We start from the raw sequence: 57,671 nt of genomic DNA, 5'->3' as shown, positions 1-57,671 counted from the left end.
GCAGATACAGGCCTACGCCCGAAAAACTGCCATTATCAAAACAGAAGACGAAGTACTGGGGGTGGTGCTGAAAGGGATTGAAAAAGACTATGACCTGACCTCGATGCGAAACAACCTGGAGGAAGGGCATACAGTTACTTTTACAGATACTGCAGCCTCGCTGGATGTTATGATAAGCCGAAGCATTGCGAATAAGCTGAAGCTGAATGTGGGAGACAAAGCTACTTTTTACTTTATCCAGAGTCCCCCCAGAGCCAGAAGAATGAACATAGCTGGCATTTATAATACCGGCTTGGAAGAGTTCGATGAGATCTTTGTGCTGGGAGATTTGCGCCTGATCCGGGAGCTCAACAATTGGCCTGATACATTGGTGGGAGGAGTAGAGATTGTGCTGAAGAATTTTGAAGAAATAGATGCCGTAGCCGACCAGGTGTTTTACCAGATGAACTACGACCTGCAGCTGGAGAAGATTACAGACCGCCACCAGCAGCTCTTCGACTGGATGCAGTTGCTGGGTAAGAATGTGGTTATATTCCTGGTGCTGATCGTGTTTGTGGCTACCTTTAATATGGTGTCTACCGTCTTTATCATGATTATTGAGCGCATCAACATGATTGGTGTGCTAAAGGCTATAGGTGCTACTGATGCACAGATCAGGAAGATATTTTATTTCAGGGGGCTGAGGCTAACCTTAAAAGGAATGCTGTGGGGCAACATTATAGGTTTAGGCTTTTGTGCGTTGCAATATTATTTTCAGCTGATCCCACTCGATCCTGAAAACTACTACATGGATACAGTGCCAATCAGCTGGAATTTTGGAATTGTAATTGTCCTGAATGTGATTACGCTGGTTCTTACCATGCTGGCTATTCTTATTCCTGCCGCTATGGTATCCAGAATAAAGCCTGTAAAGGCGATTAAGTTTGATTGATAGGCGCTATACCTGCACAATCTCCCGCTTCTGGATAGGCGCAGGCATTTTAATGCCATTCTGCTCAAACACAGTTTTTACCCGCTCGTTCATTTCCCAGTTAAGCGGCCAGAATTCTTCTTTCTTAGCCCAAAGGCGCATGCTGATAGTTAAAGAATATTCTGTAAAAGCTGTTACGGCAATTACAGGAGCAGGGTCAGTCAGAATACGTGCATCGGCATCGATTAGCTCCTGCAACAGGCGCTTTACAGCAGCCAGATCATTTTGTGGACTTATCACGAGGTTAAGCTCCATCCGTCGGGTTGGCTCAACTGAATAATTAATAACCACACTGGAAGCCAGCGGACCGTTAGGCATATAGATCACCTGGTTGTTTCCTGTTTTAATTACGGTATTAAAAATGTTGATCATGTGTACGGTACCCATCTGCCCCTGTGCCTCGATAAAGTCTCCCACCCGGAAAGGCTTTATCGTTAAGATTAAAACTCCGCCTGCAAAATTCGAAAGGCTGCCTTGCAAGGCTAAACCAATGGCCAGACCAGCTGAACCCAGCACCGCAATAAAGGAGGTCATCTCTACTCCCAACTGCGCTATAACCAGCACAAGCAGTAATATGCGAAGAATAATGCTGATCAGGTTGTTCAGAAATGGGCGTAGCGATAGATCTACGTTTTTGCGCACCATCAGATTATAGATCATATTGCTGATGCGCTTGATAACCCATAATCCGATGAGTAGGGTTAGAGCAGCTGAAACCAGCTTCATGCCATATACCATTACAAAATTCGTTACCACATGGCTGTACTGCTCAAAGAAGTCTAATGAGAACATAAGGGGAATCGGGAAAATGGAAATAAAAAGCTACAGAGATAGTAATGTTTATGCTATAGCTGGCAAAGATGCTTTAAAATTCAGGCAAAGTCAATTACAGGGGCAGGTGCCTGCTTTGCAGGATCAGGTTGGGATTAGGGCAAAGTGCTTCGTAAAAAGCCTTATCCGAGCTTAATGCCACTCCAGGAAAATCGCCGGATTTACCACCCATATCACCTATTATCTGAAAGTGCAGGTGGGGAGGCCAGTTGCCGTTTTCTGGGTATGGGCCGAGGCTTGCAATCTGATCTCCTTTTTTGAAAGGCTTACCTACTTCTTCCAGTCCTGATAAAGATGTACGGCTTAAGTGCCCGTACAGCGTGTAAAAGGTACGGCTATGCAGTTCGTGCTGCAGAATAATGGTAGGGCCGTAGTCGCCAAAATGATCATTGTTCTGGAAACTATGCACGGTAGCATCGAGTGGGGTAAAAATGGGAGTACCGGCCTCCATCCAAATATCTATGCCGAGGTGCAGGTTTCGGTTAGCGGCAGGTGTGCTGAAGTGCTTGCTGCGACTGTAAATGGAACGATCTTCTAAATAACCTCCTATGCCTATAGTGGCGTTTTGCGCTGCAAGCATTTGCTGTACTGCCTTGTCGAATAAGGCAGTGTCGCGGAGATCGGTATTTAATAAAAGAGAGTTTGCCGCTGTAAAGTCTAAGCGGCAAACGTGATCGCTATTTAAATCAGAAGTAATTACTTTTGAAAAGGCAGTACTGTTTTGCCTTAGCAATTCGCTAAGTTCTTCCGGGGTATCCATAAGCTTTAGGGAGCGGCGTTTGTGCCGCCAGTGCAAGTATAAGAAGTTTAGGTTGCTTCTACATACTTTGAGAGTGTTTTCAGGCTTTTTGTTTTGCCAAACAACTCCTCTGACTTTTTGCTGTAGGCCAAAGCAGCTTCCTGTAGCGTTTCGAAGGTACCTAGGTTAATGCGTTGCTTGTTGTAATGGATAATAGCACGATACTTTTGTGCTTCTTTATGTACACCTCTTACACCTAACTTATTTTCTGTTTTTGAGGTATTGCGCACAATTTTGCAAAGAGGTGCCCACTCCAGATTATCGAGGCGGCAATCTAATTTATTGCCATTCTTAAAATGAACATAAAGTTTAATGTCGCTTTCAGGGCGCTCTACCAGCTGCTCGCAAATCATTTTGTGCAGGTAAATGGTTTCGTTGCGATACTTGCCATTTTTAAGTGGCCAGTTTTTCTGGAAGAAAGCATAGCCATTGGAGTGAATGCGCAGGTGCTTCAGAAATTCAATCTGCTGCAGATACGCATTGTTTTGAATGTACTCGTAGGTTCGGTCATCTACTACTACGGTTTTTTCACAGTTCTTAAGTGTTAATTTGTAAAGCATCAGTATTATGAATGGTCGTTATGAAAAGAACGGACTTGGAATAGATAATCCTCATTACCAAGTATATACTGCTCTAAGAGCTTAATGCAAAATTGCAGAATATTTTTAAATTATCGTTCTAATATTTATATAGATTTTGCTATGTGTAATTTCAAGTCTATATCAGAAACGCTATTTTAACAAGAATGTTTTTCTGTCCGTATCATATTATCGTAACTTTCGGGGCAGTTTCATGTTTAAGAGCAATAAATTTCTAGTTAATTCATAAGAATTATGAGTAACCCTTATTTAAATCTGAAGGTAGTGGACATTACCCACGAAACTTCAGATGCTATTACCTTACATTTTGAGCATCCTTTAAAAGAAACCATAGCTTATAAACCTGGCCAGTTCCTGACGCTGATTCTGCCAATAGGCGGTAAAAAAGTGAGGCGCTCGTATTCTCTTTGTAGTACTCCGAAAGAGGCACCCCGGTTGTCTGTGACAGTGAAAAGAGTAAAAGGCGGGCTTGTTTCTAATTACCTGCCCAACCATGTTAAGGTAGGGCAAGAGATGGAGGTAATGGCTCCTGTTGGTAACTTCTGTCTCACTTGCGAAGCAAGTAATAAGCGCAATGTTATTTTATTTGGGGCAGGCAGTGGCATTACACCGCTGATGTCTATTTTAAGAACAGTGCTGCTCGAGGAGCCTGAAAGTAAAGTAACCTTACTTTATGGTAATAGAAATGAAAATACCGTAATATTTAAAGAGCAACTGGCACAACTGGAGAAACAGTACTCTGAGCGCCTGCATGTTGAATATATTTACAGCCAGCCTCAGCAGGGGCGTAAAGGTCCGGGGCTTTTGCAGCGGCTAGGTCTGGCAAAGCCAAAGCCTGCTGACGCCACATCAGCCTTAAACCAGCACCAGGGAAGAATGAACCAGAGTATGATCATTAAAATTCTGGAGCGCCTCAACCTGTCCAAAATTTCTAATGGCGTGTATTTTATGTGCGGACCTGAAGGCATGATGGAGGAGGTGCAAAAGGGCTTGCAAGTTTTACATGTGCCTGCTGAATGTGTCTTCAGAGAAAGCTTTGTAAGCAGCAAAGGATTGGAGCAACAGGAGCAGCAGCATGGCGATGTGATGGCATCGGAAGAAGATGGTGAGCTTGCAACACAAACCGTAACGCTAATTTATGAGGGGGCAGAATATAGTGTTGAGGTGCTGCCGGACCAGACAATTCTGGAGGCGGCCCTGGAGCAGGATATAGACCTGCCGTATTCCTGCCAGGCTGGCTTGTGCACCGCCTGCAGGGGCAAGTGCCTGAGTGGAAAAGTACATTTAGACGAGCGGGAAGGCTTATCCGATGCCGAAATTGAAGAAGGTTATGTGCTGAATTGTGTGGGGCATCCGCTGTCTGATAATGTTGTGATCGAAATCGGATAGTCTGTAAAACCCGTATTAAAAAGCTGTGGTGTAGCATGTTTTCATGATACACCACAGCTTTTTTTGTACTTTGGAATGAACTACTTATATTACCTCATTATTACGTAAACTAATATGATCTCACCTGAAACAAATATCAAAGCTCTGAAGCGCAAGCCCAGAAACTATATGGCGGAAGATTTCGCAGTTGAAAAATGGGAAACTATCCAACCTTACCTTGATGAGCTTAAGACAAGGCAAATCAATTCAGTGGAAGAACTGGAGAAATGGATGTCCGACCGAAGTGAACTGGAAAGCGTTTTATCGGAGGATTTAGGCTGGCGTTATATTCGCATGACCTGCGATACACAGAACGAAGACAGCACCAAAGCATTTCAGTATTTCGTTACGGAAATTGAACCTAAAATTGCGCCCTACGATCATGATCTGAATCAGAAACTGATGCAGTCGCCTTTTATCGGCGAGCTCGATCAGGAAAAATACCGCATTTACCTGCGGCAGGTTAGGCGGGCGCTGGAAATTTTCCGTGAAGAAAATATTGCCCTGCAAACGGAAATCAGTACCAAGCAGCAGCAATATGCCGCCATTACAGGTGCTATGATAGTTACCCTGGATGGCGAGGAAGTTACCCTGCAACGTGCCGCTGATCGCCTGAAACGCAACAACCGGCAGGAAAGAGAGGAGGCATGGCGACTGATTCAGGCGCGTAGGCTGGAAGACCGCCAGAAGTTAGACGATCTGTTTGACGAGCTGCTTCGGCTGCGTAACCAGGTGGCTCAAAATGCAGGTTTCGCAAACTTCCGTGATTATATGTTTGCCGCTATGGGCCGCTTCGACTATACTCCGCAGGACTGTTTCGATTTTCATGCTTCTATTGAGCAAACCATTGTGCCGCTATTAACCAAAATAGACCAGGAAAGAAAGCAGCAACTTAATCTGGATGAGCTAAGACCATGGGATCTGGATGTGGACCCAAGTGGGAAAAAGCCACTGGAGCCGTTCAAGTCGGGGGAAGAGTTGCTGGAGAAAACCGTACAGGTGTTTTATAAGCTGGATACTTACCTGGGCGATTGTCTGGCTACCATGCGCGCCATGGGGCATCTCGATCTGGAATCCAGAAAGGGTAAAGCGCCGGGAGGTTACAATTATCCTCTGGATGAGATTGGTGTTCCTTTCATCTTTATGAATGCCACCTCCAGCTTGCGCGATGTAATTACCATGTTGCACGAAGGCGGGCATGCCGTGCATTCCTTCCTGACCCGTGGCCTTACATTAGGTGCTTTCAAACATCCGCCTTCTGAAGTGGCAGAGCTTGCCTCTATGTCGATGGAGTTGATTTCGATGGTTCATTGGGATACATTCTTCGAAGATGAAGATGAACTCCGCCGTGCCAAGCGTACACACCTGGAGAGTGTGCTCGAGACTTTCCCTTGGGTAGCTACCGTAGATAAATTCCAGCATTGGCTCTATGTAAATGCACAGCATACCCAGGAGGAGCGCAAGCAGGAATGGGTAAGTATTTATGAACAGTTTAATCATAAAGAGGTGAACTGGGAGGGGCTGGAGCAGTTTAAGCCGTATTTATGGCAAAAGCAGCTGCATATATATGAAGTGCCTTTCTATTACATAGAATATGCCATGGCGCAGCTTGGAGCAGTTGCCGTCTGGAAAAACTACAAAGGAAACCCGACAGAAGGTTTAGCCGCCTACAAACGTGCCCTGAGCCTGGGATACACTGTTTCGATAGGTGAGGTTTATGAAGCAGCCGGTATTAAGTTTGACTTTAGCACCGATTATATTAAAAGCCTGGCCGACTTTGTGCAGGAAGAGATGGAGAAATTATAGCGCTGATACATCCATAGCATTTATTGGCCCCGGTAAATCAACTTGCCGGGGCTTTATTTTTATAGCCGCAACAAAGTTAGGGATATATCTGCCGGATACAGGAGTTATGATAGGGGCCTTGGCCGCTACAATAGGAGACACGGCAACAAAGGTAATACGAAATGCTACAGGGGCTTAAACTGCTCAAACATTTGCCTGCAGTCGTTGCAGTAGTGCATGGAGCGGCAAAGGGTGGGACCAAAAGGGGTGCGAAGCGTTGTGTTAGTGCTGTTGCAATAAGGGCACGTTGCATACTCCAGAATCTCCAGATCAAGCACCATGTTATACTGTGGCGGGGGAGCCAGTCCGAATTCCTTTAATGCCTTACGTCCTTTTTCAGATATCTTGTTACTGTTCCAGGGTTCATCAAAAGTCATGGAAACAGTATAGCTGGTAATGCCGTGCTTTTCGAGTGTTAACTCTACTTCTTTTTTCATATATTCCATGGCAGGACAGCCGGCAAAAGTAGGAGTCATGTGTACCTTCACATCACCGTCAGGCGCTACTTCTACTCCTGTAATCACACCAAGGTCGAGGAGCGAAAGAACAGGTATTTCCGGATCTTTTACTTCCTCCAGCAGCAGCAATATTTCTTCTTTCGAGACAGGCATACTACCACTCCGCAGTAGGATCCAAGTTAAATACTTCAGACATTTCAGTTAAAAGTGGCTGTAGATATTCTGTATGCTGGCCATAGCGCCCACCAAGTATAGGCCGAACTGTTTCGATTGCTGGTAATCGTAGTTGGGTAGCATTCAGCACAGTTTGTATACGTTCCAGCCAGGCTGCTTTTGCGGCTTCTTCCCCGGCATATATGCCTTCGGCTATCATTTCCTCCTCAAAAGCCGAAAGTTCGAACATGCCTAATGCATAAGGAACAGCTTCGTGCAAAGAAGTCTGCAAGCGAAGTACAGCTTCTTCTGTGGAATTACCAAGATTTTTTATCCAGGTGTTGGCGTGCAGCACGTGGTACTTTATTTCGCCTTTAAGTTTGGTAGCCAGTTTGGCTAATGGCTCGTATGCGGATTGGCTAAACATCTCGAAGCGAATCATCTCTGCGTTGTCGTATAAGAAGTGGCGCATCAGGCTGAAATCATACTCTCCGTTTGGAAGCTCCACCAACTGGCAATTATGAAACCGGGCGGCACTGCGCGTAAAAGCTACTGTATCCGGTTCTGCTTCTCCAAGCTCCTGCAGCAAGGTATAAAAAGCAAGGCTGTGCCCGATTTTGTCCTGTGCCATCGACGAAAAAGCAATGTCTTCTTCCAGAATCGGGCCAAAACCAGTCCATTCGGAGTTTCGGTGCCCCAGAATAAGTTGGTCGTCTGCTACTTTATAAAATAAGTCTTTCAGTGCTTGTGCATTCATTAGTCAGGAGTATTTTTTTGAGCTTCTTTGAACTTGGAAATTTTGTCCAGCACTTTATAGGCAGTTGGCTCGCGGTATTTCTTTTCAGGTAGAGTTGCCCACATATCTTTATCTTCTTCGGCAGATTGTAGCACATGTTGCGTTTTTACCACCCACACGTTTACCACCGGAAGCAGATCGCCGAATTGTTCTTTGGCCTTTTTTAAAGCCTGCTGATAAGAAGTAGCCACTACACGCCCTGCACGCGTATGCGCTTTGCCTCGTTTTTTCAGGTGAAATATTTCGTAGGTTTCTTCAAGAGATGCTGAACCTGTAAGATCTTCGGGGTGAAGTATAGTGTATACCGATTTTCCATCTCCGGCATAAGGAGTTACCTGTATGCTGGTGGTTCGGGTAACCCACATGCCTGCACAAGAGGCCCGGCGACTGTATTGTTCTTTTGCAAAAAGAAAGGCAATATCTGCAGTAGGAGCATGCACGGGACCAACATAGGTATAAGGAGAGTTCTCTCTTTTCTGGTAGAATACTTCGTACGTCTCAAACTGATCTAACTCCTGCTTGGGCTCCATAGGAGTAAAATCATTGTCGGGCAGGTGTAGTCTTGTTACACGTGGATCAAGGGAGGTTAGCATAGCTTTATGTAAGTTAAAAACTTATCTTAATTAAAGAGTTAAAAGTGCTGAGTTAGAAGAAACCACTCCCGATTTTAAACTTTTAACTGCCTTTGGTTAAGCCAGAGGTCGCACGTATCTGGCTTTAGGGCTCAGAAGGGCTTTTCTTACCCAGGCACCACGTTCTTCAGCTGTCCTTCTAACAGCAATGCGCTCCGCATTACAAGGACCGTCGCCGTTTATAACGCGCTTAAATTCCTCCCAGTCGGGTTCAGTGTATTCCCATTTACCTGTTTCAGGGTTCTTCTTCAGCTTAGGGTCTGGCACTGTTAAGCCTAATTCCCAGATCTTAGGTACATACATATCCAGAAACTGCTGGCGGCAATCGTCGTTAGAAGCCATTTTTACCTTCCAGCGCATGAGTGTTTCGGTGTGCATGCTCATTTTATCGGGCGGGCCGAAGAAGGTCATGATAGGAGGCCACCAGCGGTTAAGTGCTTCCTGAATCATTTTACGCTGCACAGGTGTACCGGTAGCCATGTGTACCACCGCATCGTGCCCATACTTTAAATGAAAGGATTCTTCGGCACAAATGCGCTCCAGTGCCCGGCAGTAAGGGCCGTAGCTTCCTCTGGCATTCGCCATTTGATTTACAATAGCACCGGCATCAATAAGCCAGGAAATAATATTGGAATCGGCCCAGGTAAAAGCGGGATAATTAAATACATTGGAGTACTTGCTTTTGCCGCTGATCAGGTCGTTGAGCATTTGTTCACGGCTTTTACCTAATGTTTCGGCGGCACTATATAACAACTGTGCATGGCCAACTTCATCTTGTACTTTAGCCATTTGGGCCATTTTACGTCGGAATCCCGGAGCGCGCGTAATCCAGGTGCCTTCGGGAAGGGCGCCAATGATTTCAGAGTGCGCGTGCTGCTCTATCATGCGGATTAGCTGCTTACGATACAGTTGTGGCATCCAGTCATTGGGTTCTATTTTTTCACCGCGTTCGATACGCGCCTCGAATTCAGCTAATTTTGCTGCATCTTCTGCTTGTAAATCATCGAACTTAGTTGCTTCAAAAACATTTCCTCCTCCGTACATACTTATATAGTTTAAGACAGAAATAATTGCAGGGCTGTTGCCAGCCCTGCAAAGGTTAGTTAGATTAGTTAGGGTTAGTATGTAATAGGTTAGTTGTTTCTTAAACCGTTCAGGAGCATAGCCGAAAGGCTATCTGCGATCTCCTGCGCCGACATTTTACCTTCAGGTTTATACCAGGTATGAATCCAGTTTAAACTTGAAAGAATCGTTAAGGCTGCAAACTTTTCGTCTGGCACCTTAAATTCACCATTATGTATACCGGAGCGGATAATGGCTCTAAAATGTGCTTCGTATCGGTCGCGCATTTCCAGAAACTCAAGCAGGAAAGGCTCACTTAAATGGCGCCATTCGTGCAGGAAAACTGCCGCAGCCTCTGTGTTACGGGTAAGTACCGCTACATGTGCTGCCACTGCATTTTTCAGTCTGTCTACTGCCGTGCCTTCTTCAGATACGGCAGCTGTAATGCCTTCGAAAAACTCTTCTGCCATTCTAAAGCAAATGCGCTGAAGAATTTCTTCCTTCGACCGGATATGGGAATATATACTGGCAGCCTCTATACCTAGTGCATGTGCTAGATCACGCATAGAAGTAGCCGTAAAGCCATGAGCTTTGAAAAGTGCTGTTGCTTTCTGTTCAATCTGATCTTTTCTGCTCACGTTTAAATTCCCGGTGCGTATGAACAAATATAAGAAACCTAACGCTTGTTAGCAAATTTATTTTTCTTAACGTATAAATTCTTTAGAGGTTGTTTATAAGGGGCTTACACAGATGTTGCACTAACCATTGCTTTTTATTTGGGTAGCTGAAGGTCTAGGCTGTCTTAGCAGAATAGCTACAGTGTGATGCAGCAAAATGTAGCTGCTATTAAATTTCAGAAGATACTCCGGCTGGACTGTCTTTTGCATATCATTCGCTACTTACCGGGTAAGATAACTTTCTGTATTATTTTATCTGGTTTGTAGAATACAAGCAGCAACTGATAGCGTATAAAAATAACCAACCTTAAATCCCCATTTAATCTGATAATTGCTAGTTATGACTGAAACGATAAATACTGCGTCCACCAAAGAATATGTAAGCTATCATGTAAAGGATAGAATAGGCTATATAACCCTTACCAGGCCTGAGAAGCGTAACGCACTTAATTTCGATATGGTAACAGAGCTGAAGCAGGCGTTTGTGGCTGCCGAGGATGATGAAGCATGTAAAGTTATTGTGCTTCGTGCCGAAGGGAAAGTTTTCTGCTCCGGAGCCGATCTGGAATTTCTGCAACGTCTGCAGGAGTACGACTACCACGATAACCTGGTAGACTCCACTCACTTAATGCAGCTTTTCAGGTTAATATACACGCTAAAGAAAGTGGTTATTGCCCAGATTCACGGCCATGCCATTGCAGGCGGCTGTGGGCTGGCTGCTCTTTGCGACTTTAGTTTTGCCGTGCCTGAAGCCAGGTTTGGCTATACTGAGGTGAAGATAGGCTTTATACCTGCTATTGTAAAGGTGTTTCTGCTCCGAAAAATAGGAGAGGCAAAAGCCCGCCAGTTGTTGCTGACAGGTGATCTGGTTTCTGCAGAAGAAGCAAAAGCCATTGGTTTAATTAACTATGTGGTTTCAGCCGGGGAACTGGAGGAGCAGGTAAATGCCTTTGCGCAAAAACTTTGTAAGGAAAATTCACGTCAGGCAATGGAGGTTACCAAAGAGATGATCGCACGCGTGCAGGAAATGTCGCTGGAAGACGGATTGCAATATGCCGCCGAAATGAATGCCGTTGCCCGGGGTAGCGAAGATTGCCAGAAAGGAATCGCTTCATTTTTAAACAAAGAATCTCTGAGTTGGTAATTTTTGTTAATAGTTTTAAACATTTTGTTAAACTTGTTGTTCTCTTTGCATGCTGACAGGCATCGGAATCATGATCATAACATTTGTAGTAATGGAAGGTGTGGCCTGGGCCATGCACAAATATGTGCTACACGGGTTTATGTGGTTCCTGCATAAGTCTCATCATACAAAACATGACCATGCTTTTGAGTGGAACGATCTGTTTTTTGCCTATTATGGTACGCTGGCGATGCTGTTTTTTGTATTTGGCAGCGATCCCATTGATTACAGGTTCTGGATCGGAGCAGGTATAACTTTGTATGGTATTGCATACTTTGTTATTCATGATGTATTTATTCACAGGCGCTTAAGAGTTTTCGGGAAATCGTATAACGTTTATCTGAAAGCCTTAAACATTGCCCACAAAGTACATCATAGTTCAAGTGCGAGAGATGGTGCGGCTTCTTATGGTATGCTTTGGGTATCATGGAAGTATTTCAGGTCGGCGCATGAAATTATTCGGAAAAAGAAACAACAGGAAATAAATCGTGGGTCATTACTCAATCAAAGAACTTGAACATCTTTCCGGTATAAAGGCTCATACTATTCGTATCTGGGAGCAAAGGTATAGTATTCTTTCTCCTAAGCGAACCGATACGAATATCCGTTATTACGACGACCAGGACCTGAAGACAATCCTGAACGTTTCCTTTCTGAATGCGAAAGGCATTAAGATATCCAAGATTGCCCAAATGGAGAGCAAACAGATATCGCAGAAGGTACAGGAGCTTTCTGAAGATTCCGGGCAGTTTTCCGGTCACATTAACCTGCTCATCTCTGCTATGGTAGACATGGATGAAGAGGTTTTCGATAAAACTATCTCTACGGCAACACTTCAGTTGGGTCTGCGGGATACGTTTTTGCATGTTATCTATCCTTTCCTGAATAAGATTGGTGTTTTATGGCAAACGGGCAATATAAGCCCGGCGCACGAGCATTTTGTAAGTAACCTTGTGCGGCAAAAAATAATTGTAGCCATCGACGGACAGGTAGTGCGCAGGCAGCAGGGAAATCCTACTTACCTGCTGTTTCTGCCGGAGGGGGAGCTGCATGAGCTAGCGCTTCTATTCATGAATTATGTAATTAGGTCGCACCATTTTCAGGTTATATACCTGGGGCAGCACCTACCGTTCAAAGATCTGGAGATTACCTACGAACACTGTAGGCCTGCTTATATGTGTACAGTGCTTACCTCTACACCGGACCGTGATCAGGTGCAGGCGTACCTCGATAAACTTTCCAATCGCTTTCCGGAAGCAACTATTTATATATGTGGGGCGCAGGTGCAGTATGATTTTTTAGTGTTCCCCAGAAATATCCATCTCCTCCGCAGTGTGCAGGAGTTCCTGGCGCTATTTTAGGCAATATTTTTCTTATAGTTCTTATTCCTGAGCAAGCTCCCCTGAGCTTGCTCTTTTTTGTTTAAAGGTTTCTGCGATAGCCCATATCTAATCTCAGTTTGTTTTAAATTTATTATTAAATATTAAACAAAATTATCCATAAATATTTTTTAGTCGTATTTTTGTTTATACTTGTTGTGTTAAAGTGTAAACAATATGACAGCCATAGAATTTAATAATAAAGTACAGCATGTCGCTCAGACGTTGAGACCGGCAGCTATTAACCTCACCAAAGATCTGGATGATGCGAAAGATCTGGTGCAGGAGACACTTTTGAAGGCGCTTTCTAATCGGGACAAGTTTAAGGCAGGTACAAACTTGAAGGCATGGTTGTATACCATTATGCGCAATACGTTTATCAACAACTACAATAAAATAACGAAGCGCAGCAGCAACGTAGATAGCGGAGATTACCTGCTGTACTCCAATGCCGATGATTCTTTTATCACGCAAAATAAAGGAGTGGCTACCTTTGTTATGCAGGATATCAGGAAAGCGATTGCCGGCTTAAATAAAGATCATCGCACTCCTTTTATCATGTACTATGTAGGGTATAAATATGTAGAGATTGCTGACAGACTTCAGATTCCGATTGGAACAGTCAAAAATCGTATACATATTGCCCGTAAAGAGCTGAAGAACGTACTTACGGTTTACCAGCACGAAGCTTAAGCTAAGACAACAACCAACCTTTTATTCATGTTCAGAAACAAAGTTATAGTAATCGGGTCAGGTTTTTCGGGACTTTCGGCTGCTACCTGCCTGGCGGCAAATGGGTATGATGTTACCATCCTGGAAAAGAACAGTTCTCCGGGTGGGCGCGCCAGAAGCTTCGAAACAAATGGCTTTGTATTTGATATGGGCCCAAGCTGGTACTGGATGCCGGATGTTTTTGAAGCATACTTTAATAAGTTTGGCAAAAGCACCTCAGACTACTATAAACTGAAACGGTTGGACCCTTCGTACACCGTTATTTTCGGAGAACATGATTTTGTAGAAGTGCCGGCTTCTATGGATGAGATGCGGAAACTTTTTGAAAGCTGGGAGCCGGGCAGTGCTCAGAAGCTGGATAAATTCTTAGGGCAGGCAGCATATAAATATGAAGTAGGCATTAATAAACTGGTATACAAACCAGGGCGCTCGCTTTCTGAGTTTATGAGCCTGAAGCTTTTGCTGGACGTGCTGCGAATGGATGTCTTCCAGTCTATACATAAGCATATCCGTAGTTTCTTTAAGCACGAGAAAATCATTAAGCTGATGGAGTTTCCCATCCTGTTTCTAGGGGCACTGCCTCAGAATACGCCTGCTTTATACAGCCTGATGAACTATGCCGATATTAGTCTGGGCACCTGGTACCCTATGGGAGGGATGCATAAAATTGTAGAAGGGATGGTGCAACTGGCAGAAGAAAAAGGAGTAAAGTTTCTGTATGACCAGGACGTGCAGAAAATTGAGGTAAAAGACGGGAAAGCCAGGACAGTTCGAACCGCTAGCAGTACTTTTGAGGCAGATGTAGTAGTTGCCAGTGCCGATTATCATCATGTAGACAAGCATATGCTCGAGAAAAGCTTTCAAAGTTATTCTGAGTCTTACTGGGAGAAGCGAGTTATGGCTCCTTCGTCCCTTATATTTTACCTGGGGATTGACAAGCGGCTTCAGCATCTGCAGCACCATAACCTGTTTTTCGACGAAGATTTCGGACCGCATGCGCACGAGATTTACACTGACCCTAAATGGCCGGAGAAACCGCTTTTTTATGTTTCTGCTCCGTCGGTTACAGATGCCAGCGTAGCTCCGGCCGGTTGCGAGAATTTATTTATACTGATACCCGTTGCCCCCGGGCTGGAGGATACGGAGGAGGTGCGGGAGATCTATTATAACCTTGTTATGGATAGGCTGGAGAAGCTAACCCGGCAGGAAATCCGCTCTGCAGTCGTATTCAAGCGAAGCTATGCGCACCGTGACTTCATGGCAGATTATAATGCTTTTAAAGGAAATGCTTATGGTTTAGCCAATACGCTTTTGCAAACAGCATTGCTTAAGCCAAGCATAAAGAGTAAGAAAGTTGCAAACCTTTATTATACAGGGCAATTAACAGTACCCGGCCCTGGTGTGCCGCCTTCCCTTATTTCCGGTCAGGTGGTGGCTAAAGAAATACAGAAAGAGTATGCCATTTCAGAGGCAGTGCATTAACCAACAATCCCTACTATGGAACTATTCAAAGAAACTTGCCTGAAGTGCAGCAAAATTATTACCGAGGCTTACAGTACTTCTTTTACACTGGGTATAAAAACACTAAATCGTAAATATCATTTGCCTATTTACGCCATCTATGGTTTTGTGCGCTTTGCAGATGAGATTGTAGATACATTTCATGACTACGATAAGAAGAAGCTGCTGCAGGATTTTAAACAGCAGACTTACGAGGCGATAGATTCCGGGTTAAGTTTAAACCCGGTGTTGCATGCGTTTCAGGCGGTAGTAAATGAGTATAGCATAGACCGGTCGTATATAGAGGCTTTTCTTAAGAGTATGGAGATGGATCTGGACGACAGGGTGTATGACCGGGACCTGTATGAAGAATACATTTATGGTTCGGCTGAAGTGGTAGGGCTTATGTGCCTGCGGGTGTTTTGTGAAGGAGATCATGAAATGTTTGAGCGCCTTAAAAAACCAGCCTGTAGCCTGGGTGCTGCCTTTCAGAAGGTAAACTTTTTACGCGATATGAAGAGCGACTATAGCGAACGTGGCAGGGTTTATTTTCCGAAGGTAGAGTATAAAAGCTTTAGTAATGCCTGTAAAGCTGAAATTGAGGCAGATATACTACACGATTTTGAAGATGCCTATAAAGGGATACTGGCTTTGCCTGCAGGGGCGCGGATGGGAGTTTATTTAGCCTATGTGTATTATATGAAACTGTTCAGGAAGATACAGAACCTGCCTGCCACCCGTATACTTAATGAGCGTGTCAGGGTGCCGGATAATACCAAGCTGGCGCTTTTGCTGGGTTCTTATCTCAGGTATCGGCTAAATGTTATTTAGTTTTACAAATTTCTTAAAGGTTAAACTCTGATGTATATCTATTTGTATCTGAATATTTTCACGATCCTTTTTCCTTTTCTACTCTCATTCGATAAAAAAGTGGCCTTTTATAAAAATTGGGGTGCTTTGTTTCCTGCCATTCTGGTCAATGCCGCTTTTTTTATAGCCTGGGATATTCTTTTTACTGAAACAGGAGTATGGGGATTTAACCCGGATTACTTAACAGGTATTTACCTTTATAATTTACCTTTAGAAGAGGTTTTCTTTTTTATAACAGTGCCTTATGCCTGTGTGTTTATCTATGATGTGCTTAACGCTTACATAACGAGAGATTTGCTGGAGCCCTATACCAAAGCTATTGCAGTGCTTATCTTGTTAACATTGCCATTTATAGCTATATTTAATATTGAAAAAATATATACTTCTGTTACATTTAGCCTGTTGGCTATCATGCACCTGGTGCATATCCGCTTCTTTAAGATGCAGGTTTTAAGTAGATTTTACCTGGCTTATGCGGTGCATTTGGTGCCGTTTTTAATTGTAAACGGAGTACTTACTTATTTACCCATTGTTTGGTACAATAACGATTATAATTTAAATAGAAGGATAGGTACCATTCCTGTAGAAGATACCATGTATTCTATGCTGATGTTGCTGCTGACTATTTCAGTATACGAAGGTTTACGGCAACACAAAAAGGTGAAACAATATAAGCCTTTGGCTGTTTGATTTTTATGCAAAGCTTAAGTGTAACGATAGATATGAATTCTGGCTTTTGTTTTGGCGTAGTATATGCCATACAAATGGCAGAAGATATCCTGGAGGAGAAAGGGTATCTCTACTGCTTAGGCGATATTGTGCATAACGATGTGGAGGTAGAGCGTTTACAGCAGAAAGGGCTCCAGATCATAGACCACAGGCAATTGCGGGAATTAAAAAATGAGGCTGTTTTAATCCGGGCCCATGGTGAGCCTCCTGAAACATACCAGATCGCACTTGAAAACAAGCTTACTTTAATTGATGCTTCCTGTCCGGTGGTGCTAAAGCTACAGAATCGTATTAAAACTTCTTTTGATAAAGATGCCAATATCTTTATCTACGGCAAGCACGGGCACGCGGAGGTGATGGGCCTGCTTGGGCAGACTAACAACAAGGCGACAGTTTTTGAAAATACTGATGAGCTGTTCCGGCACCAGCTGCCTTCTAAAATTACCCTTTATAGCCAGACTACAAAAAGTACCGATAATTTCTATAACATCAAATCTTTACTGGAAGAAAAGGGTGTAGAGGTAGAAGCCAACGATACAATTTGTCGCCAGGTATCCAACCGGGATAAAGAGTTGCGCAAGTTTGCCCTGAATTTCGATAAAATTATCTTTGTGTCGGGTACGAAATCTTCTAATGGAAAAGTCTTGTATCAGGTATGCAAAAGCACTAACCATAACACGTACTTTGTTTCTAAAGTAGAAGAGCTGAAGCCGGAGTGGTTTCAAAAAAATGATAAAGTTGGTATTTGCGGTGCCACCTCAACACCTATGTGGCTGATGGAGGAAGTACGGGACGCCTTGTTGATGATGCAGATTTAATGCATTGCCATGAGCTTGTCTTTGTAGTTAGAAGAACTTAGCAAAAGAACCCGGTTTTGTAGATATGGTGAAGCAGAAAGAAAACAGAGGAATAGTAATTGCCGCAATTGTGATGTTAAGCTGGCTAGTATTGCTGATCTTTCTGCTACAGTTCTCTATTAACTTTGCCTCTCCTGTTCCTTACTTGCTCGCTTTAGTGCAAACTCACCTGTATACAGGCCTTTTTATTACAGCACACGATGCTATGCATGGCGTAGCTGCTCCGGGCAGGCCACGGCTTAACAAAGCGATTGGAACTGTTTGTGCTTTTTTATTCGCCTATAACTGGTATCCCCGCCTGCTGCCCCGGCACCATCAGCACCACCGGCATGTGGCCACAGACCAGGATCCTGATTACCATGGAGGAGGCTTCTGGCCCTGGTACCTGAGCTTTCTAAAGAACTATATTACCTGGTGGCAAATAGTGCTCATGGCTATTACTTATAATGTGCTGCAGCTTTTCTTTCCGCTGGAAAACGTGATTTTGTTCTGGATGCTGCCAGCCGTACTGGCTACTTTCCAGTTATTCTACTTTGGCACATATCAGCCGCATAAAGGAGAACACGAACAGCACAATCTCCATAAGTCTACCACGCAAAGTAAAAACCATGTATGGGCTTTTATAAGCTGCTACTTTTTTGGCTATCATTACGAACATCATGATAAGCCTTATCTGCCCTGGTGGCAGCTGTACAAAGCGAAAGAATAATACTGTGTGATACCGCTGAAACAGAAACGGGAGGTCGTTTACGACCTCCCGTTTCTGTTTCAGCGGTATTCTATATTAATGAGCTCCTGCTTCTTTTTTGCAGCAGTCTTCAAGCTTATTGTAGGCGCGTTCCTGTGCCGGCACATTGTCGGCATCGTAACCGGTTTCTGAAACTGCTTTTCTTATTTTGTCAGGATTGGTCTTTTTGCCATCGAAAACAACTGTCAGTACTTTTGAGTCTACATCCAGTGTGGAAGACTTTACTCCTTTTTCGTACGCCATTGCTTTTTCAAGGGTCTTCTTACACATATCGCATACGGCAGAGGTCTTGATTTTTACTGTTTCTTCGTTGCCCTTCTGAGCAAAGGCAGCCATAGACAAGCAGAACATGAAAAGGAATAATCCGATGTTTTTGAAAGTTTTCATTCTGTTAAATTATAAGTTTAGTGTTGAATAGTAAAGTCTTCTTTTGCAGGTAACCTCTGCCAATAGTGTGCCATTAATCTATTTTAAAGCGCATACCTGCATAAATGATGCGGCCCGTTATTGGCCCCCATACCATGCTGGCATCGAAAGCATGCCCAAACGGATCATCAGCTCCATAAATCGGGTTAGGCTGGCGGTAGTTGAGCAGGTTTTCTCCTCCTAAATATAGTTCCCAGTGTTTAAACGCACGTGAAACCTGGCCATTTAAGGTATAGAATCTGTCGGATGTGTTGCCTACGCCAGTATGGGGTTCTACACCACGTGGTGCCAATTGCATTTCACCAAAGTACTGTGTTGTCAGGTCGGCGCGCCATTTATCGAAAGGAGTTGCAAAGCCTAAATTAATAAAGAAGCGGTGTTGCGGGATCATAGGCCGTTGCACCAATAGACCATTGTAGGTTGTCTTCACATCAAAGTATTTATAGGCTGTCTTTACATCAAAGCCTTTGAGCAGCTCATACTGCAGCTCTGCCTGGAAGCTTTTAGCAAAAGACTTGCCATTCAGGTTGTAAAAGCTGATACTGTGGGCGCTGCTATACATATCGGCAATTACCTGGTTAGTGAAGGTGGTATAATAGTAGTCTGTTATAAATGCACCTGGCCTGCCTCCGAGTTCAAAATATTGTGTAAAGGAGCCGCCTGTGTTCCAGGCTTGCTCTGGCTGTAGCTGCTCTCTGAAGATAAAGCTCCTGGAACTAACCAAAGCAGCTGTATTTTCTGCAACAGGATTTGCAACCCGGAAGCCTTTGCCTGCTGAAAGTCTGAAGATAGTATTCGGGGTGAAATCATACTTCACATTAAGCCGGGGCGTAAAAATAGAACCGTATAAATTATGGAAGTCTACCCGGGCTCCGGCTACAACCGTTAAATTTTCACTGTTGTTAAAGATGTACTCTGCAAAAACTCCCGGCACGCTTTCGGTGCGTCCAAAAGAGGTGCTTGACAAAGTTTCGGAGTAATCGTCGTACAGATAGCTGGCTCCGATTTTATAGGTGTGGCCTGTATGCCCAATAACAGACTGGAAAATCAGGCGCAGATCAGCGTTATTCTGCTCTCCATTGTATATTCTTCGGCCATACAAAGAGTTAAACCGGTGGTGATTGAAGGCCGTAATTATACCAATGCTCTGGTAAGGTTTGCTGGGAAAAGTATACGACGTTTTATTAAAAGCTGATAAACGCTCTGTTTCTGACTCAGTGCCGTAATGTTGACCCGGACCAGCAGGCTCTCCTTTTTCGTAGTTCATCTGGCCCCCAAGCTTCGTTTCGCGGAGGGCATTTATACCAAATTCAGATACCCATTCGTCGCCGCTCATAAACTTCCACTTGTTAAAAACATTGTATTGGGTGCCTAGGGCCAGGTCCATAAAGCCATCATTGTTACGGTCTACGCGGTTGCCGAGATGGTCGGTGTGCAGCATCAGCACGGTACTCCATTTCGGGCTTACCTGTGCCGAAACGTTTACGTTCGCATCGAATTTAGCCAGGCTGTTCCCGTAGAGGTTTACGTACAGGCGCTCGCTCTTGTCCGGCTCCTTTAGTTTTACATTCACCTGTCCGGAAATCGACTCGTAGCCATTCAGTACCGAGCCCATTCCTTTAATAATATCAATAGACTCTATGTAGGTGCCTGACAGGTAGTTGAGGCGGTAAGGTGTGGCAAGTCCTCTTAAAGCAGGAATATTATCTGTTGTAAGGAGTGTATAAGAGCCATCGAGTCCGAGCATCTGGATCTGTTTGGCGCCGGAAACAGCATCGGTGGTAGATACTTCCACAGAGGCATTTGTTTCAAAACTTTCAGCCAGGTTGCAGCATGCTGACTTTTCCAGATCGCGTGACGTAATAACCTGCGAGTTGGTAGGAGTAAGGGCTGAGTAACGTGTCTGCTGGCCCTCTACAACAACTTCTTTTAAAGAACTGTTAGGTACCAGCGATACCACCAGTGGTGCATGATTACTGATTGTAGCTGCGTTTACCTGGATAGTATCGGACTTGTAGCCGATATAACTCACTATGATTTGAGATGTAAGAGAGTCGGCTGCTTGTAAGCTAAAGGTGCCCGAGGCATCCGTGGTAGTGCCCTTGGTGGTGCCTTTCCAGGCAACGCTGGCACCGATAAGCGATAGAGAAGTATTCGTCTGGTCTACTACTTTGCCATGCAATTCCTGTGCTGTGGCGGGTAGTAGAATGGTTGCCAGTAAAGCAATTGTTATAGCCAGGCTGGCCTTATAATGCGTTTTAATGGAGATAAACATACGTGCTGATTATTTAGAAACTACATAAGACATGCAAAACAGGAGCACAGGTAAAAATACCGGTGCAGATGAAGCAGGACAGTAGTCTATATAATCAGAATATGTATGAACTGTAGCAGCGTGCGCCCATACAAAGGAGGAGAACTATCTGCATAGGTTAAAACCCGTTGATCAGGTTTTGTTGCAACAGTCCTGAAAGTAGGAAAAGGTGATAATGGCTCCAGGAAGAAAACCGGTGCTTCCAGCTGGAAAGCCTTAAGCGTAGAAACAGGCTCCAGCTTCTCAAAGGATGTCTTAACCGCACAACAGTCGTCGGTTTTAGCGGCCTTAGCAGCAGGCTTTTCGCAGCAACCATCCATTTGCTCCTGGGCCGTAGCCTGCTTTAGGCCTGTCATCAGGCAAAGCTGTGCGCTTAGGGCAACGCCAACCGAACTCAGCAGGATGCAGAGCGTCAGAAACAGTGTTATGGTATGGCGAATGGTGGCTTTCACGTTGCAAATATACGAAAGGATTTCCACTTAGCTACCAAATTCCCCCACTTTGTCCCACTCTTTCCACTTTCCCCCACTTTTGTTGTGGAAGCGGGGGAAATGCATTAATAATTTAATAGCAAGTAATTAAAATGTTGATTTTCAATTGTTTATTGTTTTGTGTCTCGAATATTAACTATAAAATATATTTGATGCAAAAAAACTTATACCCAAAATGCAGGGCTAAGAATGTGGATAATGTGGATAAGTGGGGTGGATAACCATAATTTATCCACAAAGTGGTAAAAAGTGGTAAACTGTGGCGCAGGTATTTCGTTGAATTGCTACATTTGTATACTCCGAAGTATACTCGGACAAAACTGCTATATACATGAACTTCCTGTCTGGCGAATTTGAATGCAAGATCGATCCGAAGGGAAGGTTGGTTTTACCTGCAAAGATAAAAGCCAACCTGCCGGAGGCTTCTGGCAATCATGTGGTGCTGATGAGAGGGTTTGAGCCTTGCCTGGTGCTTTATCCGAAGGCAGAGTGGAAGGTGATTTATGATAAAGTAGCGGGTTTGAATGAGTTTAATGAAGAGTATCGTCACTTTCAGCGTAACTTCTTTCGGGGTAACACCGAGATTGAATTGGATGGAACAGGGCGATTTATTGTGCCGAAAACCATGGCCCGTTTTGCTGAACTGGAGAAGGAGGCAATTGTGGTTGGTTTAGGAAACAGGGTAGAGATCTGGAACCCGGACAAATACGAGGAGTTCCTGATCAAAGACCAGCAGAATTTCTCACAGCTTGCCCAGAAGTTTCTGGGAGATAAACCAACGGAGGGCCCTTTGATTTAATGGAATATCATCGCCCAGTCTTGTTAGAAGAATCGGTGGATGCCATGGAGATTAAACCAGAAGGTATCTATGTAGATGTAACTTTTGGTGGTGGAGGCCATTCGTCTCTCATAGCCAGCAGGCTTACAACCGGTAAGCTTTATTCTTTCGACCAGGATAGAGATGCCGAAGAGCAGTCGAAAAGGATAACAAACCCGGCTTTCACTTTTGTGCGGGCAAACTTCAGGGACCTGAAAAAGTACCTGCGCCTGTACCGGGTAAAAGAAGTGGATGCTATTCTGGCTGACCTGGGTGTTTCGTCGCATCAGTTTAATGTGGCTGGACGCGGGTTTTCTACTCGTTTCGACGGTCCGTTGGATATGCGCATGAACCCGGAAGCCGGTATAACGGCCAAAGAGGTGGTGGAGACTTATACCGAAGAGCAGTTGCACCGCATTTTCGGTATATATGGCGAAGTTAAAAACGCCAGAACGCTTGCCCGGCTGCTGGTTGAGAAGCGGGCGAGAAAAGCAATAGAGACAATCGGAGAATTTAAGCAGGCAATAAGTGCCTGTACTCCAAAAGGAAAAGAAAACAAATACCTGGCACAGGTTTTCCAGGCTTTGCGCATCGAAGTAAACGACGAGCTGAAGGCACTGGAGGAAATGCTGGAGCAGGCGGCAGAAGTGCTAAAACCAGGGGGCAGATTGGTGGTGATATCCTATCATTCTCTGGAGGATAGACTGGTGAAGAATTTTATAGCGAAGGGCAAATTTTTCGGAGAGGTAGAAAAAGACTTGTTTGGAAACGAAAAAAGGCCGCTTGATGCTGTAAACCGAAAACCGATTACACCAACTGATCAGGAGTTGCTGGAAAACAGTCGTTCCAGGAGTGCTAAACTTCGGGTGGCTGAGAAGAGATAGTGCATGGTGTAGGCAAGAAATAGTACTGGGAATAAAATTAACTTTAGAGATTATGGCTTCTAACCTTATGACAAAATCTGCAGACGCACCCAAAGCAAACGCGGCGCGTGTGAAGCAAAAGGAGCAAGCCCCTAAGCCTAAAATCAGAGTAAAAAAAGGAGCAGGCTTATTTCATTACGTAAATAAGTTTACAAACGTGGATTCTCTCTTTGAAGAAGGAGTGCCGTTAAAGTACCTGCCTTACATCCTTTTTCTTACATTTATTACGCTTTTCTATATTGGCAATACACATTATGCCGAAAAAACCATCCGCAGGATAGATAAGATCAAAGTAGAGACAGAAGACCTTCGTGCCGACTATACCACGCTGGCCTCTGAATATATGGAAGCCAGCAAGCAATCTGAGGTAGCCAGAAATGTAGTGCCTCTTGGTCTTGTAGAAAGTTCATCTCCACCTTATCAAGTAGAAGTCCCTGCAGATGAATATTAAGAAATCCATTATCATACGTGTAAGAATAGCTTTTTTAGCTATCTGCCTGTTTGCCTGCGCAATCGTGTATAAGATTGTGCACATTCAGTTTGTAGATGGTGCTAAATGGAAGGCTATTTCGCAGGAGCGTCGCATCCGGTATCAGCCGGTGCATGCCACACGTGGTAATATTTTTTCTGATAACGGTAGTATTCTGGCTACTTCTTTGCCGTTTTACAGAGTTGCTTTCGATCCTTCCATTGCTGAAACAACCACGTTTAACAGCGGAATTGATTCGCTGGCTTTGCTGCTGTCGCGCTTTTACGGTGATAAGCCGGAAAGTTATTACCGTCAGAAGATCAAGAATGCGCGCCATGCCGGAAGGCGCTACATCCGTTTGAACAGCCGGCAGATTAATTACCAGGACAAGAAGATGATGGCTAAGTGGCCTATTTTCAGGAATGGTAAGAACAAAGGCGGGGTAATTTTTGAGAAGGTGGAGAAGCGCTTTAAACCTTTCGGATTACTGGCTGAGCGTACTATTGGCTTCGTGAATGAAGATAAGAACGGTGCCGGGCTTGAATTCAGCTTTAACGGCGACCTGGCAGGTACTGACGGAGAAGCGCTGTTCGAAAGAATTCCGGGCGGTAATAAGCCGATTTATGATGGAACCGAAGTGCAGCCGCAGCATGGCTATGATATCGTTACTACCCTGGACATAAACCTGCAGGACGTAGCAGAAAATGCGCTGTATAAAGCGCTTGTAAATACAGATGCTGAATACGGAACTGTGATCATGATGGAAGTGAAGACAGGGGAAATCAAGGCAATGGCTAACCTGGGTAAAACCAAAGGCGGTTATATAGAAGACTATAACTATGCTGTTGGTAACCAGGGACGTACAGAACCTGGCTCCACTTTTAAACTGGCTTCTATGATGGCCCTGTTCGAGACCACCAATGTGCAGCTGACGGATACGATTGATACCGGCAACGGCGCCTGGCGGAACAAGGGCAGAACCATGACGGATTCAAAGATTGGGGGCTACGGCAAAATTACAGTACAGCAGGTATTCGAAAAGTCTTCTAACATTGGCGTAGCAAAGCTGATGGAGGAGCATTTTAGCAGCAGGCCACAGGTATTTGTAGATTACCTGAACAAATTCGGACTGGCAAGTACGCTTGGCTTTCAGATGGATGGCGAGGCACGGCCTTATATCAAGAATACAACAGATAAAGGTTGGTATGGCACCACCTTATCTTCTATGTCTATCGGCTACGAAATGAAGCTGTCGCCTTTGCAGACGCTGGCTTTTTATAATGCAGTGGCTAATAACGGGGTTAAAATACAGCCTATTATTGTAAAAGAAATTCGAAAAGCAGATAATGTTATCCAGACTTTCCAGACACGTGTGCTGAATGAAAAAATATGCTCTGACGCTACCCTGGAAAAATTGCGCGAGATGCTGGAAGGAGTAGTAGAGTATGGTACCGCCAAAAACATTAAAAACCCGGATTATAAAGTGGCAGGTAAAACCGGTACAGCACGGAAAGTAAAAGACGGCAGGTACGTGAAAACATATTCTACTTCCTTTGCCGGTTATTTTCCCGCAGATAACCCAAAATACAGCTGCATTGTGATCATCGATAGTCCGAAAGGTGTGAATGTATACGGTGGCGATGTGGCGGCTCCTGTTTTTAAAGAACTGGCCGATAAAATCTATGCCCGTGATTTGGCTATGCATAAGCCGATGCTGGCGCGTGTTGTGCCAAACAAAGACAGTTTGCCAGGTGTGAAAGCCGGTAGTTTCGACGATTTAAGTATTATCTGCAATAAGATCGGGATCAGCAACCATCCGAACAATAATGATGAGGATTGGGTGAAAGTGGAGCCCCAGATGCGCTCTTTTAAGTTTGAGGCCAACCCGGTACTTAAAGAGCAGGTGCCTGATGTAACCGGGCTGACCCTAAGAGACGCTTTATACATACTTGGCAATCAGCATCTGCAGGTAAAGGTAGAAGGAATGGGCAAGCGTGTGGTCAAGCAATCGCTTGTGCCTGGTACGCCCATTGATAAAAACGGAAAAATAACACTAGTAGTGAGTTAATGCAGGTTCTGCAAAACATATTAAAAGAAGTAAAGGTGCTGGAGCACCATGGTTCGCTTGAAGTAGCGCTGGAGGCGCTTACCTTCGATTCAAGGCAGGTAAGAGAGCGGGTGGCGTTTGTGGCAGTGCGTGGTGTGCAGGCCGACGGCCATGCTTTTATACAGCAGGCTGTGGAGGCCAAGGCAGCGGTTATCGTATGCGAAGCGCTTCCGGAAGAACGGAGCCCGTCTGTAACCTATGTGGTGGTGAAAGACTCGGCGGAGGCTTTGGGACTTATGGCTTCTGCTTTTTACGGGCACCCTTCGCGTAAGCTGAAACTGGTAGGTGTAACAGGTACGAATGGTAAAACTACTTCTGTAACACTGCTGCATAAGCTATTCAGGGAATTGGGGTATCATGTAGGGCTGTTGTCAACCGTCCAGAACCAGATAGATGAAGACGTAATTCCTGCCACCCATACCACACCCGATGCAGTTGCTTTAAATGCCTTGCTGGATAGTATGGTGAAGGCAGGCTGTGCCTATTGCTTTATGGAGGTAAGTTCGCATGCTATGGTGCAGAAACGTGTGGCAGGGCTGCAGTTTGCTGGCGGCATATTCACCAACATTACCCACGATCACCTTGATTATCATAAGACGTTCGACGAATACATCAGAGCAAAGAAGCTGTTCTTCGATGGCCTGCCTAAAGGTGCCTTTGCACTGGTAAACGCAGATGACAAGCGGGGTGCGGTTATGGTGCAGAACACCCGAGCCGCCATACATGAGTTCTCGCTCCGAAAGGCAACAGAGTTCAAAGCTCGCATCCTGGATAATACCATTGAGGGACTGCACCTGGAGGTGGACGGGCAGGAAATATGGTGTAAGCTGATAGGTACCTTTAATGCTTATAATCTGCTGGGCGTTTACGCTGCGGGAGTTTTGCTGGGCGAAGATCCGGTGGAAACGCTTACAGTGTTATCGAGCCTGAATACGGCAGCCGGGCGCTTCGATTACCTGGTTTCCGCTTCTAAAATCACAGGAATAGTAGATTACGCCCATACACCGGATGCACTGGAGAACGTGCTGAATACGATCCAGCAGATCCGAACACCGCTTCAGAAGGTTATCACGCTGGTTGGCTGTGGTGGTAACCGCGATGCAGCCAAAAGGCCTGTCATGGCCGATTTAGCTTGCCGCTTAAGTGATAAGGTAATCCTGACTTCTGATAACCCCAGGTTTGAAGAGCCACAGGCAATACTGGAAGAGATGCAGAAAGGGGTAAAGCCGCTGGACTATAAAAAAACGCTGGCTGTACTAGACAGAAAGGAGGCCATAAAAACAGCTTGTATGCTGGCTGAGCCTAATGATATTATCTTGGTTGCCGGCAAAGGGCATGAAACATACCAGGAAATCAAAGGTGTGAAATATCCTTTTGATGACAAGCAGGTGCTCTTTGAAACGTTTCAGCAGCTGGGGAAATAGATAACAACTTAAAAAAGATTAATAAAAGAATAAATGCTCTACCACCTTTTTACATACCTGGATCGGGAGTTCGATTTCTTTGGAGCTGGTGTATTTCGCTACATCTCTTTCAGAGCAAGTATGGCGGTGCTTGTTTCATTGCTTATAGCAATGCTTTTTGGCGGTAAACTTATAAAAATCTTACAGCGCAAGCAGGTAGGAGAATCCATTCGTGATCTTGGGCTGGATGGGCAGATGGCAAAAAAAGGTACTCCTACCATGGGAGGGCTCATTATTTTAATGGCTATTCTGGTTCCTACGCTGTTATTTGCACGCTTAGATAACATTTATATCCAACTGATGCTGGTATCTACCGTATGGTTAGGCTTAATCGGTTTTCTGGATGACTACATCAAAGTTTTCAAGAAAAACAAAGAAGGGTTAGCAGGACGCTTCAAAATTCTGGGGCAGATAGGCCTGGGGCTGATCGTTGGCTTTACCTTATACTTCAGCGATGATGTAACAGTAAGGCAATACATTTTTTCGGACGGCACGACTTCAGCTGTAAACGCTTCGAGCAAATTCGTGGATGTAAAGTCGATGATTACAACCATTCCGTTTCGGAAAAACAATGAGTTAGATTACTGCAATCTGTTCTCATTTGCCGGAGCCGCTTTCCAGGACTGGTCCTGTTACCTGTATATTCCGTTTGTGATACTGGTAATCACAGCTGTTTCGAACGGGGCAAACCTGACAGATGGTATTGATGGACTGGCGGCAGGAACTTCTGCTATTATCGGTACAACACTGGCCATTTTTGCCTGGGTATCGGGTAATACTTTTTTTGCCGACTACCTGAACATTATGTTCATACCGAATTCCGGTGAGTTGGCTATTTTCTGTCTGGCCTTTGTGGGAGCCTGTGTAGGGTTTCTGTGGTATAATTCGTATCCGGCACAGGTGTTTATGGGAGATACAGGCAGTCTGGCCATCGGTGGTATCATAGCAGTGCTGGCCCTGATTATCAGAAAAGAGCTTTTAATACCTATCCTGTGCGGCATCTTTTTGGTGGAAAGCCTATCGGTGATGCTGCAGGTAAGTTATTTTAAGTATACGAAAAAGAAATACGGTGAAGGACGCAGGATCTTTAAAATGTCTCCTTTGCACCATCACTATCAGAAGCAAGGTTACCATGAATCCAAAATTGTTTCCAGGTTCTGGACAGTTGGAATCATGCTGGCGGTATTATCACTGGTAACTCTGAAGCTGCGATAGGTAAAACGAAACAAAAATGAAGATAGCCATACTAGGTGCAGGAGAGAGTGGAGTGGGAGCTGCTTTGTTAGCAAAAGCAAAGGGGCTCGAAGTCTTTGTATCCGATATGGGGCAGATAAAGGAGCCATATAAAATTAAGCTTCAGAATGCCGGTATCCCTTTCGAAGAAGGTACCCATTCAAAGGACAGGATACTTGCTGCCGATCAAATTATCAAGAGTCCTGGAATTCCTGAAAAGGCAACTATTGTACAGGAAGCCATCGAAAAAGGAATTGCTATTATTTCAGAAATAGAATTTGCAGGCAGGTATACCGATGCCAGGTTTATATGCATAACAGGCACGAATGGCAAGACCACCACCACCTTGCTTACTTACCACCTGTTACAGTGTGCCGGCTTAAATGTGGGCTTGGCAGGAAATATAGGAGAGAGCCTGGCGGAAAAGGTAATTGAAAATAAGCACGACTACTACGTGGTGGAACTGAGCAGCTTTCAGTTAGACAACATGTACCAGTTTAAGGCGCATGTCGGGGTGCTTTTAAACATAACGCCCGATCACCTGGACAGGTATGGTTATAGTATGGAAAAGTATGCTGCCTCCAAACTGCGCATTGCCCAGAACATGAGTGGCTCTGACTTTTTCATTTATAATGCCGACGATCAGCATATTGCCAGCGCTTTTAATCATGAGGCTTTTGGAGGTACTGCCGTGCCATTTTCGCTGGAAGGAGCAGAAAAAGCAAAGGTGGTTTACGAAGGAGATCAGGTGAAAGTAAATGTGCAGTTCTTCGAAGGAACAGTTGATACTGCTAAGTCTCCTTTAATTGGGAAACACAACCAGTATAATACCATGGCTGCTATAACTGTGGCTAAACTGCTGGACGTTTCTGACGAGGCGATTGCCGGTGCGCTGGAAACATTCCGGAATGCAGACCACCGGCTGCAACACGTAGGCGAGGCAAAAGGAGTTACCTATATCAATGATTCAAAAGCGACCAATGTAGAGGCTGTGTGGTATGCACTGGATGGCATAAAGCAGCCAATTATATGGATTGCCGGTGGTGTAGATAAAGGAAATGATTATAGTGTGCTGGAGGAGCTTGCACGTGAAAAGGTGAAAGTATTGATTTGTTTAGGTACAGACAATGCCAAACTGCAGGAGGCTTTTAAGCGTGTGGTGCCGATTGTGGCCGAAACTACTTCAATTGATTATGCCGTGCGCCTGAGCCGCTCGCTGGCAGAAGAGGGAGATGTTGTGCTATTGTCTCCTGCATGTGCCAGCTTTGATTTATTTAACAATTACGAACACCGGGGACAGCGTTTTAAAGAAGCTGTAGAGAAAATAGTTTTGAAAAAATAACTTTTAAACTTTTAGCCAAAGTTTATGATTAAGGAATGGTTGCAGAAGAACCTGAAGGGGGATGCCGTATTATGGGGCATCGTGATGGCTTTTTCATTAATTAGTGTTGCTGTAGTTTATTCGGCAACAGGTACCCTCGCTTACAAAAAAATGGAGGGCAATACAGAGTACTTTCTGATTAAGCATTCTTCTCTTATCCTGGTAGGTTTAGCTTTTATGTGGATGGCCCACAAAATTGACTATCGCTATTACTCCAGGCTTTCTTTGGTGGCGCTCATTATTTCGGCACCCCTGCTGATTGTAACGTATTTCTACGGATCTAACATTAACGAAGCTTCCCGCTGGATCACCATTCCTGTTATAAATCAGACCTTTCAGCCATCCGACTTAGCTAAGCTGGCACTGATCTCTTACCTGGCGAGTATGCTCTCCAAGCGGCAGGAAATACTGGATGATGTAAGAAGAACGCTCGTTCCGATCTTTATCTGGACCATAGCCATCTGTGGGCTTATTGCCATGACCAATACTTCTACAGCTGCTCTGCTGTTCCTGACCTGCATGCTGCTGATGTTTATCGGAAGAATCCGCATTAAATACCTGGCAATTGTAGTCGTAGCCGGACTTGCTTTCGGAACAGTCTTTCTGGCAGTGGGGCAGCGTATGCAGACGGCCATCAGTCGCTTCGAAGACTTTATGGATCCGAATGAGACGGCCTTCCAGCTAGAGCAATCTTATATAGCTATTGCTACAGGCGGCGTAGTGGGCAAAGGACCGGGCAACAGCGACCAGCGCGATATTCTGCCGCACCCATACTCTGATTTTATCTTTGCAATCATCCTGGAAGAATATGGTTTGGGAGGGGGCCTGTTTGTGGTGTTCCTGTACCTGGCGCTGCTCTACCGGGGCATGGTAACGGTAATGAACAGTAAGGGAGCCTTCGGAGGTTTGTTATCGGCGGGGCTGAGTTTTAGCCTTGTTATTCAATCGATGATCAATATGGGAGTAGCCGTAGGATTGGGACCGATTACAGGTTTACCACTGCCGCTGCTCAGTATGGGCGGAACTTCCCTGATTTTTACAGGTATTTCGCTGGGTATTATTCTAAGCGTTAGCCGAAGCGACCGCGATCAGGAACTGGCTGCTGTTGGTGTGCGTCCGGCAGGTGAACCTTTAAACAGAACAGTGAATGCCTGAGACCCGGAAACCATATCGTGTAATCATCAGTGGCGGAGGCACAGGCGGGCATATTTACCCGGCTGTGGCCATTGCGAACCAGTTGAAGCTGGTTAACCCGAAGGCTGAGGTGCTTTTTGTGGGGGCCAAAGGGCGCATGGAAATGACGCGCGTGCCGGAAGCAGGATATAAAATCATTGGTTTATGGATAAGTGGTTTACAGCGTCGATTAACGCTCGATAACTTGTCTTTTCCTTTAAAGGTGATTTCGAGCATACGTGCGTCGCACAAAATTATTAAAGAATTTAGGCCGGATGCTGTTATAGGGGTAGGAGGCTACGCCAGCGGACCACTGTTATATGCCGCTACTGCCCGTAAAATTCCGGCCCTTATACAGGAGCAAAATTCTTATGCCGGCATAACCAATAAACTTTTAGCAAAAAGGGTTAATAAGGTGTGTGTGGCTTATGAGAACATGAGCCAGTTCTTTCCGGCCGAGAAGCTGGTGGTAACCGGCAATCCGGTAAGGCAGGATATCATAGAAGTAGAGGAGAAGAAAAACGAAGCCTTACTTCATTTTGGATTAGCCTCAGCAAAAAAAACAATTCTGGTAATCGGAGGAAGTCTGGGAGCCAGAACAATAAACAGAAGCCTGGCAGCCGGACTGGGGCAAATAGTGCAGGCTGGTTACCAGCTTATCTGGCAAACGGGAAAGTTGTTTTACCCGGAGGCGCAGGCACTGGAAAAGGATTTTGTGGGCGAGGGAGTAAAGGTGTTTGATTTTATCAAGCGCATGGATTTAGCTTATGCGGCTGCGGATATCGTGATTTCAAGAGCAGGAGCGCTATCGATCTCAGAATTATGCCTGGCCGGAAAACCCGCTATACTGGTGCCTTCACCTAATGTGGCCGAAGATCATCAGACAAAAAATGCCATGGCGCTGGTAGAGCAACAGGCTGCCGTGCTAGTGAGAGACCAAGAAGCACAGGACAGGCTGGTGCTAACCGCTTTACAACTTGCCGGAAACGAGCAGGAGCAAAAGCGATTAAAAAAGGAGATTCTTAAACTGGGCAGGCCAAACGCTGCTGCAGATATTGTAAACGAATTAATAAAACTGATAAAGTGAGACTGGAAGATTATAAGTATATCTACTTTTTAGGCATAGGCGGTATCGGCATGAGTGCGATTGCACGCTGGTTCCATGCCAAAGGCTTTCCAGTTTGGGGCTACGATAAAACGAGTACCCCACTCACAAAAGCCCTGGAGCAAGAGGGAATTGTGGTGCACTACGAGGATAATCTGGTGCATTTGCCGGCAGAGGTACTTGAGAACAAACAAGAAACACTTGTTGTGCTAACGCCTGCCATTCCGGCTGAGCACCAGGAGTGGGCATACCTGAAAGAGAACGGGTATACCATCAGGAAAAGATCTGAAGTTTTAGGAATTATCACAGCATCTGCTTTTACGGTGGCAGTGGCCGGCACGCATGGTAAAACCACTACTTCTTCTATTGTCGCGCACCTGTTGCACCAGGCCGGTATAAGTTGCTCTGCCTTTTTAGGAGGCATCAGTGTTAACCTGAACTCTAACCTCCTGATCGGCACTGCAGCCGGCGAAAGAGAGACTATTGTGGTAGAGGCAGATGAATATGACCGTTCATTTCTGACACTACACCCTGATATTGCCATTGTTACCTCAGCTGATCCGGATCACCTGGATATCTATGGCGATAAAGAAGAGTTAATCAGAACTTTTCAAAAGTTCATAAGCCAGATTAAGCCAGGTGGCTGCCTCATACTGAATGAAAATACTGATTCCAGGTTAACGGATCAAATTCAGGAGGGGGTACAGGTAATCCGGTATAGCTTAGAAGCTGGCGATGGCGTAGTGCAAGGGCTTCATATTGAGGGGCGTTGGTTTAATTTCGATGTTCAGACGCCTTTCGGTAACATAGCTTCGCTGAAGCTGGGACTGCCTGGTTTTCATAATGTTGAGAATACTTTGGCTGCTGTTATGGTGGCGCAGGCCATGAGAGTTCCGGCAACTGCCATTCAGGAAGGAGTGGTAACCTTTAAAGGAGTAAGGCGCAGGTTTGATTTTGTGTTTGAAGGCAACGGCAAAGTATATGTCGACGACTATGCGCACCACCCCAAAGAGATTGATGCTTTCATGTCATCTTTAAGGGCATTGTACCCGGATAAAAAGCTGAAAGTAATCTTCCAGCCACACCTTTATACACGCACCCGCGACTTTGCAGATGAGTTTGCGGAGAGCCTGAGTAAAGCCGATGAACTGGTGCTGCTGGACATATACCCAGCACGGGAAAAGCCAATTACTGGTGTAACATCAGAAATCATTTTAAACAAGGTTACAAGCCCTGTCAAAACCCTGTTGTCGAAAGAGGAATTACTGGGAAATTTGGGCAAAAACCGAGAGTTTGACGTTTTAGCTACTGTTGGGGCCGGTGATATCGATACACTTATCGAGCCAATTAGAAATTTTTTAGAAAAAGATGCTTATGGGCTTGAATAGGAAAATAAAATCTCTAATTTTTGCAGGTTGTAGCATAATTACAATTGGTGCTTTGGCAGGTTTTGCAAATTCTAGGCAAAATGAAAAAATCTGTAAAAAAGTATATGTAAATATTGATAATGAATACAAGAATTACTTTATTGGAGATAAGGAGGTAAGAGACTTGCTAACCCGGGAGGGGGAGCGCAAACTGGAGGGACTGCCAAACAGCAACATTGAGCTTAAGAATCTTGAGAAGAGGCTGGAGGCACACAAATTTGTAAAAGCTGCTGAAGTGTACAAAGGACTGGACGGAAATGTACATGTTATAGTAAAACAGAACAGACCTATTGCACGCATTTTACGCTCTGACCAGGATGTATATATCGACGAAGAAGGAACGGTACTTCCTTTATCAGACACCTATACTGCACGTGTTATCCCTATTACTAAGTCAGCTTATTCTAAAGCTTTGGATAAAGGATTTTTTCAGGACTCTACGGGACAGGCTTATCTATCTCTGTTAAAATTCATAGAGAAGGATCAGTTCTGGAAGGCTCAGCTCGCGCATATGCATATAGACGGCAAAGGAAAAGTGTCGTTTTTGCCCCAGGTGGGAGAACATACTATTGAGTTCGGAAAGCCGGACGAAGTAGAGACTAAATTTAAGAAACTATTGGTCTTTTATAAAGAAGTGCTGCCCGTAATGGGCTGGGACAGATATAAAAGAGTTAATGTGGAATTTGAAGATCAGATTATTTGTGAATAACTTATACAGCATATGCAGAACGACAAAATAGTAGTAGGCTTGGACATCGGCACCACAAAAGTTTGCGCACTTGTTGGTCGGAGAAATGAATATGGCAAGCTTGAGATTTTAGGCATGGGCAAAGCTACTTCGGAAGGAGTAGTACGCGGTATTGTCAGCAATATCGATAAAACTGTTGATGCTATAAAGAAAGCAATTCGCCAGGCCGAAGAACAGTCGGAGATTAACATTGGTGTTGTAAATGTTGGTATTGCGGGGCAGCATATTAAAAGTCTGCAACATAATGGAAGTATTACACGGCAGGTAACAGACAATGAGATTACCGTAGACGATGTGAATCGTCTGACGAACGACATGTACCGATTGGTTACTCCTCCGGGCAGTGAAATTATTCATGTAATGCCGCAGGAGTATAAAGTAGATTACGAAGAAGGCATTGTTGATCCGGTTGGTATGACGGGAGTTCGTTTAGAAGGTAACTTCCATATCATAACAGCCCAGTCTAATGCCATCAACAACATAAACAAGTGCATTCACAGAGCAGGTCTGGAGATCGATAACCTGATTCTGGAGCCGCTGGCATCTTGTATGTCGGTTCTCAGTGAAGAGGAAAAAGAAGCAGGTGTTGCGTTAGTGGATATAGGTGGTGGCACAACTGATCTGGCCATTTTTAAAGACAATATTATTCGCCATACAGCAGTTTTACCATTCGGAGGCAACATTATTACTTCCGATATAAAGCAAGGCTGCATGGTGATGCAGAACCAGGCAGAACAGCTGAAAGTTAAATTTGGTAAAGCTATTGCTGATGAAGCCTCTGAGAATGAAATAGTTTCTATTCCTGGCTTACGTGACCGTACACCGAAAGAAATTTCTTTGAAAAACCTTGCATATATAATAGAAGCAAGAATGGAAGAAATTGTTGAACTCGTTTACGCGGAGATTGTTAGGTCTGGATATGCTAATAACTTAGCAGCTGGTATTGTAGTAACGGGAGGGGGTGCACAGTTGCAGAACCTGGTACAGTTAATAGAATATATCACAGGTATGGATACCCGCATCGGATATCCGAACGAACACTTAGGTAAGTCTAAGATTGATGCCGTAAAAAGCCCGATGTATGCTACAAGCGTAGGTCTGGTGCTGGCCGGTTACCAATCGATAGACCAGAGAACAAAAACCTTTGCTGATGTGGAACCACATAAAGAAGTGGCCAAACCAGTTCAGAAAGCACCTAAAAGTGCTCCTAAGGAAGGTGGAAGCGGCCTCTTCCAGATGATCAAGGGCTTTTTGTCAGATGATATTGACAACAACAAACAAAGTTATTAACCCATTTAGAGCAGGAGAATTTTAGCATGACTTCAATGTATAGTTTCGATTTGCCATCCAGCAGTAAGTCTATCATAAAGGTAATTGGTGTTGGGGGAGGCGGAAGTAATGCCGTAAACCACATGTATAACCAGGGCATCAAGGATGTGGAGTTTATTATCTGCAATACCGATGCACAGGCACTACAAAGTAGCGCTGTTCCCAATAAGCTTGCCATAGGCCAAAACCTGACAGAAGGACTTGGTGCAGGTGCTAATCCTGAAAAAGGAAAGCAGGCTGCTTTGGAGAGCAAAGAGGAAATACGTGAAATGCTTAGCCATGACACTAAAATGGTGTTTATAACGGCTGGTATGGGTGGTGGTACCGGTACAGGTGCTGCACCGGTTATTGCTAAAGTAGCGAAAGAGCTGGGAATATTAACGGTTGGTATTGTAACAGCACCCTTTGTTTTCGAAGGTAAGAAAAAGAAAACGGCTGCTGAGAACGGTGTAAAAGAACTGAGCGAAAACTGCGATACAATTCTGGTTATCCTGAATGACAAGCTACGCGAAATGTTCGGCAACCTGACCATTCGCGAGGCTTTTGCGAAAGCAGATAATGTGCTTACCACAGCAGCAAAATCTATTGCTGAAATCATAACAGTTACAGCTGAAGTTAACGTTGACTTTGAAGACGTTAAAACGGTTATGAAAGATTCTGGAGCTGCAGTAATGGGTTCTGCAACTACAGAGGGTGAAGGCCGTGCACTTCGTGCTGCTGAAGAAGCTTTGTCTTCTCCGTTGTTGAATAATACTGATATTCATGGCGCTCAGAAAATTCTTCTTTCTATTATGTCTGGCGAGCAGGCTGAACTTGAGATGGATGAACTGACGGAGATCACTGAATATATTCAGGATAAAGCGGGCCAGGAAGCAGAAGTAATCTTCGGGCACGGTATCGATTCTTCTTTAGGACAAAGCATTCGTGTAACGGTTATTGCAACTGGTTTTGCCAGCACGGCAGAAGCTATCATTGAGCCAAAAAAAACAGTTTTTGATTTAGACAGCCAGAAGCCAATTGCAGTAGCTGAACCAGCAAGACCAGAAATGGCCGAGGTGCCAGCGTTTGCTGCTCCTAAGCCTGTAGTTGCTCCGGTTGCAACGCCACAGCCTCCGGTTACGCCTCCTCAACAATATGAGACGCGTAAACCTGTAGAGCAGCAGCAACCTACCCGCATCGTTTTTGAACTGGACGGAGACGAGCAGCAGGTAACACCTAATGCCGCTAGCCGACATGATGAAATGGCGCGTGAGCGTGTAGATGAGCGTGAATTGATGCGTCGCAGGGCAGAGGAAAGAAGAGAACGTTTAAGAATGCTGAGTTCTGAAATCACTTCTGAGGCTATTAAAGAGAAATTAGATGTGCCAGCTTACCTGCGCAGAAATGTTTCTTTAGAGAAAGTAGGTCATTCTTCTGAACATCGTATTTCTCGTTTCAACCTGAACGATGATAACGAGATATTAGGAGATAACCGCTTTTTACATGATAATGTAGACTAATAGTTTCGCTATACCAAAAAGACAAAAGGCCTGCTGTATCACAGCAGGCCTTTTGTCTTTTTTTTGTATAGCTATTCAGAAGTTAAGAAATGCCTCTACCTGCTCTTCCATTAATTGCCGGTAAAATTCATTTGTTACTTCTTTCCCATTAAAGTTTTTACTGATATGGGCAAACTTCATTTTCTGAGCCAGCACGTGCATGCCCAGGTAGTTAAAGATGTCTGTTAAGTGGCTTAAAGCCAGCAAACCTCCCTGCATTCCGGAGGATAAGCCAACCAAGGCAGCTTTTTTCCCCTTAAACGTGAAGGGGTAGGCTAAGCCATCAATAAAGGACTTAAGTACTCCCGGAAACGATCCATTATACTCAGGAACTATAAAAATAAACTTATCGGCATTCGAAATGAAGGCACTCAGTTTGTTGAACTCCTCATTTTTGCCAGTATAGCTATACAGAGCGTTGTTGGTAAAGTCAGCTGGCAGATCCACGAGGTCCAGGATCTGATAAGGTTGCTGGCGTGCTTCCAGCATAGAAGCATATAAACTGACAATAGCTCTTGTGTTGGAGTCAGGGCGATTAGTGCCGGATATAAGTGTTATCATTTTGCTGTTCTACTTACCCCAGTAAACAGTTATGAGGTTTATGTGTTTAATTTCGCTCTCCTGCAAGTATACAAATATGTTGGGTATACTTCTAATGATAGAAATGAAAAGGGCGAGAACTAAACAGCCTCGCCCTTTTCTGAGATGATCATAGTTACGCGATACTACACGTTTTCTGACGTAGCTTTGGCAGCTATAAATTCTCTTCTAAGCATGTTGATGTTCTCTAGCGAGATGCCTACAGGACACTCTGCAGCACAGGCACCTGTGTTTGTACAAGCACCGAACCCTTCAGCATCCATCTGAGCTACCATGTTTTCTACGCGTGTCTTGCGCTCCACTTTCCCCTGAGGAAGCATTGATAGCTGAGATACCTTGGCACTTACAAACAGCATGGCAGATGCGTTTTTACAGGCTGCCACACAGGCTCCACACTGAATACAGGTAGCTGCATCAAATGCCTTGTCTGCTATAGACTTTGGAATCGGAATTGCGTTTGCATCTGGTACACCACCTGTATTGACAGAAATGTAACCACCTGCCTGCTGAATACGATCCAGAGCAGAACGGTCTACAACCAGGTCTTTGTGCACAGGAAAGGCAGCTGCTCTCCATGGTTCAATGGTAATGGTGTCTCCGTCTTTAAAGTGACGCATGTGCAGCTGGCAGGTGGTTGTTCCTCTTTCCGGACCGTGCGCACGGCCGTTGATAAACAAGCTACACATACCGCAGATACCTTCGCGGCAATCGTGGTCAAAAGCGATTGGCTCCTGGCCTTGAACAAGCAGGTCTTCGTTTAGTACATCAAGCATTTCCAGAAAAGACATATCAGGTGATACACCTTTTACAGGATAAGTTACTAACTGACCAGCAGAATTTCTATCTTTTTGGCGCCAAACCTTAAGCGTTAAGTCCATCGGTTTTGCATTTGGATTACTTCCAGCCATTTCTTTTTCTAATTATGAATTACGAATTAGGAATTAGGAATTAAGTAAACGGAATAAGCTGAATTGCTTTTGGGCCATTTATAATTCATAATTTTTAATTTCTAATTTTCTTATTTATAACTACGCTGCGTTAATTTCACGTTCTCGAACTTCAGCTCTTCTTTGTGAAGTACCGGATCGTTTCCAACGCCAGTGAATTCCCAGGCAGCTACGTATGCAAAGTTCTCATCGTCACGAAGAGCTTCGTTTTCCGGTGTCTGGTATTCTTCACGGAAGTGACCGCCGCACGACTCATTTCTGTGAAGTGCATCATCGATCATCAGTTCGCCCAGCTCCAGGAAGTCAGCCACACGGTGTGCTTTCTCCAGTGTCTGGTTAAATTCTTCATTCACACCAGTTACTTTCACATCATGCCAGAATTCATCGCGTAATTTACGGATTTCCTGTTTCGCAAACTGAAGGCCTTCCGCATTACGGGCCATACCGCAGTAGTCCCACATGATGTGGCCAAGTTGTTTGTGGAAGTAATCTACAGTTTTAGAACCCTTAATAGAAAGAAGCTTATTGGTCATAGATACCACATTTTGCTCAGCTTCTCTGAAGGCAGGATGATCCGTACCTATTTTATCGTATGGCATTTTTGCCAGATAGTCACCGATTGTATAAGGTATAACGAAATAGCCGTCGGCCAGACCTTGCATCAGGGCAGAAGCACCTAAGCGGTTAGCACCGTGATCAGAGAAGTTACACTCACCTGTTGCGTATAAACCTGGCAGATTGGTCATCAGGTTATAGTCTACCCAAAGGCCACCCATGGTATAGTGAACAGCCGGATAAATACGCATTGGCAATTCATACGGGTTTTCATCGGTAATCTTTGCGTACATATCGAAAAGGTTACCATACTTCGCAGCAATTGCAGCTAAACCATCGCGTTTAATGGCATCGGCAAAATCAAGATAAACAGCAAGGCCAGATGCACCTACGCCACGACCTTCGTCGCATACCAGTTTGGCATTTCGTGATGCCACGTCACGTGGTACCAGGTTACCGAAAGCCGGGTACTTACGCTCCAGGTAGTAATCTCTGTCAGCTTCAGCTATATCAGCTACTTTAATTTCTCCTTTGCGCAGTCTCTGAGCTATTTCTACTGTTTTAGGCACCCAAACGCGTCCGTCGTTACGGAGCGACTCAGACATCAGCGTAAGCTTAGACTGATGCGTACCTGTTACCGGAATACAGGTTGGGTGAATCTGAGTATAGCAAGGGTTAGCAAACAGCGCCCCTTTCTTATAAGCTCTCCAGGCTGCTGTTGCATTAGAGCCCATGGCGTTTGTAGAAAGGAAGAATACGTTGCCATAGCCACCTGTAGCCAACACAACAGCATGGGCGCTGTGAGATTCTACTTTACCTGTAACCAGGTTTCGGGTAACAATACCACGAGCTTTGCCATCTACCATTACCAGGTCCAGCATTTCTGTGCGTGGGTAAAGTTTAACTTTACCATAAGCAATCTGGCGGTTAAGGGCAGAGTAGGCACCTAACAACAGCTGCTGACCAGTTTGGCCGCGGGCATAGAATGTACGCGATACCTGAGCACCACCGAAAGAACGGTTAGCCAGCAGGCCGCCGTAGTCACGTGCAAAAGGTACACCTTGCGCCACGCACTGGTCGATGATGTTAACAGATACCTGTGCCAGGCGGTAAACGTTAGCCTCACGTGCACGGTAGTCACCACCTTTAATGGTATCATAGAAAAGACGGAACACAGAGTCACCGTCGTTCTGGTAATTTTTTGCTGCGTTTATACCACCTTGTGCTGCGATGGAGTGTGCACGGCGAGGGGAGTCTTGGAAGCAGAAAGCTTTTACATTGTAACCTAGTTCTCCGAAAGTAGCAGCTGCAGAAGCACCGGCAAGGCCAGTACCCACTACAATAATATCATATTTACGTTTGTTAGCCGGGTTAACCAGCTTTACTCCAAATTTATGCTTATCCCATTTTTCGGCTAAAGGGCCTTCCGGGATGTTTGAATCTAAAATCATAGCAACTATAGCAACTTAGTTAATACCAGTGAAAAAGAAATACAATGGAATGATTGCAAAGCCAAGGCAAACCAAAACTGAAAACGCATAACCGAACGCCTGGATGAACGGAGTGTATTTCTTATGATCAAGACCCAGAGTCTGGAAGGCACTCTGGAAGCCATGGATAAGGTGATAGGCCAGGGCAACCATCGATATCACATAGATGGCTACATACCACCAGATCTGGAATGACTGAACAACTTTCAGGTACAGGTTGTCATACTCCACATCTTCAATTACAACTCCCTCCAGGCCACCGAAGCGGGCAGGTACAAAGAAATTCCAAAGGTGTATGATCAGGAATACAAGAATCACGGTACCCAACAAACCCATGTTGCGGGAAGACCAAGTACTGTTTTCCTGAGGGCGCTTTTCAGCATAATCTATCGGGCGTGCAGCTTTGTTACGGCGGGTAAGAGCAATGGCATCGTAAATGTGGAATACAAACCCTAGAACCAGGACAACTTCCATAATTCTGATGATAAAACTATGCGCCATAAAGTCTGAATAAACGTTAAAGGCTATACCTCCATCGTTCTTAAACAGCTGCAGGTTCCCAATTAAATGGACAACCAGGAAAGAGCACAGAAAAAGGCCTGTGACCGACATAACTATTTTCCGTCCAACGGTACTGGAAAAAGTTTTAGTAAACCAATTCATCTGTATCAGTTAAAGTTTAAATTAGTAAGCTTTTTTTTACGCCCAAAGGTACATTCGGAGCGTATAGAAAACAATTTTAATATTATATTTTGAATCAATCTAAATTGCCCTGCGTAGGACTAGGAGCCTTACCTATAACCGATAATACCAGTGTTTGTTGATAATAATATGACGAAAAATTAGTTAATATTATACCTTTGTTCCAGCCAAACCCTATCTATATGCCAAATAGTTTACCTCTAAAGTATCTGTTACCTGGTAGTTTATTGTGTTTGTTGATAGTATTGTCGGGTTGTTTTATAAGCGCACAAGCTACTCACATTCGTGGCGGAGAAATTACTGCCGAACGGGACCCTGCTAACCCGCGGCACTTTTACTTTACCATGAACATCTACCGTAACTCTATGGTAGATGCCCAGGATCCTGTTGCAACTATTTATATGGGGGACGGCAATTCAGTTACGATTGACCGTACCGCTTTGATAACCAGTCCTGATTTTCCGGCAACCCAGGTACAGGTTTTCAAGTGGGAACATACCTATGGCGCCAGTGGCGAATACAAGGTGTTCTGGATAGGAGTGAACCGGGATGATCAGATTCTCAACATAGCCCCTCCGTCGTCTCAGGTTTCCTTTTACATCTCCACAACCATTGTTATAAATCCTTTCAGGCCGAACAGTACGCCTGTTTTTGAAGTGCCTCCGTTGGATCTTGCAGCCGTTGGCCAGCGATTTGTGCATAACCCCGGTGCCTACGATCCGGATGGCGATAGCCTGGTTTTTAAACTGCGTGTGCCACAACGTACGATTGGAAATAATACCACACCGCGTGATGTGCCGGGTTATTCACTTCCTCATTTAACCTTCACGGGTGGCAATTGCCAGACGGCTGATAATTCAGGGCCTGCAACACTAACATTAGACCCCCGAACGGGCCAGTTAACCTGGGATTCTCCCTGCCGGCAAGGGGAATATAGTATAGCCTTTGTGGTAGAAGAATGGCGGGTATCCAGCAATGGTGCCGCAGTAAAAATGGGAGAGATTGTGCGCGATATGCAGATACTGGTAAGGGAGACTCCGAACAGGCCTCCTGTCCTAACTCCGAAAGATACATGTGTGGTAGCCGGAACAACTATCAATACTACCATCCGGGCAACAGATCCTGACAACCATTCTATCCTTTTGACAGCTTTGGGTGGTATTTTGCCTCCTGCCACCTTTACGCCAGCTACCAACAACCCCGGCCTGGCTACAGGCAAGTTCAGCTGGAGTACAGCCTGTTCTGATGTAAGGGCATTGCCGTACCAGGTTATTTTCAGGGCAGTAGACAGGCCTGCCGGTAATAATCCTGTTCCGCTTACAGATTTGCAGCCCTATAATATTACTGTTGTGGGGCCTCCTCCGCAAAACCTGAGTGCGACCGCCGACGACAGGAACGTGGTGCTGAACTGGGATTCCTATATTTGCCAGAATGCTGCCACCATCAGAATTTACAGGCGCGAAGGCCCCAGCGGTTATGTGCCCGGGCCCTGCCAGACTGGTGTTCCACCTGAAACAGGCTACGTTTTAATTGGAGAGGTCGACAGAGCCCAAACCACCTATACCGACACTAATAATGGACAGGGGCTGACTCCTGGTGTAAATTACTGCTATATCATTTATGCTGAGTTTCCTGGTCCGGGAAGAGGCCAGAGTATAGCTTCTAATGAAGCCTGTATTGCGCTGGAACAGGATATCCCGTATATGACACATGTTACGGTGGATGCAACCAGTGCAACGGCCGGCCAGATAACTGTTAAATGGACGCAACCAACTGAAGTCGGAAGTCTAACGGCTCCTTTCCGTTATCGTTTATCCAGAAAAGTAGGGCAAGGTATTGAAGGTGGCAATACTTATACACAAGTATATACTACTACTAATTTAGCCGATACCGTTTTTACTGACAATAACATCAATACCCAGGATAATGCCTACCGCTACCGTTTAGAGTTTTTCCACTCGGGTAATACTGGAGCCGCAACCGTGCTTCAGGATAGTACTTCTGCATCCAGTGTACGCTTATCCGGCGAACCTGCTGCCGATGGTAGTGCGGCCATTTCGTTGAACTGGACGTATAGGGTGCCCTGGAAAAATGAGGTGCTCACACACAGGGTATACAGGCGTATTAATAATGCTTTCGTGTTGATTGCGGAAGACGTAAGTGCAACGTCCACCAGCGGAACATTTACCGACCCGGGCACCTTTGATGGAGGCACAGGTTTAGCGCGTGGCGAGGAATATTGTTACTATGTTGTAACCCAGGGAACTTACGACCAGGAGGGGCTGCCGGAGCCATTGCTCAACAGCAGCCAGCAAATCTGTGTATTGTTGCCGCAGGTCGTTTGTCCGCCTGAATTATCCATTGTCGCGCTTGATTGCGAAGCCTTCCTGGCAAACCCGACACCTCCTCCGTATCAGAACGTGCTGAACTGGACGCCTAACATTACAGGTGATTGTACTGCTGATATTGCCTTCTATTCGGTTTACTTCAGAGGGCCAGGTCAGACAGAGTATACCAAAATTGGCGAAACGACAGAAACTACCTATACACACCGTAACCTTGAGTCGTTTGCCGGATGTTATGTTGTAACGGCTACCGATGCTGCAGGCAACGAGAGTGCTTACAGCAACGAGGAATGCAACGACAATTGTATCTCTTTCATGCTGCCGAACATCATTACCCCGAACGGCGATAATAAGAACGACATCTTCCGCCCAGATGACAGAAGCCTGTTTATCCGGTCTATGAGTTTTGCGGTATTTAACCGTTGGGGTGTCAAAGTGTTTGAAACCAACGATCCTCAGATTAACTGGGCGGGTACCGATACAAAAGGCAACCGCTTAAACGATGGTACCTATTATTATGAAGCTAATGTGGAGTTCTATACAATAGATCCTTCCAAAGAAAGAGCGAAATATAAAGGATGGGTGGAGATAGTAAGATAAGTACATATGAACTGGCACAACTGCAGGATAAGCTAATCGTTTTTTACGATGGCACCTGCGGCTTTTGCCAGGCCAGTGTGCAATTCATACTAAAGTATAACAACAAGCAGAATATTCTGTTTGCAACTTTGCAATCAGGCCTGGCAGAGGCGCTGGTACCACAGCAACAGTTACCGCAGCCCTTGCCAGACTCTATGCTGTTCTATGAAAGCGGCCGTTTATTCATGGAATCAGAAGCCGCCCTTCGTATTGCCAAATACCTCAACTTTCCACTTTCCTGGGGGTACTATTTCAGAATTATTCCCCTGTTCATCCGGAATGCCGCTTACAGGTTTATTGCCCGTAACCGCTATCGTATAGCAGGCCGGAGAGAAGCTTGTCTGTTGCCTTCTCCGAAAGAACGTATGCGGTTTCTGAATGTACAGCTTTACTAGCTATGCTCGTGTTTCTCTGAATGGCTGCATGAGAAATAGTGGCCTAACTGCCTTTATACCTTCTTTTTGATAAATACATTTTTGTTAGAGTATTAGTGAAAGCACCAGTTTGGCTGCTATAGGAGCATCTCTGTGCGTTGTTTTTACAGCGCTCGATATGCTAGCGTGAATAGCGCAAATAAGCTGGCTGGTATAGATTTTACTGCTAAGCCTGGTGTAAAAATCTGTAAATTTTAAAAGGGGCATGGCAATTTCAATGCATTGACAGGCGACATAAAGAACTTCGTGCGCTTGAAAGATACTGTTTGGCAAATATTTTTAAGTAATTTTGCCCAGGTTTATCTTTTAAAGCGGGTTATCAATCCCCTAACTGATTATACCCTTTGTATCTAATTTATTAACGAAATCATACATTTATAATACGTTTTTATGAAGGCATATATTTTTCCTGGCCAGGGATCTCAGTTTGTAGGTATGGGCAAAGAACTTTATGAGCAGCATGAGGAAGCCCGAAAGCTGTTTGATAAGGCAAATGAGATACTGGGTTTTTCGATCACAGACATTATGTTTAATGGAACTGAAGAAGAACTGAAGCAAACGAAAGTTACCCAGCCAGCTATTTTTCTGCATTCGGTAGCACAGGCAGCAGTGGCTGCAGATTTTAAACCTGATATGGTGGCAGGCCATTCTTTGGGAGAGTTCTCTGCCTTGGTTGCCAGTAAAGTACTGAGTTTTGAGGATGCTTTACGACTGGTTTCCAAAAGAGCACTGGCCATGCAGGCTGCCTGTGAAGCAAACCCTTCTACCATGGCTGCCATTCTTGGTTTAGACGATGAGAAGGTAGAGCAGGTATGTGCCGAAGTAGAAGGAGAGGTAGTAGTAGCCGCCAACTATAACTGCCCTGGCCAATTGGTCATTTCTGGTTCGAATAGAGGAATAGAAATAGCCTGCGAGAAAATGAAGGAAGCCGGTGCAAAACGTGCCTTGCCTTTACCGGTAGGGGGCGCCTTTCACTCTCCGCTTATGAAGCCAGCCGAAGAAGAACTGGCAAAAGCTATCCAGGAAACTACTTTCAGCCAGGGAATTTGCCCGGTATACCAGAACGTAGATGCCAGACCGCACACCGATCCGGAAGAAATTAAACTAAACCTGATTCAGCAGCTTACTGCGCCTGTACGTTGGACCCAGTCGGTGCAGCAGATGATAGCCGACGGCGCTACGCATTTTGTAGAATGTGGTCCAGGTAAAGTATTGCAGGGCCTGGTGAAGAAGATCGAACGTACTGCTGAAGTTAGTTCTGCTGTATAAGGGGGTACTCTTGCCGAAGCTTGGAGCAGGTTCTTTCCGGCAGGAAGGAACCTGTTTTGTTTAAGTGCCTGCCTCCGGGCTATTCTTACAGAATCCTTACCTCCAGCTCATCAGGGCATTCCTCTAATAGCTGCTGAACAGTTTTACCTAAAACCGGATGCAGGTATTCCGGGGCAATCTCAGCTAAAGGCTTTAATGTAAACCTACGGTTGTGTAGTTGCGGGTGCGGAATTGTTAACCGTTGGGTTTGCTGCACCAGGGTATCATAAAACAGGATGTCTATGTCTATAACGCGCGAACCCCAGTGTTCCTGCCTCACACGCCCAAGCTCCAGTTCGATGGTATTGATGTTATTCAGCACTTGCTCCGGTGTTAGCGCTGTTTGCAGTTCCAGCACCTGGTTCAGAAAGGCTGGCTGATCTGTTTTACCCCAGGCTGCTGTTTCATAAACAGAGGAGCTGCACTGTAAAACACCTACTTGAGAACGCAGGCTTTCGCGTGCCTGCTCTAAGTACAAGGTGCGGTTTCCGAGGTTGCCGCCCAGTAATAAGAATAGCTTAGGCATGTTTTCTGAAGAATGATATAGTCAGGTTGGCTGCCTGCTGTGCCGCGGCAGGTAAAGTGCTTTCGTGATAAGGGTGCATGCCACCGAACGAGTGGTTGGTATCGGGCAAGATATGAAGTTCAGCATCCGGCTTCCTTTTTTTCAGATCATGTGCCATCAGCAAAGGTACTGTTTCATCTACATCGCCATGTAAAATAAGCATAGGCTGCCGCAGGTTTTTAACCAATTCCGGTATGTGCAGGCGATGCTTGTTGGCATTATAGTTTTCTACAATCTGGTAGTATAGCGGCATCTGCTGGCCGGTCCGGGCATTAGGTATCCACTGCACGCCTTCCTTTTCCCATTGTTCCATTACTTCAGGCGACCACCTCTGATCAAAATCGCTTACAGAAGCCCAGGTAGCAATGGCTTTAACTCTTTTATCTTCAACGGCTTTTAAAATAACAGAACCGCCGCCGCGGCTATGGCCAATCAGGTACAGGCGGTCCAGGTTTATTTCCTGTAGCGGAAGGGGCGTATCTCCTGTGTGCAGGTTATCCAGAAGCGAGCCCAAGTCATCCAGTTCCAGGCAAAAGTTGTTCCGTCCAAATGCTTCCAGATCGTGCATGTCGGAGCAATCTGCTACACTGGTGCCATTGTGCGAAAAGTTCAACTTAATAAATACAAAGCCCTGCCCGGCAAAATACGACGATAGCAGGTTAAAGTGCCCCCAGTCTTTAAAGCCTTTGAACCCATGCACAAACACCACAACAGGTTTCGGTGTATGGTCGGGTATATAGCTCGCATCGGCAGTAAAACCTCTTCCGTGTGCCGGGTATACAACAAAGTTAACTTTGGTTATTTCGGGCATAGCGTTGCTCTTCTTAAGATTTGTGAAATGAGTATAGCAGCAAAGTAGGTGGCAAGTTACTAATTATACTGTGCCAGGAGATGCTATTAACTAGTTTTGTGGAAATCCTGCTAATTAAACGGCAATTTGCGCCACTCAGTTTGGAAACCATTTCTTAGCATTGTAATATTGCGCACTTAACACATGAGCATCAGCCTAGACGATATACAAGCGCCTATTGCGCAGGAAATGGAACTGTTTGAGAAGAAATTCCGGACTTCGATGAAGTCTAAGGTACTGCTTCTTGACAGGATAATGAGTTACATTGTAAAGCGCAAAGGCAAGCAGATGCGTCCGATGTTCGTGTTCTTCATTGCCAAGCTTTTCAAAGATAACATCGGGGAGGCCACCTATCGGGGCGCTGCTCTGGTAGAGTTGCTGCATACAGCAACGCTTGTGCATGATGATGTGGTTGATGATGCAAACTACCGTCGTGGGTTTTTCTCTGTTAATGCCCTCTGGAAAAATAAAATAGCTGTTTTGGTTGGCGATTACCTGCTGTCCAAAGGCTTGTTGCTGTCGCTGCAGAACGATGATTTTGAGATCTTGAAAATCATGTCGAATGCGGTACGGGAAATGAGCGAAGGGGAACTGCTGCAGATGGAGAAAGCCCGTCGTTTAGATATAACAGAAGAAGTATACTTCGATATCATCAGACAGAAAACAGCATCTTTAATAGCATCCTGCTGTGCCGTGGGAGCTGCGTCGGCCGGTGCTTCAGCCGACGATATCGAGAAAGCCCGCTTGTTCGGTGAAAAAGTAGGCCTTGCCTTCCAGATAAAAGATGATTTGTTCGACTATGGTACAGCCGAAATAGGCAAGCCTGTCGGAATAGATATCAAAGAAAAGAAGATGACGCTGCCTTTGATTTTTGCTCTTAGCAAAGCTGACTGGCTTACTAAGAGGCGCGTTATATATAACGTGAAAAACAACAATGGCAATAACAAGCGCGTGCAGGAGGTAATCGACTATGTTAAGAAATCCGGCGGTATCGAATATACCGTTCAGGCGATGAACAGATTCTATGCCGAAGCACTCGCCATTTTGAGTACCTTTCCTGCTTCACCCTCGCGTACCTCTCTCGAGCAACTGATAGCCTATACTATCGAAAGGGAAAAATAAGCCGAATTCAACTTTTACACCTACAGCTAACTTCCTGATTCAAATACCTGCTTCCCCTAAAGCAGGTCATTTTGGTGCCTGCTGCTGTGGCCATACGCTGCTTCTTAGAAATATCACTTAGGTGTCAGATTAAAACTGCTTGCCGATTTGCAATTTTCTCCCATTACCTCAACCTTATAAGTGTAGTGGCAGGCGGTAGATATGTTACTTTCAATGCTTTTTGACATCGGGTTTAGGGATAAACATGATGTTGTAACAGTTGTTTTTGTTGTTATAGAAATAGTTAATTGGATGATCTGTGGCTATTGTGGAAATAGCATAAATGCCGGCTTCTGATTTTACATGTTACTTTTGAACCCACTCTTTCCTTTTTTTATGGCAAGATGTGCTGTATTCTTGTATCATTCAAAAGAACCAGTACACGACAAGAGCATAAACCAGCATAATTGCTTAACAGAGAAATGGACGTTTTTAAAAAACAACTGGAAAAAGGTTTGCTGCAGGTGGTAACTCTTATGCTAACATTGCTACAATTAGCATGTTTAAAAGATCCTGATTTTATTGGGCCTGACAACAAAAAACAAAGCTGGCTGCGATGGCAGCAAAGCGCTTTTAAATACTGAGAATACCCATATACTCCAAGCTATACAAACAAACAAAAAACGGGCACTATCCAAATTTTCGGTAGTGCCCGTTGGTATTAACAGGGGAGTGTAACAGATCAGCTTTCTGCCAGAAGCTGTTGCATCGTGGCATTAAAATCGGCTACCCATTCTTCATAATACTTTCCTGTTCCCGGCCCGGAGAAACCTGTATGAATTTTTCTGACTTTACCTTGCCTGTCAATAAAGATGGTTGTTGGGAAAGACATAACACGGTTCAGGGCGGGTAAGGCCTGCGATGCGGCTTCTTTATCGGCTATACCCGCTACCAGCAAATCATACTGAATGTCGAAGCGGCTTTTCATCTTTTGCAGGCGGGCTGCAGCTTTTTCAAATTCAGGACTACGTTCGAAACCCAGGCCTATAATTTCTAAGCCTTTGTTGTGGTTTTGTTTGTAATAAGGTGCCAAGAAAGCTGTTTCGTCCATGCAGTTAGGGCACCAGGAGCCAAGTAACTGTACCAGCACTACCTTTCCCTTGTACTTCGGGTCCTGCAGCGAAACCTGCTTCCCTTCCAGGTCAGGAAAAGAAAATGTAAGAGATTCATACCCTTCTTTCAGAAAGGTCAGGCTATCAGCGTTGGCCAGGGCCGCATCTTCGTTGCGTCTTGCTTTCCAGGTTTCGTGTCCTGTTAACCCGGAAATAAATTCGCCCTGTATGCTGTCTGCACTAACAGCTGAAGCGGTGAATAACCAGGCGTGGTTGCCGTCGAAGGTAGACACCTTTAAATTGTTACCCGAAACTTCTCCTTCCAGGTAACGGTAGTCGCCGGTAGTGGTTAAAAAGGTGCCGGTAACGTAGTTCTTTTTTTGTTCAAATATACCTACAGCCTCGGTCGTGGCGCCCTCTGCATCGGTAAACATAACTTCCCATTTGCCGCTGTAGTCGTAGCTGGCTGCTGCCGGGCTTTCTGAAAACCGCATTTTCTTGCCATGTTCTGCGGTAAACGGAATAGAATAAGGTTCAGGAGTATCGTTCTTCACAAAACGCCCGGCCATTTTATCGCCGTCTGCTTTAGCAATCAGGTCGGCATCGAATATGTGCAGGCCGATTTTTACAGAATCATTTTGCTGTGTAACATCGTTCAGCAGAATACGCTCCTCTGCATTTAGAAGGTATAAAACCTGTTTTCCTGCAGAATCAGCGGCTTCCAGGATAAAAGGAATTTCCTGCCCCTGGGCATGCAGCACAACGCGCCAGGAACCATGTTTTATAGCATTTTCGGATGAAGTTGTGGAGGTACAGGCACTTATAAGCAGCACAATGGCAAAACTTAAGAACAAAAAAGCTCTTACCCCTGTATTTACATGTATGTGTTTCATACAGCAAAAATATACTATACTTCTGTAATTACCGAAAACCCTATAGGTAAGATCGGAATAAAGATTATAACGCGCATTCGTTTGCACGATTATTATTCAATTTATAGGATACTTTGTATATTTGTGAACTTCATATTGAAGCAATTAAAAAACTAAGAATAGCAAAACTATGGCATTTGATTTAGAAATGATCAAGGCAGTTTATGCCGGTATGGCTGAGCGGGTTTCTGCTGCCCGTAATGCAGTAGGCAGACCGCTTACCCTGACAGAAAAGATTCTTTACTCGCACCTTTACAACGGGAATGCTGAGCAGGGTTTCGAGCGTGGTAAATCTTACGTAGATTTCGCTCCGGACAGGGTAGCTATGCAGGACGCTACGGCACAGATGGCCTTGCTTCAGTTCATGCAAGCAGGTAAACCTACTGTAGCTGTTCCGTCAACAGTGCATTGCGATCACTTGATCCAGGCAAGAGTTGGGGCTGACCAGGATTTACAGGAGGCTTATGATGAGAACAAAGAGGTTTATGACTTCCTTGCTTCTGTTTCAAACAAATACGGTATTGGTTTCTGGAAGCCGGGTGCTGGTATTATTCACCAGGTAGTGTTGGAAAACTATGCTTTTCCGGGTGGTATGATGATCGGTACTGATTCGCATACGCCGAATGCCGGTGGTTTGGGTATGGTAGCCATTGGTGTTGGTGGTGCAGACGCTGTAGATGTAATGGCAGGTATGGCCTGGGAGCTTAAATTCCCGAAAGTAATCGGTGTAAAACTAACTGGTAAAATGAGCGGTTGGACTGCACCAAAAGATGTGATTTTAAAGGTAGCAGGTATTTTAACTGTTAAAGGTGGTACAGGTGCCATCGTGGAATATTTTGGTGAAGGTGCTGAATCCATGTCTTGTACTGGTAAGGCAACTATCTGTAACATGGGAGCTGAAATTGGTGCCACTACTTCTGTTTTCTCTTATGATGACAGTATGCGCACTTACCTGAGAGGCACTAACCGTGACGAAGTGGTAGAGCTGGCTGACGCTGTAGCGGAACACTTACGTGCGGATGATGAAGTACTGGCGGATCCTGCTTCTTATTATGACCAGTTAATTGAAATTGATCTGTCTACTCTGGAGCCTCACGTAAATGGTCCTTTCACGCCTGATGCGGCCTGGCCAATATCTCAGTTTGCTGCTGTTGTAAAAGAGCACAACTGGCCTGCTAAACTAGAGGTTGGTCTGATAGGTTCCTGTACAAACTCTTCTTATGAAGATATCACCCGTTCAGCTTCAATTGCAGAACAGGCTATTAAGAAGAACTTGATTGCCAAAGCAGAATTTACGATTACGCCTGGTTCTGAGCTGGTGCGTTATACAACAGCCCGTGACGGGTTATTAGATACGTTCGCACAAATGGGTGGTGTTGTACTAGCCAATGCCTGTGGTCCGTGTATCGGGCAGTGGGCACGCCATACTGACGATCCTACACGCAAAAATTCAATCATTACTTCGTTTAACCGTAACTTTGCCAAGCGTAACGATGGTAATCCTAATACGCATGCGTTTGTGGCTTCACCTGAAATTGTAACCGCATTCGCCATTGCAGGTGATCTTACCTTTAACCCTCTTACCGATACGCTTACAAACGAGAACGGAGAGGCTGTAAAGTTAGACGAGCCCAGAGGTCTTGAAATGCCGCCACAAGGTTATGCCGTAGAAGATGCCGGCTATACGGCTCCGGCAGAAGACGGAAGTGCTGTAGAGGTTATAGTAGATCCTAAGTCTGACCGCCTGCAGTTGCTGGAAGGCTTTAAGCCTTGGGAAGGTACAGACCTGAAAGGACTGAAGCTTCTGATCAAAGCGCAAGGAAAGTGTACAACAGACCATATTTCTATGGCTGGTCCTTGGTTGAAATACCGTGGCCACCTGGACAACATCTCCAATAACATGTTGATCGGTGCGATTAATGCTTTCAATGGCGAAGCGAACAACGTGTATAACGATATGACCCGTGGTTATGATACAGTACCAGCAACTGCCCGTACATACAAAGCGGCTGGTATCGGAACTGTTGTAGTAGGCGACGAAAACTATGGTGAAGGTTCTTCCCGTGAGCATGCTGCCATGGAGCCTCGCCATTTAGGTGTTCGTGCGGTTATTGTGAAATCTTTTGCACGTATTCACGAAACTAACCTGAAGAAGCAGGGAATGCTGGCACTAACGTTTGTTAACAAGGCAGATTATGATTTGATAGAAGAAAACGATTCTATTGATATAGTTGGTCTGGAGAGCTTTGCACCAGGTGAGCCATTGAAAGTTGTTCTGAACCACAGCGATGGTTCTATAGATTCTTTCCTGGTGAACCATACTTACAACGAAGGACAGATTGAGTGGTTTAAAGCTGGTTCAGCTCTTAACCTGATTCGTTTACAGCAGAAAGAGCAGCAAACTGCATAAGCAGCTGTTGCTTTAACATAAAAAGGAAAGGCCTCACCAGATGGTGAGGCCTTTCCTTTTTATGTGCTTTTTTTTAACTTACTGCTTTAGCAATACCAGCTTCTTGGTTATGCTTACTCTGTTGTAGGTAATCCGGGCAAAATAAACTCCCTCTGCCATACCTGTCATATCCATAAACAGTTCTTGTTCACCAGCCTTCTGAAGCACAGCTTTACTGCTTCTGCCTACCATATCTGTTACTATGATTTCTGGTACAGCTATAGCGGCAGTCGTTAATTCAGGCAATATTATTTTAATGATGCCTGTACTTGGGTTAGGGTACAGCCTGATTTGCCCGTCAAGCGCTTCGGCGGTTGCATTGGGGCTTGGAGCAAGAATTGTAATTGTTTTGCTGCTGGTTTCCGAGCAACCAAAACGATCTGTTACCTGTAGCGTTACCTTATATTCGCCTGTCTGCGTGTAGGTATGGGTGGGCTGTTCTTCTGTTGATGCTACACCGTCTCCGAATTGCCAGAACCATGTTTTGCCGTCCTGGCTTTGGTTGTTAAACACTACTTCGCGTCCCTGGCGAAGTTGATCAGGAGTTACAGAAAATTCGGCAACAGGTCCGGTGGCCACTGTATACCGGGAAGGAGTTAAACTGCTTTCAAACAGCGAATCTATATTGCTTACATATACAAGCACTTGTTCCTGCAGTTGCGGTATTGTGTAGCTTGCTCCTGTTGCCAGTAAAGTCTCTTTGGCCTTATCAGCATAAAAATTAAAGTTACTGCCACCTGCCGGAGAAAGCACAACACGAGAATCGAGGCAGAGGGTGTCTTTTACAGCAAGGGGAGCCGGGCCGGATTTGATTTTAAAGTACTGGTTTTGGGCTGCCTGTGCATGAACTTTAAGTTTATCAAGATTATCAGCGGCCAGAACTGCAAAAGCCACAATTTTAGTTTGGCCTGGGGCAAGGTTCTTAAACGAGCTACCTACTACATGCGACACATCGTTGCCATTGCCAGCAGAGCCTGCCTGTTTGCGGGCAATTCCGTTTGCCAGTGTATTATACTTTTCCTGTGCGCTAAATCCGTCAATTACGTTAATGCCGGCAGTTCCCTGGTTGTTGGCATTATCTATGGCATAGTAAGAAGGCGAATCATGGGTAAGCAATTTTATGCCGCTAAATGGTTGCGCCTGGTTCTTACTGTAAATGTAGCCCAGGTTCAGGTTTTCAGTCCAGTCGGCAGTGTTGGCGTTAGCGTTGCCAATATCCCAGTCGGCATAGAGCCCTGCATAAACATTTTTAAGTGTGTCCGGGGTGGCATTTTTCAGAAAGTATTCTAAAATGATAAAGTCCTGGTTTTCATTGCTGGTCCAGGCAAAGGCTTTATGCTTGATCTCTAAGCCAACAACAGTCGGATCAGGATATTTATCCTTCATCACGCCGCGTACTTCCTGGTCGGCTAGTTTCCGGCTATAGTCCATTTTAGCCTGCGTTACTGTTCTGAAATCATTATCGAGCCTTTGGGTGCTGTTATAGATATTATCACTTACACGAGTTGGTTCAGAAGCTACCATGAGGCCGCCTGTGTAAAGCAAAGAATTACTCCCCTTGTATTTAACACCAATTCCCTGAGATGTATTTAAGCCATTGTAACCAAAGTTCCCTTTGTTGTTTACTGTAACCTGTAGCTTGCCTGTGTTCAGGGTAATATAATCCGGGTTTACAGTAAACCGGATGTACTGGAAGTCCTGGTAGCTTCCATCCGTAAACGAAAGCCGGAAATTTACTTCATGGTTGGCAGGTGTTAGCGGAGAGAGGATAAAACGGAAAGGTTTAAGGTTGTTGTTCGCTGTAATGAGAGTACCCATTGCTCCCAATGCGGCCTCATTCTGTAAAAACGTAACAAAAGGAGAGGGAGAGGATATGTTTACAAGCAGGTTTTCTACAGGAGCCAGGAAATTGGTGAAATTCACCTGCAGCAATATCGTATCGCCAATCTGCGCGATTCTATCATCCTGTATGGCATAGGAAGTGCTTCTGACAGACTTGACATTGTTTTCCTTCAGTGCCCGCTTCACATTAAGGCGGCCTTTACCGAGCATGTCCAGGTAAGGTTGGTTGCCCGCCAGGTGATAAATGTTATCAGCAGTTGCCCTAACCCGTTCTATTGCCTGGAGAGCAGTTAGTTGCGGATATTTTGATCGGACTAAGCCTACAGCTCCGGCTACCATGGGTGCTGCAAATGAACTTCCCCAGCCATCTTTGTAAGCATTATTGCTGCTGGCGGTGGTGGTACGAACAGCAATACTGGGAGCAGAAATGTCGATCAGATAATTATAGGAGTATTCTGTATACCTGACGTCGCTGCGATTTGTTCCGCCCACAGCCAGCACATTTTCGTAGGCAGCAGGATATAAAATCATGTTTGCATCTGTGTTGCCGGCAGCGGCAACTACAGCGGCATCCTTAACAAGAACCGCATAATTTATGATGTCCTGCTCATATTGAGAGTAGGTATTGCCACCCCAGGAGATATTTATTACTTTGCAGCCTTTGTCAGCGGCATATACAATGGCATCAAAACCGGCAAACCCCCCGGTTTCCGAGGAGCTGAATACTTTTAATGGCATAAATTTGAGGTTGTAGCCTACACCAGCTATACCAAGTGCATTGTTACTGGCTGCCGCCGCCACGCCTGCTACGTTGGTGCCGTGGTCCGGGTACATCGGGTTTGTAGTTACATCGTTGTCGCCGTCGGCAAAATCCCAGCCCCAGTAGTTATCCACCAGTCCATCGCCGTCGTCATCTATGCCGTCTATAGGGTCTGCATAGTTCCGTTTTACTTTAGTTTTAAGATCTTCGTGCGTTAATCGGAAGTTGGTGTCTAATATGCCGATCACTACACCTGTATCGCCCTTTTCTACGGCCCAGCCCTCATAAGCCTGAATCAGTTTTAAATAATACTGTGTGGTTCTGAGAGAATCAGAAAGCGGATCGTTGGGCTGGTGTAAAGGTTTTCTGATGTAAAGCGGCTCCACATATTCTACCTGCCCCGTTGAAAGCAGTGCCTTCCGGACCTCTGCAAAGCTCTGGCTTGAATTATATTGTAATTCATAAATAGAGGAGAGGTCGCCTTTTAAGCTTTTTCTGGCGGCCGGAGCAGTTGCCCCGGGAAATTTCTGTTTTATATTTCGGGCTCCTACCTGCTTGTGTACTGTAGAAATGCTTGGTCTCAAAGCAGGTGAAATTCTGGCTTCGGTGGCTTCTGTGGTTTTAAGCTTATAAACTACTGTAAAGGGAACAGTAGCCTGCCCGGCTTCTGCAGCTGGTGATTGCCCGAAAAGTTGGATAAAACTACCAAGGAAGAGCAGGCCGCTGGCAAAGATGCGCATGAGCACAGGCTGAAGATTATCCATACTGGTATAGTAATTTTTTGAGATTTAGTCTAATTGTGGTTGCGGCACTTCTGCTGAGTATGAACCTATTGAATTCAAAGGTAAAGACAATAAAAATAACCTGTAGCGGTAACTTTCATAATTTTTTGTATCTTCCCTCAGAATGCAATGCTTTTATAGGAATCATCACAAAAAGAAGTAACTATGAATTTGAATTTAATTGATAAGTACCAGGATACCCTGCATAAAGCGATAACGGCGCTTCATAAAAGAACATTTTTTGCATATTACCCGGAAAACCCGTCTTCGGAAATATACGGCGAAAATGCCGACCAAGAAGGAAGGGAAAAGTATAAAACCTTTTTGAATAACAGGTTTGAAGAGCTGCTGCAACAAGAGCCGGTTAAATGGGTAGGGCAGGAGGAGTCGCCATACGAACAACAGCCATTAGGTGTTAAATATCCTTATTTTGAAATTGAAACTCTTATAAACCGTGCTGAAGAAGCTTTTCATCAGTGGCGTAAAGTAAGTGCTTCCGACAGAGCAGCACTGCTGGTGGAGTCGCTTGAGCATGTTAGGAGTCGTTTCTTTGAAATTGCCTATGCCACCATGCACACCACTGGTCAGGCATATATGATGTCGTTTCAGGCTTCCGGACCGCATGCGGCAGACAGGGCCCTCGAAGCTGTGGCGGCAGGTTACGAAGAGTTAGGCCGCTTTCCGGAAGCTACAGAGTGGGAAAAGCCGATGGGGAAGTATAACCTGAAGCTGAACAAAAGCTGGAAGGCGGTTCCGAAAGGCGTGGCTCTTGTGATTGGGTGCGCTACCTTTCCTACCTGGAACACAGTGCCGGGTATGTTTGCCAGCCTGGTTACAGGTAATCCGGTTATCATTAAGCCTCACCCGAAGGCTGTTTTGCCTATTGCTATTGTAATTGCCGAAGTACAAAAAGTTTTGGCTGCTCATGGCCTGAACCCTTCCATCTGCCAGCTGGCGGTAGATGCAGATGATCACTTGATCACAAAAGAGCTGGCGGAACATACAAAAGTAAAGCTGATTGATTATACTGGAAGTACAGAGTTTGGCAACTATATTGAAAGCCTAA

50 protein-coding genes (2 of these 50 cut by a window edge) are annotated in these 57,671 nt (G+C 45.0%); 31 read left to right on the top strand and 19 right to left on the bottom strand.

Annotated elements, in window-relative coordinates; translation table 11 throughout:
* Positions 1-931: the 3' portion of an ABC transporter permease gene (locus C1N53_RS11470; protein WP_137759442.1), read on the top strand. The gene continues 284 nt to the left of window position 1, outside the view; 931 of the gene's 1,215 nt are visible here — the last part of the coding sequence; its start codon lies beyond the left edge, outside the window; it ends in the stop codon at positions 929-931.
* Positions 932-937: 6 nt separating this feature from the next.
* Here C1N53_RS11470 and C1N53_RS11465 read toward each other — a convergent pair whose 3' ends face one another.
* The 3 genes from C1N53_RS11465 to C1N53_RS11455 form a co-directional block, all read right to left on the bottom strand.
* Positions 938-1,762, bottom strand: a complete 825-nt coding sequence (locus tag C1N53_RS11465) for a mechanosensitive ion channel family protein (protein WP_137759441.1) — start codon at positions 1,760-1,762, stop codon at positions 938-940.
* A gap of 94 nt (positions 1,763-1,856) precedes the next feature.
* Positions 1,857-2,561, bottom strand: a complete 705-nt coding sequence (locus tag C1N53_RS11460) for a peptidoglycan DD-metalloendopeptidase family protein (protein WP_137759440.1) — start codon at positions 2,559-2,561, stop codon at positions 1,857-1,859.
* A gap of 47 nt (positions 2,562-2,608) precedes the next feature.
* Positions 2,609-3,160: an HNH endonuclease gene (locus C1N53_RS11455; protein WP_137759439.1), complete on the bottom strand. Its 552-nt coding sequence runs from the start codon at positions 3,158-3,160 to the stop codon at positions 2,609-2,611.
* A gap of 273 nt (positions 3,161-3,433) precedes the next feature.
* Between C1N53_RS11455 and C1N53_RS22930 the strand changes: the two genes are divergently transcribed.
* Complete coding sequence (locus tag C1N53_RS22930) at positions 3,434-4,588, top strand: FAD-binding oxidoreductase (RefSeq protein WP_137759438.1); 1,155 nt, start codon at positions 3,434-3,436, stop codon at positions 4,586-4,588.
* 168 nt (positions 4,589-4,756) lie between these two features.
* Positions 4,757-6,433, top strand: coding sequence for a M3 family oligoendopeptidase (locus tag C1N53_RS11445; RefSeq protein ID WP_240773200.1), 1,677 nt, complete (start codon positions 4,757-4,759; stop codon positions 6,431-6,433).
* A 164-nt stretch (positions 6,434-6,597) separates the two neighbouring features.
* Here C1N53_RS11445 and paaD read toward each other — a convergent pair whose 3' ends face one another.
* The 5 genes from paaD to C1N53_RS11420 form a co-directional block, all read right to left on the bottom strand.
* Complete coding sequence (gene paaD, locus C1N53_RS11440; protein WP_137759436.1) at positions 6,598-7,083, bottom strand: 1,2-phenylacetyl-CoA epoxidase subunit PaaD; 486 nt, start codon at positions 7,081-7,083, stop codon at positions 6,598-6,600.
* A 1-nt stretch (position 7,084) separates the two neighbouring features.
* The gene (gene paaC / locus C1N53_RS11435) at positions 7,085-7,840 is read right to left on the bottom strand and encodes a 1,2-phenylacetyl-CoA epoxidase subunit PaaC (RefSeq protein WP_137759435.1); all 756 of its coding nucleotides are present in this window, start codon (positions 7,838-7,840) and stop codon (positions 7,085-7,087) included.
* Entirely contained in the window at positions 7,840-8,472 is a 633-nt protein-coding gene (locus C1N53_RS11430) for a phenylacetic acid degradation b (protein ID WP_137759434.1), read from the bottom strand. Before C1N53_RS11430 ends, paaC begins: the two co-directional genes overlap by 1 nt.
* Positions 8,473-8,568: 96 nt before the next feature.
* Positions 8,569-9,555 carry a 1,2-phenylacetyl-CoA epoxidase subunit PaaA gene (gene paaA / locus C1N53_RS11425; RefSeq protein ID WP_137759433.1) on the bottom strand — a complete coding sequence of 329 codons (987 nt, stop codon included), beginning with the start codon at positions 9,553-9,555 and terminating at the stop codon, positions 8,569-8,571.
* An 89-nt stretch (positions 9,556-9,644) separates the two neighbouring features.
* Positions 9,645-10,211: a TetR/AcrR family transcriptional regulator gene (locus C1N53_RS11420; RefSeq protein ID WP_137759432.1), complete on the bottom strand. Its 567-nt coding sequence runs from the start codon at positions 10,209-10,211 to the stop codon at positions 9,645-9,647.
* A gap of 379 nt (positions 10,212-10,590) precedes the next feature.
* On the opposite strand from C1N53_RS11420, the gene C1N53_RS11415 reads away from it, so the two are divergent.
* The 9 genes from C1N53_RS11415 (at position 10,591) to C1N53_RS11375 (ending at position 18,209) form a co-directional block, all read left to right on the top strand.
* Positions 10,591-11,394, top strand: coding sequence for an enoyl-CoA hydratase/isomerase family protein (locus C1N53_RS11415; protein WP_137759431.1), 804 nt, complete (start codon positions 10,591-10,593; stop codon positions 11,392-11,394).
* 70 nt (positions 11,395-11,464) lie between these two features.
* Positions 11,465-11,950 carry a fatty acid hydroxylase gene (locus tag C1N53_RS11410; RefSeq protein ID WP_240773199.1) on the top strand — a complete coding sequence of 162 codons (486 nt, stop codon included), beginning with the start codon at positions 11,465-11,467 and terminating at the stop codon, positions 11,948-11,950.
* Positions 11,922-12,794: a MerR family transcriptional regulator gene (locus C1N53_RS11405; protein ID WP_137759429.1), complete on the top strand. Its 873-nt coding sequence runs from the start codon at positions 11,922-11,924 to the stop codon at positions 12,792-12,794. Before C1N53_RS11410 ends, C1N53_RS11405 begins: the two co-directional genes overlap by 29 nt.
* Before the next feature lie 195 nt (positions 12,795-12,989).
* Positions 12,990-13,505: an RNA polymerase sigma factor gene (locus C1N53_RS11400; protein WP_137759428.1), complete on the top strand. Its 516-nt coding sequence runs from the start codon at positions 12,990-12,992 to the stop codon at positions 13,503-13,505.
* Positions 13,506-13,532: 27 nt separating this feature from the next.
* A complete protein-coding gene (locus tag C1N53_RS11395) occupies positions 13,533-15,026 on the top strand; it encodes an NAD(P)/FAD-dependent oxidoreductase (RefSeq protein ID WP_137759427.1) in 1,494 nt (497 codons plus the stop codon).
* Between the two features lie 15 nt (positions 15,027-15,041).
* The gene (locus C1N53_RS11390) at positions 15,042-15,875 is read left to right on the top strand and encodes a phytoene/squalene synthase family protein (RefSeq protein WP_137759426.1); all 834 of its coding nucleotides are present in this window, start codon (positions 15,042-15,044) and stop codon (positions 15,873-15,875) included.
* Positions 15,876-15,905: 30 nt separating this feature from the next.
* On the top strand, positions 15,906-16,604 hold the full coding sequence (locus tag C1N53_RS11385) for a lycopene cyclase domain-containing protein (RefSeq protein ID WP_137759425.1): 699 nt from the start codon (positions 15,906-15,908) through the stop codon (positions 16,602-16,604).
* A 5-nt stretch (positions 16,605-16,609) separates the two neighbouring features.
* Positions 16,610-17,461: a 4-hydroxy-3-methylbut-2-enyl diphosphate reductase gene (locus tag C1N53_RS11380; RefSeq protein ID WP_137759424.1), complete on the top strand. Its 852-nt coding sequence runs from the start codon at positions 16,610-16,612 to the stop codon at positions 17,459-17,461.
* A gap of 64 nt (positions 17,462-17,525) precedes the next feature.
* Positions 17,526-18,209: a fatty acid desaturase gene (locus C1N53_RS11375; RefSeq protein ID WP_137759423.1), complete on the top strand. Its 684-nt coding sequence runs from the start codon at positions 17,526-17,528 to the stop codon at positions 18,207-18,209.
* Between the two features lie 75 nt (positions 18,210-18,284).
* On the opposite strand, the gene C1N53_RS11370 is transcribed toward C1N53_RS11375, so the two are convergent.
* From C1N53_RS11370 to C1N53_RS11360, 3 genes are all read right to left on the bottom strand, one after another.
* On the bottom strand, positions 18,285-18,635 hold the full coding sequence (locus C1N53_RS11370) for a heavy-metal-associated domain-containing protein (protein ID WP_168194016.1): 351 nt from the start codon (positions 18,633-18,635) through the stop codon (positions 18,285-18,287).
* Between the two features lie 73 nt (positions 18,636-18,708).
* Positions 18,709-20,949: a TonB-dependent receptor domain-containing protein gene (locus tag C1N53_RS11365; RefSeq protein ID WP_137759422.1), complete on the bottom strand. Its 2,241-nt coding sequence runs from the start codon at positions 20,947-20,949 to the stop codon at positions 18,709-18,711.
* Between the two features lie 86 nt (positions 20,950-21,035).
* A complete protein-coding gene (locus tag C1N53_RS11360; RefSeq protein ID WP_240773198.1) occupies positions 21,036-21,440 on the bottom strand; it encodes a hypothetical protein in 405 nt (134 codons plus the stop codon).
* A 370-nt stretch (positions 21,441-21,810) separates the two neighbouring features.
* Here C1N53_RS11360 and mraZ point away from each other — a divergent pair, with 370 nt between their 5' ends.
* From mraZ to ftsZ, 13 genes are read left to right on the top strand one after another with little or no spacing between them, the layout of a single operon-like run.
* Entirely contained in the window at positions 21,811-22,278 is a 468-nt protein-coding gene (gene mraZ / locus C1N53_RS11355) for a division/cell wall cluster transcriptional repressor MraZ (protein ID WP_137759420.1), read from the top strand.
* Positions 22,278-23,180 carry a 16S rRNA (cytosine(1402)-N(4))-methyltransferase RsmH gene (rsmH, locus tag C1N53_RS11350; protein WP_137759419.1) on the top strand — a complete coding sequence of 301 codons (903 nt, stop codon included), beginning with the start codon at positions 22,278-22,280 and terminating at the stop codon, positions 23,178-23,180. The genes mraZ and rsmH overlap by 1 nt, the downstream gene beginning before the upstream one ends.
* 52 nt (positions 23,181-23,232) lie before the next feature.
* A complete protein-coding gene (locus C1N53_RS11345; RefSeq protein WP_137759418.1) occupies positions 23,233-23,670 on the top strand; it encodes an FtsL-like putative cell division protein in 438 nt (145 codons plus the stop codon).
* Complete coding sequence (locus tag C1N53_RS11340; RefSeq protein WP_168194015.1) at positions 23,660-25,756, top strand: penicillin-binding protein; 2,097 nt, start codon at positions 23,660-23,662, stop codon at positions 25,754-25,756. The genes C1N53_RS11345 and C1N53_RS11340 overlap by 11 nt, the downstream gene beginning before the upstream one ends.
* Positions 25,756-27,219, top strand: coding sequence for a UDP-N-acetylmuramoyl-L-alanyl-D-glutamate--2,6-diaminopimelate ligase (locus tag C1N53_RS11335; RefSeq protein WP_137759417.1), 1,464 nt, complete (start codon positions 25,756-25,758; stop codon positions 27,217-27,219). The genes C1N53_RS11340 and C1N53_RS11335 overlap by 1 nt, the downstream gene beginning before the upstream one ends.
* 33 nt (positions 27,220-27,252) lie before the next feature.
* Entirely contained in the window at positions 27,253-28,473 is a 1,221-nt protein-coding gene (gene mraY / locus C1N53_RS11330; protein WP_137759416.1) for a phospho-N-acetylmuramoyl-pentapeptide-transferase, read from the top strand.
* 16 nt (positions 28,474-28,489) lie between these two features.
* Positions 28,490-29,833 (top strand): UDP-N-acetylmuramoyl-L-alanine--D-glutamate ligase, encoded by a 1,344-nt coding sequence (gene murD / locus C1N53_RS11325; RefSeq protein ID WP_137759415.1) that lies wholly within the window; start codon positions 28,490-28,492, stop codon positions 29,831-29,833.
* Between the two features lie 24 nt (positions 29,834-29,857).
* Positions 29,858-31,027 carry an FtsW/RodA/SpoVE family cell cycle protein gene (locus C1N53_RS11320; RefSeq protein ID WP_137759414.1) on the top strand — a complete coding sequence of 390 codons (1,170 nt, stop codon included), beginning with the start codon at positions 29,858-29,860 and terminating at the stop codon, positions 31,025-31,027.
* Positions 31,020-32,132 carry an undecaprenyldiphospho-muramoylpentapeptide beta-N-acetylglucosaminyltransferase gene (murG, locus tag C1N53_RS11315; protein ID WP_137759413.1) on the top strand — a complete coding sequence of 371 codons (1,113 nt, stop codon included), beginning with the start codon at positions 31,020-31,022 and terminating at the stop codon, positions 32,130-32,132. Before C1N53_RS11320 ends, murG begins: the two co-directional genes overlap by 8 nt.
* The gene (murC, locus tag C1N53_RS11310) at positions 32,129-33,538 is read left to right on the top strand and encodes a UDP-N-acetylmuramate--L-alanine ligase (RefSeq protein ID WP_137759412.1); all 1,410 of its coding nucleotides are present in this window, start codon (positions 32,129-32,131) and stop codon (positions 33,536-33,538) included. Before murG ends, murC begins: the two co-directional genes overlap by 4 nt.
* 52 nt (positions 33,539-33,590) lie before the next feature.
* Positions 33,591-34,286, top strand: coding sequence for a hypothetical protein (locus tag C1N53_RS11305; protein ID WP_240773197.1), 696 nt, complete (start codon positions 33,591-33,593; stop codon positions 34,284-34,286).
* A 12-nt stretch (positions 34,287-34,298) separates the two neighbouring features.
* A complete protein-coding gene (gene ftsA, locus C1N53_RS11300) occupies positions 34,299-35,615 on the top strand; it encodes a cell division protein FtsA (protein WP_137759410.1) in 1,317 nt (438 codons plus the stop codon).
* 26 nt (positions 35,616-35,641) lie between these two features.
* A complete protein-coding gene (ftsZ, locus tag C1N53_RS11295) occupies positions 35,642-37,153 on the top strand; it encodes a cell division protein FtsZ (RefSeq protein ID WP_137759409.1) in 1,512 nt (503 codons plus the stop codon).
* A gap of 75 nt (positions 37,154-37,228) precedes the next feature.
* Here the strand turns inward: ftsZ and C1N53_RS11290 are convergent, their stop codons facing one another.
* The 4 genes from C1N53_RS11290 to C1N53_RS11275 form a co-directional block, all read right to left on the bottom strand.
* Positions 37,229-37,753: an NADPH-dependent FMN reductase gene (locus C1N53_RS11290; protein WP_137759408.1), complete on the bottom strand. Its 525-nt coding sequence runs from the start codon at positions 37,751-37,753 to the stop codon at positions 37,229-37,231.
* Positions 37,754-37,917: 164 nt separating this feature from the next.
* Positions 37,918-38,670 (bottom strand): succinate dehydrogenase/fumarate reductase iron-sulfur subunit, encoded by a 753-nt coding sequence (locus C1N53_RS11285; protein WP_137761477.1) that lies wholly within the window; start codon positions 38,668-38,670, stop codon positions 37,918-37,920.
* 140 nt (positions 38,671-38,810) lie between these two features.
* On the bottom strand, positions 38,811-40,745 hold the full coding sequence (locus C1N53_RS11280; RefSeq protein WP_137759407.1) for a fumarate reductase/succinate dehydrogenase flavoprotein subunit: 1,935 nt from the start codon (positions 40,743-40,745) through the stop codon (positions 38,811-38,813).
* A gap of 15 nt (positions 40,746-40,760) precedes the next feature.
* Positions 40,761-41,447, bottom strand: a complete 687-nt coding sequence (locus C1N53_RS11275; RefSeq protein ID WP_137759406.1) for a succinate dehydrogenase cytochrome b subunit — start codon at positions 41,445-41,447, stop codon at positions 40,761-40,763.
* Between the two features lie 221 nt (positions 41,448-41,668).
* Here C1N53_RS11275 and C1N53_RS11270 point away from each other — a divergent pair, with 221 nt between their 5' ends.
* From C1N53_RS11270 to fabD, 3 genes are all read left to right on the top strand, one after another.
* Positions 41,669-44,431: a gliding motility-associated C-terminal domain-containing protein gene (locus C1N53_RS11270; RefSeq protein WP_240773196.1), complete on the top strand. Its 2,763-nt coding sequence runs from the start codon at positions 41,669-41,671 to the stop codon at positions 44,429-44,431.
* Positions 44,410-44,865 carry a thiol-disulfide oxidoreductase DCC family protein gene (locus tag C1N53_RS11265; protein ID WP_240773195.1) on the top strand — a complete coding sequence of 152 codons (456 nt, stop codon included), beginning with the start codon at positions 44,410-44,412 and terminating at the stop codon, positions 44,863-44,865. The genes C1N53_RS11270 and C1N53_RS11265 overlap by 22 nt, the downstream gene beginning before the upstream one ends.
* A 429-nt stretch (positions 44,866-45,294) precedes the next feature.
* The gene (fabD, locus tag C1N53_RS11260; protein ID WP_137759405.1) at positions 45,295-46,173 is read left to right on the top strand and encodes an ACP S-malonyltransferase; all 879 of its coding nucleotides are present in this window, start codon (positions 45,295-45,297) and stop codon (positions 46,171-46,173) included.
* An 85-nt stretch (positions 46,174-46,258) separates the two neighbouring features.
* Here fabD and folK read toward each other — a convergent pair whose 3' ends face one another.
* Complete coding sequence (folK, locus tag C1N53_RS11255) at positions 46,259-46,738, bottom strand: 2-amino-4-hydroxy-6-hydroxymethyldihydropteridine diphosphokinase (protein ID WP_137759404.1); 480 nt, start codon at positions 46,736-46,738, stop codon at positions 46,259-46,261.
* Entirely contained in the window at positions 46,731-47,588 is an 858-nt protein-coding gene (locus C1N53_RS11250; protein WP_137759403.1) for a S9 family peptidase, read from the bottom strand. Before C1N53_RS11250 ends, folK begins: the two co-directional genes overlap by 8 nt.
* Before the next feature lie 183 nt (positions 47,589-47,771).
* Here C1N53_RS11250 and C1N53_RS11245 point away from each other — a divergent pair, with 183 nt between their 5' ends.
* Positions 47,772-48,749 (top strand): polyprenyl synthetase family protein, encoded by a 978-nt coding sequence (locus tag C1N53_RS11245; protein WP_137759402.1) that lies wholly within the window; start codon positions 47,772-47,774, stop codon positions 48,747-48,749.
* A gap of 721 nt (positions 48,750-49,470) precedes the next feature.
* Here the strand turns inward: C1N53_RS11245 and C1N53_RS11240 are convergent.
* Entirely contained in the window at positions 49,471-50,733 is a 1,263-nt protein-coding gene (locus tag C1N53_RS11240) for a TlpA disulfide reductase family protein (protein WP_137759401.1), read from the bottom strand.
* A gap of 169 nt (positions 50,734-50,902) precedes the next feature.
* Here C1N53_RS11240 and C1N53_RS11235 point away from each other — a divergent pair, with 169 nt between their 5' ends.
* Entirely contained in the window at positions 50,903-53,182 is a 2,280-nt protein-coding gene (locus C1N53_RS11235; protein WP_137759400.1) for an aconitate hydratase, read from the top strand.
* A 78-nt stretch (positions 53,183-53,260) separates the two neighbouring features.
* Here the strand turns inward: C1N53_RS11235 and C1N53_RS11230 are convergent, their stop codons facing one another.
* Complete coding sequence (locus C1N53_RS11230) at positions 53,261-56,587, bottom strand: S8 family serine peptidase (protein ID WP_240773194.1); 3,327 nt, start codon at positions 56,585-56,587, stop codon at positions 53,261-53,263.
* Between the two features lie 183 nt (positions 56,588-56,770).
* Between C1N53_RS11230 and paaN the strand changes: the two genes are divergently transcribed.
* A protein-coding gene (gene paaN, locus C1N53_RS11225; protein ID WP_137759399.1) for a phenylacetic acid degradation protein PaaN crosses the window boundary here: on the top strand, positions 56,771-57,671 show its 5' portion. The gene runs 773 nt beyond the window's last position; 901 of the gene's 1,674 nt are visible here — the first part of the coding sequence; its start codon is at positions 56,771-56,773; its stop codon lies off the right edge, out of view.

This window comes from Pontibacter sp. SGAir0037 (genome assembly GCF_005491705.1).
Lineage (GTDB): Bacteria > Bacteroidota > Bacteroidia > Cytophagales > Hymenobacteraceae > Pontibacter.
The sequence above is the reverse complement of the archived record's forward strand: the minus strand, read 5'-3'. Positions and strand labels throughout refer to the sequence as shown.

Bases quoted from the DNA above. Each gene is read 5' to 3' on its own strand.
- folK (WP_137759404.1), bottom strand. From the start codon at position 46,738: ATGCCTAAGCTATTCTTATTACTGGGCGGCAACCTCGGAAACCGCACC.
- C1N53_RS11460 (WP_137759440.1), bottom strand. From the start codon at position 2,561: ATGGATACCCCGGAAGAACTTAGCGAATTGCTAAGGCAAAACAGTACT.
- C1N53_RS11285 (WP_137761477.1), bottom strand. From the start codon at position 38,670: ATGGACTTAACGCTTAAGGTTTGGCGCCAAAAAGATAGAAATTCTGCT.
- fabD (WP_137759405.1), top strand. From the start codon at position 45,295: ATGAAGGCATATATTTTTCCTGGCCAGGGATCTCAGTTTGTAGGTATG.
- C1N53_RS11275 (WP_137759406.1), bottom strand. From the start codon at position 41,447: ATGAATTGGTTTACTAAAACTTTTTCCAGTACCGTTGGACGGAAAATA.
- C1N53_RS11270 (WP_240773196.1), top strand. From the start codon at position 41,669: ATGCCAAATAGTTTACCTCTAAAGTATCTGTTACCTGGTAGTTTATTG.
- C1N53_RS11445 (WP_240773200.1), top strand. From the start codon at position 4,757: ATGGCGGAAGATTTCGCAGTTGAAAAATGGGAAACTATCCAACCTTAC.
- C1N53_RS11230 (WP_240773194.1), bottom strand. From the start codon at position 56,587: ATGGATAATCTTCAGCCTGTGCTCATGCGCATCTTTGCCAGCGGCCTG.
- C1N53_RS11345 (WP_137759418.1), top strand. From the start codon at position 23,233: ATGGCTTCTAACCTTATGACAAAATCTGCAGACGCACCCAAAGCAAAC.
- C1N53_RS11320 (WP_137759414.1), top strand. From the start codon at position 29,858: ATGATTAAGGAATGGTTGCAGAAGAACCTGAAGGGGGATGCCGTATTA.
- C1N53_RS11290 (WP_137759408.1), bottom strand. From the start codon at position 37,753: ATGATAACACTTATATCCGGCACTAATCGCCCTGACTCCAACACAAGA.
- murD (WP_137759415.1), top strand. From the start codon at position 28,490: ATGAAGATAGCCATACTAGGTGCAGGAGAGAGTGGAGTGGGAGCTGCT.
- mraY (WP_137759416.1), top strand. From the start codon at position 27,253: ATGCTCTACCACCTTTTTACATACCTGGATCGGGAGTTCGATTTCTTT.
- ftsZ (WP_137759409.1), top strand. From the start codon at position 35,642: ATGACTTCAATGTATAGTTTCGATTTGCCATCCAGCAGTAAGTCTATC.
- paaA (WP_137759433.1), bottom strand. From the start codon at position 9,555: ATGTACGGAGGAGGAAATGTTTTTGAAGCAACTAAGTTCGATGATTTA.
- C1N53_RS11335 (WP_137759417.1), top strand. From the start codon at position 25,756: ATGCAGGTTCTGCAAAACATATTAAAAGAAGTAAAGGTGCTGGAGCAC.
- C1N53_RS11235 (WP_137759400.1), top strand. From the start codon at position 50,903: ATGGCATTTGATTTAGAAATGATCAAGGCAGTTTATGCCGGTATGGCT.
- C1N53_RS11340 (WP_168194015.1), top strand. From the start codon at position 23,660: ATGAATATTAAGAAATCCATTATCATACGTGTAAGAATAGCTTTTTTA.
- C1N53_RS11250 (WP_137759403.1), bottom strand. From the start codon at position 47,588: ATGCCCGAAATAACCAAAGTTAACTTTGTTGTATACCCGGCACACGGA.
- C1N53_RS11385 (WP_137759425.1), top strand. From the start codon at position 15,906: ATGTATATCTATTTGTATCTGAATATTTTCACGATCCTTTTTCCTTTT.
- C1N53_RS11245 (WP_137759402.1), top strand. From the start codon at position 47,772: ATGAGCATCAGCCTAGACGATATACAAGCGCCTATTGCGCAGGAAATG.
- C1N53_RS11370 (WP_168194016.1), bottom strand. From the start codon at position 18,635: ATGAAAACTTTCAAAAACATCGGATTATTCCTTTTCATGTTCTGCTTG.
- C1N53_RS11265 (WP_240773195.1), top strand. From the start codon at position 44,410: ATGGGTGGAGATAGTAAGATAAGTACATATGAACTGGCACAACTGCAG.
- C1N53_RS11280 (WP_137759407.1), bottom strand. From the start codon at position 40,745: ATGATTTTAGATTCAAACATCCCGGAAGGCCCTTTAGCCGAAAAATGG.
- C1N53_RS11375 (WP_137759423.1), top strand. From the start codon at position 17,526: ATGGTGAAGCAGAAAGAAAACAGAGGAATAGTAATTGCCGCAATTGTG.
- C1N53_RS11390 (WP_137759426.1), top strand. From the start codon at position 15,042: ATGGAACTATTCAAAGAAACTTGCCTGAAGTGCAGCAAAATTATTACC.
- C1N53_RS11240 (WP_137759401.1), bottom strand. From the start codon at position 50,733: ATGAAACACATACATGTAAATACAGGGGTAAGAGCTTTTTTGTTCTTA.
- C1N53_RS22930 (WP_137759438.1), top strand. From the start codon at position 3,434: ATGAGTAACCCTTATTTAAATCTGAAGGTAGTGGACATTACCCACGAA.
- C1N53_RS11365 (WP_137759422.1), bottom strand. From the start codon at position 20,949: ATGTTTATCTCCATTAAAACGCATTATAAGGCCAGCCTGGCTATAACA.
- paaD (WP_137759436.1), bottom strand. From the start codon at position 7,083: ATGCCTGTCTCGAAAGAAGAAATATTGCTGCTGCTGGAGGAAGTAAAA.
- C1N53_RS11430 (WP_137759434.1), bottom strand. From the start codon at position 8,472: ATGCTAACCTCCCTTGATCCACGTGTAACAAGACTACACCTGCCCGAC.
- murG (WP_137759413.1), top strand. From the start codon at position 31,020: ATGCCTGAGACCCGGAAACCATATCGTGTAATCATCAGTGGCGGAGGC.
- C1N53_RS11415 (WP_137759431.1), top strand. From the start codon at position 10,591: ATGACTGAAACGATAAATACTGCGTCCACCAAAGAATATGTAAGCTAT.
- mraZ (WP_137759420.1), top strand. From the start codon at position 21,811: ATGAACTTCCTGTCTGGCGAATTTGAATGCAAGATCGATCCGAAGGGA.
- C1N53_RS11465 (WP_137759441.1), bottom strand. From the start codon at position 1,762: ATGTTCTCATTAGACTTCTTTGAGCAGTACAGCCATGTGGTAACGAAT.
- C1N53_RS11410 (WP_240773199.1), top strand. From the start codon at position 11,465: ATGATCATAACATTTGTAGTAATGGAAGGTGTGGCCTGGGCCATGCAC.
- ftsA (WP_137759410.1), top strand. From the start codon at position 34,299: ATGCAGAACGACAAAATAGTAGTAGGCTTGGACATCGGCACCACAAAA.
- C1N53_RS11380 (WP_137759424.1), top strand. From the start codon at position 16,610: ATGCAAAGCTTAAGTGTAACGATAGATATGAATTCTGGCTTTTGTTTT.
- C1N53_RS11395 (WP_137759427.1), top strand. From the start codon at position 13,533: ATGTTCAGAAACAAAGTTATAGTAATCGGGTCAGGTTTTTCGGGACTT.
- rsmH (WP_137759419.1), top strand. From the start codon at position 22,278: ATGGAATATCATCGCCCAGTCTTGTTAGAAGAATCGGTGGATGCCATG.
- C1N53_RS11455 (WP_137759439.1), bottom strand. From the start codon at position 3,160: ATGCTTTACAAATTAACACTTAAGAACTGTGAAAAAACCGTAGTAGTA.
- paaC (WP_137759435.1), bottom strand. From the start codon at position 7,840: ATGAATGCACAAGCACTGAAAGACTTATTTTATAAAGTAGCAGACGAC.
- C1N53_RS11400 (WP_137759428.1), top strand. From the start codon at position 12,990: ATGACAGCCATAGAATTTAATAATAAAGTACAGCATGTCGCTCAGACG.